Here is a 56,401-nt window from a genome sequence, read left to right on the forward strand (position 1 = left end):
GGCCCGTCCGGTGAGGGTGAGGTTGTGCAGGCGGTCCATGCCGAGATGGCGTGATGGTCGCCGCCGTCGTCCGTGAGTCGGCAGTGAGTCGGCCGTGAGCCTTCTTCATCCTCCCTCTGAAGGGCCATGAACTCCCGGTCGGCTGGGATGGTGGCGTGGCAGAGCCCCCGGTCGTCGGCGGTGTTGGTTCCACTCGACACTGCCGACAACCCGGGCGTCTTCTCGCTGTTCGTCGCGTTCCGTGTCAAGTTGCCGTGTGCAGGGGTTCACGGGAAAATCCTTTGGCTGTCGGTGTGCCCTGCTGGAACGATCCCGGAATGACCGACCACCGTGACGCCGTCCTCCGCCTGTGGGGTCGCCAGCTCTTCGAGCGTCAGGGCGAGCCACTCGCCTGGGCGGAGGCGGTCCTGGAGGCCAGCGGACGCGCGCCGACCGCGGTCACCGCGGCCATGTCCGGCCGACTCGACGCCCTCGCCGATTCCCCGTCGGACCCGGCATGGCTCCTGTTCCGTACGGTCGGCAAGCTGGCCGCGAACCTGCGAGGGGACGGGCTCTACGACGCGGATGCCGGTACCCGAATCGGCCCACTGGCCCTGCGGTTGAGCGAGCTGGAACCACCGCTCGCGGGCCCGCTCGGAGACGCTCTCGGCCCCCCGCCGGACGGGCTGACTTCCCTTGTCACCGTCCACGCGGCCGAGTTGAGCAGGCACCGCTCCATCCGGCTGCGGGCGATCGACGCCCTGCTGGAGTGGGCCGAGCTCAGCCATCCGCAGGCCCGAGCAGCTCTGTCCCGGGTCGTCTCCGACCACCGGACGCAGGATGTCACCGTCTGGACCAAGGCGCTCAACCGGATCGACCTGTTCGGCGACGCGAGCGTCGAACCGGGTCTGCTGCGCGCGCTCGCCGACACCGGGCACCGCGGGGTGCGGTGGTCGGCGCTCGCCTGTGCCGAACTCGGCTTCCGCCGGGCCGTTCCGCTGATCGCCGCACTGCTGGAGCATCCTGATCCGATGGTCCGCGAGGGCGCCTGCCAGGCGCTCGGCGTCTTCGAGGAACCGGCCGCTGTGCCTGCCCTGACAGCCCGGCTGAACGACGAGACCGAGTGGGTCCGCAGCAGTGCCGCCCGGGCACTCGGCCAGATCGGCGGCGACCAGGCACTCGCCGCGCTCTGGCAGGCCATGATGGAACGCCGGAACCCGAAGACCGGCTATCTCTCCTCGGCGATCGCCGCATTCGGCCCGCCGGTGGTGGACGACCTGATCACCCTCACCACCGATCCGGACCCGGACCTCCGGGCACTGGCATGCCGCGCTCTCGGCTCCACCGCCGACGACCGTGCCCTGCCGGCGCTGGAACGCCTCGCCGCCCACGACCTCGCCAGAACCACCCTCGGCGGCCTCGTGGCAACCGCCGCCAGACAGGGGCTGCGGACCGCGCACCGCATGCGTGCGCGCACCGCATCGAGCTGAGTTCGACCCCCGCGAACGATCATGCCGTGGAAAACGAGTTCTGCCGTCTGATCGGCGGGCCTACGCTTCCGTCATCGACGACACCGCGCAGCCGACGTAACGGGGTCTGATGTGAGCGTGAGCAACGGCAACGGGCCCGCATCGCTGGGGCAGCTGCCCGGCTACGTCCTCCGGCCGTATCACGGCCACGACGACGACGGCGCCATGGCCGCCGTGCGGCTCGGCTGTGCAGAGCGGGACCGGATCGACGCCCGCTCGGTCGTGGAAGGTCTCCCGACGGCAGCCGAGATCGCCGAAGCCTCCGCCAGGCTCGACGACCCATCCGGGTACCAGGCGTTGGTGGAGCACAACGGCGGTGTCGTCGGCTACTCGACGATCAGGCGGTGGCAGGAGCGGGACGGGACGTGGTTGTACCTGCACCGCGGCTATCTGCTGCCCGAGCACCGCGGCCAGGGCATCGGCTCAGCCATGCTGAACTGGGCAGAGGGCCGTATCCGCCGGCTCGTGCGACAGCACGGAACCGCACAGACGGCCGTGCTCGGCGCGAACGCGAGGGCCTCTCAACAGGATGCAACGGCGCTGCTCCTCGATGCGGGATACCGGCGTGTCTTCAGTCTGGTGGAGCTGGAGCTGGCCGATCTCCGGCAGCTTCCCGACACCGAGCCGTTGCCTGCCGGCATCCGAGTCGGAGCCGTCGATCCGAGCAGCTACCGCGCGGCCTGGAGGACCGTCGTCGACTCGTATGCGGAGGCCGCCTTCACCGAGAGGTGGACCTTCGAGAGCTTCCTCGCCACGGCCGACCCGACCTGCTGGCGGGCTGCTTGGGATCGGGAGGACATCGTCGGTGTCGCCCTGTGCTCCATCCGTCGGCAGGACGCCACCGTGGGCGAAGTCGAAGAGTTGAGCGTCCGGAAGGAGTCAAGGCGTCTGGGGCTTGGGCGAGCCCTGCTCCTGGACGGGCTGCGCTGCCTTCGCGAGCACGGTGCCGAGACCGCCCGGCTGTACACCGGCACCGCGAATCCGCACCGGTCCTACGAGCTCTACGAGGACGTGGGGTTCAGGCGCCAGAACGAGTACGTCCGCTACCGCAAGCCGATCTCTGTCTGATCCGGCAAGGGCGGCTCCGCAGCGCGCTCCGAGGTTCAGGGCGGGCGCATGTTCCCTGATGCGGCGCTCGCTGTGCCCCGGAGGCCGCTCGCGGCCTGTCAGACGCACGTTTCCAGCGGGTGAGTCACGCGTGGCCGGGATGTGTGGATTCGACGTGCCTCGCCGAGTTGGACCTCCGTCAGAGACGGCCGGATTTCTCTCGGGGTCTTTGTCACTTCTGTAGCGGTCCTTCTCGCCGCTTCCCGGACCAGGCGCCGCACCCGCGCGCATTCGCACTGGTCGCGACACCCGTACGAGTGACCGTGCGTCAAACGTCGGTTTCATCACGTCAGACAGCAGGATTGTGTTTACCGGCTATCGAGTACACGGGTAAACATCAGCGACGCACCGGGACCAGACGGTGCGTACGACGTCAGAGGGGAGCCCCGATGGGGATCGGAATCCTGTCCGTGGGCGGCTACGTGCCGCCGGTGGTGGTGGACAACCAGCAGATCAGCGAATGGGCCGGAACGGACCCCGAATGGGTCGCCGCCCGCACCGGCATCTCGGAGCGGCACTACGCCCCGGCCGGCATGGCGACCTCGGAGATGGCAGCGGAAGCCGCCGCTCCGTTACTTGAGGACGCATCGCTCCGCACCCGTATCGGCCTGTTGATCACGGCGACCTCCACCCCCGACCAGCCGCAGCCGGCCACGGCCGTCATGGTGCAGCAGCGCCTGGACCTGCCCGTCCTCCCCGCATTCGACGTGAACGCCGTCTGCTCGGGCTTCCTCTACGCCCTGGCGACCGCCCGCGCCATGCTGGCCCAGCAGGACGGCGAGGAGTGCGCCCTGGTGGTGGGCGCCGACAAGTATTCGACGATCATGGACAGGACGGACCGCAAGACCGTCAGCCTCTTCGGCGACGGAGCGGGCGCCGTCGTCCTGGGTCCGGTGCCCGACGGGTTCGGCATCCACGCCGTCGCCCTGCTGGCGGACGGTCAGAGCACCTCCCTGGTACGGGTCGAGGCCGGCGGCACCCGTAAACCGCTGACCGCGCAGCGCGTGGCGGACGGCGAGCACCTGTTCCGGATGGACGGGCGCGCGGTCCGCGACTGGGGCCTGCAGTTCGTCCCCAAGGCCGTGCACGAAGCCCTCGACCACGCGGGGCTGACTGTCGGCGACATCGACCGGGTGGTCTTCCACCAGGGCAACACCCGGCTGGTCGAAGCTCTGGGCCGGGAACTGGGCATACCGCAGGACAAGCTCGCGCTCACCGCTCCCGACTACGGGAACACCGCCGCGGCCTCCATTCCCCTCACGCTCTCGCACGAGCACACGCGCAGGCCGTTCGCCCGGGGCGAGCGGATCCTGCTGGCGTCCGTCGGAGGCGGCATGACCGCCGGCGCCGTCGTCCTCACCTGGTACTGACACCGCCCGCCCCGCCCGGGGCCGAAGGCACCACACCCGCGCCCGACCGGCGCACCTTCCTCCTTCACGTACCGCCACCCCACGTACGGAGAGACCATGCTTCCCACTGTCAGCAAGGCCCACGGCGTCTACCTCTACGACACCGAAGGCACCGCCTATCTGGACGGCTGCTCGGGTGCCATCAACGTCAACCTGGGCCACACCGTTCCCGAGGTCACCGAGCGGATGCACCGGCAGATCGACGAGGTCTGCTTCACCTACCGCACCCAGTTCCGCTCCCCCGCGCTGGAGGAACTGACCGCGCACCTCGCCCGGCTGGCCCCCGGCGACCTCAACCAGGTGCAGTTCTGCAACTCCGGGTCGGAGGGCATCGAGACGGCCCTGCGTCTGGCGACGCTCTACCACGCCACCGCCTACCGGCCCTTCCAGTGCGTGGTGCTGACCGAGGAGCCGAGCTACCACGGCATGACCGCGGGCGCCCTGGCCGCCTCCGGCCACCCCCTGCGGCGTACGAACCTCACCCCGCTGCTGACCAACCAGACGGCGGTCGCCCGGGTGCGCCCCTCGCAGGGCGCGCTGCGCGCGGACGCCCAGGACTGGGAGGAGGCCATCATGGAGATCGGGCCGCACCGGATCGGCGCCGTGGTGATCGAGCCGGTGGGCGGGGCCTCCTCCGGTGCGGTGCCCACCGACCCCCGCACCCTGGTCAGGCTGCGGGAACTCGCCGACGAGCACGGGTTCCTGCTCGTCGCGGACGAGGTCATGACCGGTCTGGGCCGCACCGGGCGCTGGTTCGGCTGCGACCACGCGGGCATCGTCCCGGACGTCATGGTGCTGGGGAAGGGCCTGTCGGCGGGGTTCGTGCCGGTGGCCGCCGTGCTGGTGTCCGATCGGATCGCCGCCGCCTTCGACGCGCCGCTGGGCAGCGTCCTGTTCGGGCACACCATGGCCGGAGCGCCGCTGGCGGCCGCGACGTCCGCCGCCGTACTGGAGTACCTGGAACGCGAGGACGTTCCCGCGAGGGCCGCCCGCACCGGTGCCCGGCTCCAGGAGCGGCTGGCGGAGCTGACCGGTCGCCACCGTCTGCTCACCGATGTGCGCGGCGCAGGCCTGCAGCTGGCCCTGGGCGTGCAGTCCGACCCCGACCGCTTCCCCGGCACGTCGCTCGACCTGGTGGAGAGCGCCCGTGCGGAGGGCCTGCTGCTCTACCCGGCCGGGGTCACCCCCGTCACCGAGTCGGTCATGGTCGCCCCGCCTCTGACCATCGGCGACGGCGAAGTGGACGATCTGCTGGCCCGGTTGGAGCGGGCCGTGGAGCGCACCGAACTGGCGCCGCCGGGTGCCAGGACGCCGCAGCTCGCTGCGCTGTCCCACTGAAGTCTCCCCTTCACCCCTCATCTGTTCGAGCTGTTCGACCGGAAGGACCCCACACGTGATCACGCACTTCTCCGACCCCGCGCTGCGCACCCGCTTTCACGATCTCGCGGCCACCACGGTCGCCAAGCGCGCCGACGACTGCACGACCGAGCACCGTCTCGACCTGGACTCCTGGCAGGAACTCAGTGCGGCCGGCATATGGAAGCTGCCGGTGGCCGAGGAGCTCGGCGGCACGGGCGGCACCTGGTGGGACTTCGCTGCGGCCTTCGAGGGCGTCGCCGCGGGCGGCCGGGACCTCGGCTTCTGCCTCTCGATGGTCGCCCAGGCCGGCCTCATCCGGTCCATCTCCACGTACGGCACGCCCGACCAGCAGCAGTACTGGATTCCGCGCCTGCTCGGCGGCGAGGTCGGGGCCACCGCGCTGACCGAGACCACGGGCGGCTCCGACGTCACCCGCATCAAGTCCGCCGCGACCTCCGCCCCCGACGGCACCTACCGGCTCACCGGTCACAAGGACCACATCACCAACGGTCCGGCGGCCGACCTCGCCCTGATCCTCGGCCGGGTTCCCGAGGCGGGCAAGCGGGACATCACCCTGTTCCTGGTGGACCTGCACGCACAGGGGGTCACCCGCGGGGCCCCCGAGGACATGATGGGCAACCGCACCAGCCCCACCGGCCCCATCGCCCTGGACGACGTCCGGGTGGAGAGCCGCAACATCCTCGGGGAGATCGGCGGCGGCGTCGACCTCATCTACGACACCATCGCCCTGGACCGGCTGCTGTACGGCATCCTCGCGGCGTCCTACCTCGATCCGATGCTCGACGAGATCCTCGCCTACACCCAGCAGCGGCACGCCTTCCGCGTCCCCATCGGCGAGCACCAGTACGTCCAGGGGCGCGTCACCGACGCCAAGTTCGCCCTGGAGTCCACCCGTTGGGTTTCCTACGGGGCTCTCGACGCTCTCCTCCAGCAGCGCCCGGAAGCCTCGTTGATGTGCTCGGTCGCCAAGTACCACGCCGGCGAGACCCTCAAGCTCGGCACCGAGACCGCCCTGCGGGTCTACGGCCACCTCGGCTACATGGAGGGCCCGCACACCAAGGCGCTCAAGGACGCCCTGGGCGCCGTGATCGCCGGCGGCACCGCGGAGATGCAGCGCAAGAACGTCTTCAACCAGATGCGCTCCCTCCAGCACGCCGCGTGAACCCGCGTCCTCGTACCCCACAGCACGTACCGCCGACACCGACCGTTCCAGGAGGAGACCCGACATGACCGCCCCGACCACCGGGACCGATCTCAGCGCGCTGATCGGCACCACGGCCACCGTCACCCACACCGTCACCGCTGCGGAGGCCGCCAGCAACTGGGGCAACGGCCTCGACGTCCTGGCCACCCCCGTCCTGCTCTGGCTGGGCGAGATCACGGCCATGAAGGTGCTGGAGGACCACCTCCCCGAGGGATCCATGACGCTCGGCCTGACTCACGACTCCGCCCACCTGGCACCCACCCCCGTGGGGGAGACCGTCACCCTGACGGCGACCCTCGCCGCGGTCGAGGGCTCCAAGCTCCGGTTCGACGTCGAAGGGCGCGACGGCCAGGCCGTCGTCCTGCGCGGCACGCACGGCCGGGCCGTGGTGGACCGGGCCCGTTTCACCGCCAGGCTCGCCGCCCGGCCCACGAGCTGACCCACCGCGCGCAAGGAGAACCCCCATGCCCCGTCTGATCATCGGCAACGTGACCTCCGAGTACATGTTCGGCTGCGCCCTGGAGAGCTTCGGCGCCAAGGGAGCGGCCAAGCAGCACGCCATCTCGACCAGGACGGCCTGGCTGCTGCGCGACGGTGACGCGCTGCTCACCCACCGCCCGCTGACCGAGGAGTTCCGCGACTACCTGGCCGCCACCCTGGGCCTGGACCTGTCCACCGTCACCTTCCTGAGCGCGGGGGCCGGAGCAGGCGCGGGTTCGGAAACGGGCGCGGATGCGGAGGAGGTCGCCTTCCTCGACCATGACACCCTGCTCTCGCCCGGACTCCTGGGCAGGCTGCGCGAGCTCACCGGTCCCGACTGGCAGCTGCTCCCCTATCTGTACGACCGGACCATCGCCGAACTGGCCCGCCGGCTGGAGCTGTCCCCCGACGCGCATCCGGCCTTCTTCGACCAGGGCGGCGCGGACGTGTTCAACAGCAAGTCGTTCTTCCGCATCTGGGCGGAGGGGATCGGCGTCCCCGTCGCTCCGGGGCGCGTGTGCCGCAGCCGGGCGGCGACGGCACGTGCGGTGCTGGACCTGCTGCCCCACACCGGTGCCGTCATCGTCAAGGAGGACTTCAGCGCCAGCGGGTACGGCAACGTCCTGTTCACCCACGACCCGGACATCCCGGCCCTCGGAGCCTCGACCACCCATCGGGTGACCTCGGCCTCGACCGTGGAGGACGTCGAGCGTCTGCTCGCCGGCACCTTCCCCGCCGTCGCCGCCACCCGCGACTTCCCGGCGGGACTGCGCCCCAGCGAGACGGTGGTGGAGACCTACTTCCCGCACAGCCGCACGCTGTACAGCGAAGTCGACGTACCGGCGCCGCCCGCGGCGCCCACCGTGCTCAACCACGGGGACATGCGCATGGAACCGGTGTGGAACGGCTTCGCCATTCCACCGCTCGACCTGCCCGCCCCCGCCGAGAGCACCATGCTCCACTGGTCGCGGGAGATGGCCCGCTATCTGCAGACCACCGGCTACCGCGGCTACGTCAACTGCGACTCGATCCTCACCGCCGACGGCCGGCTGCTGTTCAACGAGGTCAACGCACGGGTCGGCGGCTGCACCCACGTCGACGCCGCAGCCCGGCACCTGCTGGGGGACGGCTACATGGCCCACCACACCGTGCTCACCCGCAACGACCTCCCGTGCACCGACTTCGGCAAGCTCGCCTGGGCGATAGGGCAGGATCCGCAGCTCTCCCCCGGCGGCGGATCCACCGGTGCCCTGCTGCTGGTCGACGACGCGCCGTGGACCGGAACCGTGCAGTACCTGGTGCACGGCGACACCCCGGCCGCCGCGGCCCGTACGGAGGAACGTCTGCGCAGTCTGGCCGAGAACCTCTGACGCCGGGCACCGGGGGCGGGGCACGTCTGACGCCGGTACCGGGGGCGGGGCACGCTCGACGGTGCCCCGCCCCCGGTACCGGCCCCCGCTCACGAGGTCTGCGGCTGCCCGGCCCTGCGGCCGCGCATCCGCCGCACCTTGGCGATGCTGCCGCAGGCCCGGCCCGTCTCGCCGGCGGTCATGCTGCACCAGGTACGGGAGTTGTTGCGCGACTGGTCGAAGAAGACCCAGCGGCAGTCGGGGCACATCCGCAACCGTCGCCAGCGGCCCTGGGCCACGACCCGTACGGCCAGCCGCAGCAGTCCCTCCACACAGCCCGACCGGCCGCGGAAGACGAGAGAGCCGTCCGCGGCGAGCCCCACCGCCTGGGGACGGTCCGTCAGCCACACGTCCAGCCGCGCGCAGGAGCGGTCGGCGACATCAGCCCGCAGGTCGTCCCGCAGCCGCAGGAACTCCGTCCGCTCGCCCGCCCCGGGCACGGCCACCGAAGGAAAGGAAGCGACCCATCCCCGCGCATCACGCATGAGCTGCGGCAGCGTCTCCGTCGGCTGCCTCGTGTCGTTCGGAATGAGCCAGCTGTTCAGGAGGATCCGTAGCTCCTCACTCTCCGGGCTTACCGCAGTCACTGCCATACCACCAGCGTAGACCCGGCCAAACGAAGACCACATACATATGTTCCCGCAATGACTGGGCTGGTACTTCATGACCACCACCGAACCCGCACCCACCTACCGCGCCGTCCTCGCCGGCCCCGGCAACCGCATCTGGTACACCGCCGCGGCCCTCGTCCGGGCGCCCGTCGTCATGGCCCCGCTGGCCCTAGTCCTGCTCGGGCACGCCACCAGTTCCTTCGCCGCCGGCGGTCTCCTCGCCGCGGCCCACGCTCTGGGGGAGGCTGCGGGCGCGCCGCTGATGGGGCGCCGTTTCGACACCCGGCCGTTCGTCGGGCAGTTGCGTCTGGCCCTGCTGCTGGAGGCCGCTGCGTTCGCCGCCCTGGCCGCACTGGCGTCGAGCGCGCCGATCCCCGTGCTCGCCGTCCTGGCCGCGCTGGCGGGGGCGGCCGCCGCCGGGGCTCCGGGCGGCCTGCGCGCCCAGCTCGCGGCGACCGCCGAACCGCACCTGCGGCGCACCGCGCTCAGTCTGGAGAGCTCTTTGAACCAGAGCGTGTGGGCGTTCGGACCGCCTCTGGTGTCCCTGCTGTACGTCCAGGTGTCCGCGGTGGGTGCCGTCGTCGTGCTCGCCGTGCTCTCCGGTCTCCCGGCCTTGTTCGCCTCCCGCATCCCGCACCGCTCGCTCCCGCAGCCCAGCCCCGACGACGCTCCCACGGAGAGTGCGGTGGAGGTCCTCCGTCTGATGTGGCCCACCGCCGTGCTGTCCGCCGGGATCATGTTCCTCGTCGGCACCGTGGACGTCGTCCTGCCCGCACGGCTGACCGACATCGGCTCCTCGGAAGCCCTGGCCGGACCGGTGCTGACCGCCTTCGCCGTCGCGAGCGTACTGTCCGGTCTCGTGTACGGCGGCCGCCGCTGGCCCGGCAGCGCGCAGACACAGTCCCTGGTGCTCCTCCTGACGATGGCCGCGGTCCTCACGCTGCCCGCGTGGACCCGTACCCCGTGGAGCTATGCGGCGGCCTTCGCCGTGGCCGGTCTGCTCTACAGCCCCCTGCTGATCATCCGTAACCTCACGCTGCAGGAGCAGCTGCCGGAACGGGTCTGGGCCACGGGCTTCTCCCTGCTGTACGCGGCGGCCGGGGCCGGCTACGGCGTGGCCAGTCTGCTGTCGGCGGCCGCGCTGAAGTTCACCGACTCCGGCGTCGCCATCGTGCTGTGCACGACGCTCACGGCGGCCCTGGGCGTCACCTCGCTCCTGGCCGAGAAGCACCGCCGCGCCCGGGTGTGACTCCTCCCTCGCGGATACGGCACGCGGTCCCGCCCGGTCGGACGGGACCGCAGCCACGGCCCGGCGGGCCGCAGAACCCACCCCCAGCGCGGCAGGCTGTCGCAAGGCCCCCGGCAGAGGCGTCGCGGGCGGGGACTGCGGGATCCGTCATCTCCGCAGCGGACGTGACAGGTACCGGCTCAGGAGTCGGCTTTGCGCAGCACCATCTCGGACACTGCCCAAGCGATGCCCATCATGACGAGCAGTGTCACGCCGCCGGCGACCATGCCGGCGACCATCAGGTAGACGGACAGCGCGACCGTCGCTACGACCAGCACACGCACGATGTTCACGAGCTTCCTGACGCGCGCCTTGCGCTGCAAGGAGATGTTCACCTGCTCCAATTTCCACACCTCGTTCTCTCGACGCTGCCGGTGGCTCCGGGGGTCAGGGTCGCTGACCCCCGGAGGGCGGCGCTGGTTTACTGGAAGGGCATTTGAGCGATCTGACTCGCGCTCCAGGAGATCGCGTAGCAGCCCGCGGTGGCCCCGATGGATGCCCCGAGCGTCGGCGCAGCCGTCGCGGCTACTGCCGCACCGCACAGAGTTCCCGCTACAGCGCCTGCAGCGAAGCCTGCGACATCGCCCCACAGTGCGCTGGTGTCGCCTTCCGCGAGGTGAGTGCCGGCCTGTACGAGATCGCCGATCGGCCCGAGGGCGTCCCACGCCGCCAGCCCTGTGGGGTCGATCCGGTTGACGGGGTCGCCTTCGGCGTAGAGGTAGGGGTTGGCCTCCTGTCCGGAGGGGTCGGGCTGGGTGAAGCGGCCGAGGTGGGGGTCGTAGTAGCGGGCGCCCATCTTGTACAGGCCGGTGGGGTCGAGGTAGGCGCCGGCGTAGCGGTAGGGCTGGGTGAACGATTCGACGGGGTTGCTGTGGGCGGTGCCGTAGGGGGTGTAGGCGTAGGTGTGGGTGCGCTTGCCGGCCTCGTCGACCAGGCCCAGGACGTTGCCGGTGGCATCGGTGAGGTAGTAGGAGGACTTGCCGCCGTTGCGCACGGAGTTGAGTGTGCCCGCGGGTTCGCGGATGAATCCGGTGTCGGCTCCGGCGGTGGTGGTGCCGGTCAGGCCGAGCGCGGTGTGGTGGAAGGCCGTGCCGGCGAGGTTGGTGCGTTCGGTGTTGTCGGTGCCCGCGTGGGTCAGGGCCCGGGCGGTGCCGGCGGTGCTGATGGACTTCAGCTGGCTGTGGTCGGTCCAGGTCTCGCTGGTGCGGGCGGTGCCGCCTGAGGGTGCGGCGGAGGTCTCGTTGCCCACCTTGTCGTAGGACCAGCCCGTGGTCACGCCGTCCTTGGAGGTGAGCTGGGAGGCGTCGTTGTAGCCGTAGCTCGTGTTGCCGATGGTGCTGCCGGTGAGGAGGTTTCCGGCCTTGTCGTAGGAGTAGCTCCAGGAGACGGGGGTCTCGCCGGTCTTCTGGGCGTCGGCGTTCCTCAGTCGTCCCTGGCTGTCGTAACCGTAGGTGGTGGTGACCTGGGTGGTGTTGTCCTTGCGGGTGCGGATCTTGGTGCCGTCGGTCGTGCCGCCGGTGCCGTACTTGTAGGTGTAGGCGAGGTCGACCAGGGTGGTGGTGCCGGAGACCGTCTTGATCGCGGTGGGACGGTTGGAGGGGTCCAGGGTGATGCTCTGGGTGGTGCCGCCGGGGTAGGTGGTCTTGGTGCGCTTGTCGTTGTTGTTGTACTCGTAGGTGGTCTTCTTGCCCGCCGGGTCCAGCAGTTCGGTCAGGCGGCCGGCCTTGTCCCAGGTGTAGTCGGTCTTGCCGTTCGGGTCGGTGTACCAGTCGACCTCGCCGCCGCCGGGGGTGTAGGCGAGAGTGGTGGTGGAGCCGTCCTGGAGGGTGCGGATCGTCTCGCGGTTCAGCGTGTCGAAGATCCAGCTGGTGGTTCCGGTGCCGTCGGTGCGTGAGGCGATGTTGCCGTCGGCGTCGTAGGTGTAGGTGACGGTGGCGTAGCCGGAGGTGTCCGTCTTGGTGATCCGGTCGCGGAGGTCGTAGGTGTAGAGGGTCTTGACGCCGCGGCCGTCGGTGGAGGTGGCGGTGCGGCCCAGGGCGTCGTAGGTGTAGGTGGTGACGCCGAGGGGTGCGGGCGGGGTGACCTTGGTCAGGTTGCCCTTGGTGTCGTAGGCGAAGGAGGTCGTCTTGCCGTTGGCGTCCTTCGCGGTGCAGCGCTGACCCTGGAACCCGCCGCAGGTCGGGGTCGCGGGGTTGTAGGTGTAGGAGCGCTGCCCGCCCTCGGTGCCGCTGGTGGTCACCGACAGCGTGTTGCCCGCCGTGTCGTAGGCGTAGGTGTCCTTGCGCCCGTCGGCGTCGCTCATGCTGGTCGGCAGGTCGGTGCCGGCGACCGTCTGGTACTGGGCGGACGCGTTCGCGCCGGTGGGCAGCGTGGCGGAGGTCGGGTTGTTGCGCGCGTCCCAGCCGTAGGTCGTGACGTTGCCCCCCGTCCCGCCGGTGCCGGTGCCCATCGCGTCGGTCGCCGTCTGCGTCAGGCGGTTCTGGTAGGTGGTGGAGCGGTTGTGGCCCAGCGGGTCGGTGACCTTGGTGATCTCACCGTCCGCGTTGTGGGTGTGGACGGTGGTGTCACCGTCCGGGTCCACCGCGGTCGTGGTGCCTGCCTGCCAGGGGTACGCGGTGTTGTACGAGTACGTCCAGGTCGGGCCGCCGCCGCTGGTGGTCGACCGCTGCATGGAGACGACGCGGTTCTGCGCGTCGTAGTGGAACAGGGTCTCGTTGCCCCGGGGAGTGGTGATCTTCGCGACCCGGTTCGAGGAGTCGTAGGTGTACAGGGTGGACTTGCCGTCGGCGTCGGTGGACTTGACCAGGTTTCCGCCGCCCTCGCCGGCTGCGTCCGGTGCGGACAGCTCGTAGGAGACGGTACGGCCGGCGTTGTCGGCGGCCTGCCAGTGTGTCCCGTCCTGCTTGACGAGGTCGACCCAGCGGCCCGAACGCGCCTCGGTGAGCTTGAAGCCGGTGTTCTCGGCGTTCTGCTCGTGCCGGGTGACGGTGATCGTCCCGTTGTTCCTGTCGGTGACCTTCGTCAGGTCGCCGTCGGAGGAGTAGGTGTCCTTCGAACCCGACTTGCGGTCCGTCAGCGTGTACGTGCCGTCCGCGTTCTTCTTCAGGTCCTTGCTGTACCCGGGCGGCGTGGCGAGCGTGCCGTCGGCGTTCTTGGTGAAGCGCGCCGTGGCACCGGTTGCGTCGTAGTGGACCACCTCGTCGGTGAACATCGGGTCCAGGCGCCGTTCGTAGCCCTGCCACCAGTTCTCCACCTGCCCGTACGGGCCGGTGAAGGAGTTGTAGGTCCGGGTCAGCTGCAGCTTCTGGCCGACTCCGGCGATGTCGAGGTCGGTCGCGGCCAGCATCAGGTTGCCGTTGGACAGGTTCACCCGTGCCACCAGGGCGTCGGTCAGGCGGGTGTCGGAGTAGCGGTGCCAGGGCACCTCACCCTGGCCCTCGGGCACGAACGTCAGCACCCCCAGCTCCGAGCGCGCCGACTTCTGCGGCCCGCCGCCGTCACGGCGCTGCTTCTGGGCCGCGCGCCAGGCGGCCTCCTCCGGCGACGGAGCGGCCGACGGCTCACTGGGCACCGGTGCGTTGGTACCCACCGGCACCTCCGGCACGACGGGTTCGCCACCGTCCCGGCCCCAGGCGGACGAGGCAGGCGCCCCCTCCTGCCCGGCGGCGACCGCGGTCGCGGCCGGGAGCGAGGACAGGGCCAGAGCGCCGGTAGTGATCACGGCCAGCGTGGCCAGCCGAGCGGTCTTCTTGCGGGCACGCCACGAAGGCGTGCCCGAGACACGCGAGTTCACAAGGATCCCCCCACAGGATGCGCGCACCGGTGACCCCACTGGCCACCGAGCGCACACAAACTGTCACGCCAGGGCCATGGATCCGCCGCCCTGCCCGCGATCTTCCTTCGCACACGGCCAGGAACCAGACCCTCCGCATGACGTTCGTTCGCACCGTTTAGGGGTCGATTCCGGATTTGATCGACGACTGAAAGCAGCGAAAGTCATGAACCGGGCATTCGCCACGACCGAAAGTGCAGGGTGGCCGCCACCACTGTCCGTCGCTATCCGGTCAGCGTCACATCGCCATTCCAGCCACCCGTCACCCATGACCCGACCGCTCCTCGACAGGTGACCGACACAGAGGAGCGCGCTGCCGCCAGGCCGAGTTGACGGCGAAGGTGGCTCGTCCGCCGGCGACACCACAGGCGCTCACGGCGGCAGCGGACACCGTCTTCGACGCCGTCTACAAGAACGGGGACGCCCGGATCTCCCACCGCGAGCAAGAACAGCCCCGTGTTGATCGGGCAACCGCCCGGGCAGCGCCTGCGTCCCCACGACGCTCGCGGCCTGGCGTCAGTCAGATCGGCGGGCGTTCCGCAGACACCCGAAGGCCTTCACCGCCGCACAGGCGACGAGGACGTTGAGGGCGGCACCGCCGACGAGGTAGAGCATCGATCCGTACGGGCTGACGGTCTCAGCACCGCCACTGCCGCCCGCGAGAGCACCAAGAGGCAGGAGAAGAAAGGCGGTGACGAGGAGGGAGCCCGGAAAGGACAGGAAGAACAGGACAGCCTGGGTCTGGTCGCTGTGGGCTCCGGCCATCCCGCGGACCGCGGACACCGCCGCGATGAACCCGACGTAGAGGTAGGCGAGCACAGTCGCCTTCCGGCCGGCACGGACGGTGCGCCGAGCACTCATGACAGATCGCCACCATTCCTCGAAGAGCAGGGAGAGGGGTCCGACACACGCCATCCGCACGCTCACCACGACACGGAGCACGGTGAGCCCGACCACCTCAGGAACAGATTATTGAACATGTTCAATGGCAATGCCAGAGGGAAGGATCATGCCTGCTCTCGCCAGTGCGAGACGGCGAGGGCGGTGTTGGGGCTGCAACGTGAGGGGCGCCGTACGCGCTCGCCGGATAGTGGTCCGGCCGGCCGTCGAGGCATCCCACCTGAGCATTCCGCCCGACAGTCGACAGTTTTACTTGTCACGCACGATCGCGACAGGTAATCTTGTCGCATGGACGATGTGATCCCGACCCCTGACAGGAACGACGAGAACTTCTGGACCGCCGCGATGACTCTGGTAGAGCCCGCCTGGTCCGAGCCCACCGAGGGCGACTCGTTCGCCATGGACGACAAGGTGCTGGAGGCGGTCCGGGCACTGGCAGAGGGGATCTCGACCCGCGCTCTCGCCTATCGCGCCGCCGGCAAGCCCTTCGACACCGCGCTCACGGCCGCCCCCGATGTGCAGCTGGCCATGCTGAGGTCGCTGTACGAAGCCAAACTGTCCGTTGACCGACTGGCCGAGAGCGCAGCCACCGTCGCCGGCCGCAGCGGAGCCAACTACGCGCAGCTGGGCGCGGCCTGGGGCGGCATCAAGCGCCAGTCGGCCCGCCTCAAGTGGCCGCACGCAGTGGCCAAGAAGGCTGCCGGCGAGTCCGTCCCGCTGAGGTACGCGGGCGGCATCGCCGTCATCCACCACGACCCGGATGCCGACGCCTGGTGGTTCACCGCCACCGCCGCGGACCAGCAGGAGAAGGAGTCCGAGGCGGTCCACGCCTCCTCCGCCGAGGCCATCGCCGGGGCGACCGAGTTCCTCCTGTCGCACGCCGATCCCGCCCGCCGGACACAGGACTGAGCTGTCACAGCTGCCCGAGGCGCGGGAACCGGCCGGCCGTTCCGTGCCCGCCTCGTTCCGGTGAGCACGGGGCGGGGTGGTCAGAGTCATGCCGGGCGGGGACGGCTGTGGCGCGCATCGACATGCGCCGGCCTCCGGACTCCGGCACCGGGAATTGCTGCAGGCAGTCGCCGCGCACGATATGTCGACCGGCACCGCCCTGACCCTCCAACCCCGGCCCGGATGAGGCGAAGTCGCACTTCTCGCCGCACCGATGCCCCCAGGCCGGACCCTTCTCGGGTCCGGGTCATGGAACACGCGAGGTCCCCGGGGGTCGTTGTGTGACTCTACGAGTGCGGGCCGCGCAACATGGTGATCTTGTGGGTTGGCCCGCAGGTCTGCTCGTGATGATCTTGGCGTCGACATTGTCATGACCTCATCAGGAGGATCGTTGCGACGCCAACGCTTAACGACGACACTACGCTGCCTCGCAGCCGGTGCCGTCCTTGCCGTTCTCGCAGGCGGTACGACCGCCACGGCCGCGCCTCAGGTGGCCACCGAGGTTCCGGCGCCCCCGCAGGTACATGGGCCAGAGAAGACGCAGAAGGGGGCGCGGGCGGCTCTGGCCGGGTCGCGGCCGAAGTCGGGTACCGCGCCGTCGGCCGGTCCGCAGTTCAAGAAGGTCGGATCCGCGTGGCGGGTCATCGCGCCGGAGGTCGTCCTCCAGAACACGGTGACCGACGCGGACGGGGACAAGTCGACGCTGACGTTCGAGGTGTGGACGGCGAAGGCGGACGGCACTCCAGACAAGAAGGTCAAGCTCACCGACGCCAACCCCTACGGCGTGCTCGTCTCGCCGTACACGGCCTCGGGTGCGACGGCGAAGATGCAGGTCGACTACGGCGTCCTCAAGCCTCGTACCGACTACCTGTTCCACACCAACGCCTTCGACGGGTCGTTGTACGAGACGACCTGGTCGCCGTGGGCGAAGTTCCGCATCGAGCCGTACGTCATGTTCCCCTCGGGGATGACGGACGCGCCGATCGACTCGACCGAGCAGCAGACGATCGAGTTCACGCGGACCGATCCGGACGGTTCGGCCACCCCCGCCGCGTCGCCGGCCGCGAAGTCCGCTTCCCCGTCGGCGCCGGCTTCCGCGGAGGAGGAGCCGAAGCGGTCCGACTTCGACAAGGAGGACTGCTCGCAGGTCGACGGCTCCGGGAGGACGGTGTGCTTCACCCTGTCCAAGGCGGATGCCCCGAAGGACCCGAAGGCGCCGGCGCCGGGGAAGTCGAGGAAGACGGCCGTCGACCTCGACGGTGACGACGGCGCCCGGATGTCGAAGAAGGCGGCGAAGGGGGCGGCCGGTGCCGCAGCCGCCGCGGGGACGCCGGGCGGCAACGAGGCGGTGGACCTGGTCAAGTGGTGCACCGATGCGCCCGAGGGCAAGGACTACATGAACCGCACCGAGGCCTGCCTGAAGACCTTGGGTGAGGGCGAGCTGTGGTTCTTCGACGCCGACCCGAAGAAGCCCGCGATCGGCAGGGGCAACTTCCTGTTCGAACAGCGGATCAAGACCTACCGCAACAAGAGCGAGTCGCAGAGCGACTTCGCCGAGTTCGACCAGCAGCTCGTCATCATCCCCACGTTCATCGACCAGGCCCTCGAAGGGGTCACGATGACGTGGGACGTGGACTCCTCCTGCTCGGCGTGTGACGTGGCGCCGGTGCAGTGGACCGACGACGGCGCCAACCCCATAACCGAGGCGAACTGGGACTACGACGCGGCCCAGGACTACCGGGGTGCGTGGGGCACCGTGGTGACGCGCTGGCTGGGTACGGGCAAGGAGACCATCGACCTGGAGTGGAAGATCACCGCGACCGTCGACGCGTCCGACTCGGTCGATGCCACCGCGGACTTCGGGTCCTCCGGGATTCCGGCGGTACAGGAGCTGGCGCCGCGCTGCGACGACATCTCGCGTGGTTCGGTGACCCCTGGCTGTGTGCTGCCGTACTTCAAGCCGACGTTCACCGTCGACACGAACTCCTACCCGTCGGCCGGCGGCTACTACTGGCTGATGCAGGAGATGATGCCGGACCATGCCGGTTCGGTGAAGTGGGACAGCCTCGTGCACTACCTCGGCACGGACACGAAGGTGAAGAACGCGTCCGGGCAGCCGTGGTCGACGACCGACTCGCGCAAGGTGGTGTGCCCGACGTCGTGGACGAAGCACGCGGCCGATCCGGTGATCCCGGCGACCGACTGCGACGAGTACGCCCCGGCCTCCACACACGAGTCCGGCGGTTTCCCCGGCGGCGTCAACAAGGTGACCGACGGCGACCAGTGCGCGCAGCTGTACACGGACTGGTCGTTCAACGGGGTCGGTGACGGCTCGACGTCGTTCGGTCTGTTCGCGGACATCCGCAACGCGACGAAGGGGCCGCAGGGCACCGAGCGGTGCGGGCGGGCTGCGATCAACGCCTCGGAGAACCAGGGGGCGTTCCACAAGCTTCAGCCGCAGCTGTGGCGTCTGACCGACGGGGACGGGTTCTTCATCGACACCCCCGGGTTCAACCACTGTACGGGCGTGGCCACGACGTGCCAGTGGAAGCAGAAGTAGGGTTCTCGTAGCGCTCGCTTCTCTGTGTCGAGGGCCCGGACAGGTCTCCTCCTGTCCGGGCCTTCGGCGTGTGCGGGGTGTGGTCGGGTGCTCAGGGGCTGCCCCAGATGAGGGCGCCGGCCTCGACGCGGGGCTGTGCGCCGGGGTGGAGGGTGGGACGGCTCAGGCGATCGGCGGTCTCTTCGAGGAGCACGGTGAGGGTGCGGGCCTGGGCGGTGCGGACGGCGGTCCTGTCCCAGGAGCCGATCTCGCCGGTTTCGGTGTCGAGGTAGAGGCCGTAGCTGGTGTCGGTGGCCGTCCACGAGGCGAACGGCACCCAGGAGGGCTTCCACAAGGGAGCTTCGCCGGTGTGTTCGGCCTGCCAGGCCATCTGCCGGTGGTAGACCTCGCGCACCGACTCCAGGGGCATGAGGGCCCATCCGTGTTCGGGGAGGAAGCCGGTGCCGGGTTCGTCGCGCTGTCCGGCGCACTGGGACCACAGGGCGTCGAGGTCGGCGGGGATGTGCACGCCGAGGTCGGCCTTCAGGGCGTGGAGGTCGGTGCCGGTGGCCGGTGGGAGGAGGGAGTGGTGGGTGGCGGGGGCGTTGTGGGTGAGCCAGGAGGTGATGCGCGTGAAGGCGTCGCGGACTTCGCGGGCGGCCGGCTCGCCGGTGCGGGGGTCGGCGAGGTGGACCGGCACCGGGGCGGGGCGGGGGGCGTGCTGGGGGGCGTGGGCTTCGAGGCCGCGGATCTCGACGTGGTCGAGGCCCGTGAGGGGTGGGCCGTAGGCATAGCTGATGGTGAGTTCGGGGCAGTCGTCGAATGCTTCGTGGTCGATGACGGCCTGGTAGAGGCCGAGGCGGCCGTGGCGGGTGCCGAGGCGGGGGTTCTCGGCGAGTTGGAGGGCCAGGGTCTTCAGGGCGTAGGCGGCGCCGGCGGAGATGGCGGTGGCTTCGTCGCGGAGGGTTTCGGGGATGTGGACGGTGACGGTCACGGGGGTCCCTTTCCTGGCGGGCGGTTACCGGGCAAGGATGCCAGGGGGCGGGGATGCCAGGGGGCGAGGGTGACAGGGCGCAGTAGCAGGAACGGCAGACCAGGACCCATCAGAGCCTCACGGAGGGCTACTTGCTCCCTGGGTGTCCGAGCTGGGACCAGAGGGCCCTGCCGTTGCCGGCGGCCTGATCCGACGCCCCTGCCTGAGTGCTCGCCACTTGAGCAGATGTGGTGCACGCGTACCGGGTCGACCGACGGCGGCCGTGGTTCACGTCTCAGTCAGCTGCCGGGAACAGCGGTGGCGTGGAGAGCCCCTCCGTCGTGTGTCACGATCTCCCCCGACATGTGGGGGTGTTGCTGAATGGCGCAGGACATCGCGCTGCGGCCGGTCGTGGATCCGGCCCTTGAGAAGACGGAGCGCGCGCTGCTGGAGAAGTCCGCCGACGGGCTCTTCCCGGCCACGCGGCCGCTGCCCGAGGAGCCGGGACTGGGCGGCCGTACGAGGTCGGACATCTGGACGGCCTTGGGGGCATCCGCGGTGTGCGCGCTCCTGCCGGTGACGATCCTGTGGGCGCTGATCGGCGTGTGGCCCGGCCTGGCCGTCGGGCTCGCGGCGCAGGCGGGGCTGATCTGGGTCGGGGTCCGGTTCGGGTTCGAGGCCTTCGTCCTGGCCGTCGTGGGCGTGCACCTGCTGTCCTGGCTGCTGATCGTCGTCCTCGGCTGCGGGACCGACGAGCGGCAGCGGGTGGCCCGGCTGCGCCACGGACGCTACTACCTGGCCGAGGACTTCGGCGACGACTCCCTGCGCGAGCTGCTGGGCCACTCGCCGCTGCGCCGTATGGAGCGCGCCCAGGCCGCCGTGACGGCGGTACTCCAGTCGCAGGTCGACCGGGACGGGCTGCTGGACGACATCGCCAACGACGTGACGCTGCCGGCCCAGCAGTACGAGATCGCCCAGCGCCTGGCCGAGCTGACCCGGCTGGCGCAGCGGGTGCGCACCGCTGCCGGGGACGCCACCGGCTCGCGCGTGGAGGAGGTGCTGCGGACGCAGCGGCAGGCGCTGCGGCTGTCGTCGAGTGCGCTGGAGGAGCGGGTCGAGGCGCTGGAGCTGTACGCCGAGAACACCCGTGCCGCGGATGCGGCGTACCGCGAGTGGGAGGCCGTACGAGAGTTGGAGCAACTCGGTGAGGACATGCACGAGCTGGTGGTGAACACGGTGCGGGACGAGCTGGCCGTCGCCGAGATCGAGGGGCTCGTCGACCGGTCGCGGTTCCAGGACCTGCACCGGATGCTGGACGAGGCGCGGGAGGCGGGGCTGCTGGCCACGCGGTTCGCCGACGGGCCGGCCGACCGCCGGTCCGGCGGCAGTGGCCGGGCGTGAGGGGGAGGACGACATGACGCAGACATCCCAGCCGAGACGCGCGTTCCACTCCGGCCGCGGCCGGAAGACCTTCGACCGGATCCCGGGCGGGTTCTACCTGGTCGGCGCCCTGGTGATCCTCTTCGAGGTGGTCACGCTGGGCGCGGTGGGCCTGGCCCTGGCCGTCGGCGACCCGAGCGACGACGGGGCATCCCCCGACAAGGAACCACAGCGGGTCCAGGTCACCTACATCGCGACGGGCGACCACCCCTCGGTGAACCTCATCGTCGGGGAGGCGAACGGCAACCACCAGACCCACGGGCTCGTCGTCCTGCCGTACCGCAAGACCGTCGAGCTGGCCGCGGGCGCCGACTTCTATCTGGACGTTCAAAGCCGCGAGTACCAGGAAGGGGGCACTCTCACGTGCACCGTGCTGGTCGGCGGCAAGGTGGTCCAGCAGGCGCACAGCACACCCGACTCCTCGTCCGCCACCTGCGCGGGCAGCACCGCGGACGCCCCGCGGCGGGGCATCGCCGTGCCCGCTCTCACCCCCGGGGCCTCCCCGCTGCCCGAGGAGCGGCGGCTCACCGGGACCGTCAAGGTGCCGGACTACCCGGGCAAGGGCTCGCCGGTCATCGGCACCGTCACCGACTCCTCCCTGGAGTACGCGGAGCTGGGCGGCACGTGGGACCGGAGCCAGACGCTGGATCCGGTATTCGACGGCTTCACCCGCAAGCAGGAGGGGCGCCAGCGCGCACTCGTAAAGTCCACGCAGGTCGACGAGGACATCATGGCCGCGGCCGGCGGCACCGGGGAGCTGCGTGGCGTGGCGGGCGCGGTGATGGACGAGCGGCGGCGCTACGAGTACCCCCGTGACCAGGCGATCCTGGTCGACGTCGCCTCGCAGCCGCTGAAGGTCGACGGACACGACGCCTGGCTGCTGGTGAGTGAGATCCACTTCCACAAGCGCGGGGTGCCGTCCACGAGGGACCTGAACGCGGTCCTCGTGGTCGACACCGGGCGGGTCCGCCCCTCGGTGCTGTGGGTCGTACTGCCGGAGACGAACAAGAAGCTGTGGCCGGACCTCAACACTCTGGTCGCTTCCGTCCGGGTCCGCTGACCTGGGACGGTGCGGGACGGGCCCGGACGCGCGCGGCGTCCCGGGCCCGTCCCGGAGAGTCCGCCGCCGGCCGGGCACGGCATCGAGTCGGCGGCGGCCAGGTCGACGAGCGTGCCCGGCGCACGGGTGGCGCGCTCGCCCCCGTCACCAGGCGGAGCCGTCCGTCACCACCGTCCGGCCCGGCTAGACCGAAGACCGCGGCCCGCCGCCGACGCCGGCAGCGGGCCGCAGGACGCTCACCGGAACGCGGTGGCGTTCTGCTCCGCCCACTGGGCGAACGTGCGCGCCGGCCGTCCGGTGACCTTCTCGACCACGCCGTTCGGGGTGTTGTACGCGACCGGCGGTTCGGCGAACACCTCCAGCTGGAAGTCGATCATGTCCTCCGGCACGCCCTGTGCCCGCATCGCCTCGCGCGCCTGGTGCGGGGTCAGCTCCACGAACTCCACCTCACGGCCGACCGCCGAGCCCAGCACGGCGATCTTCTCCCGCAGCGAGATGCGCTCCGGGCCGGTGAGGAGGTACTCCTCCCCCGCGTGCCCGTCCTCCAGCAGCGCCGTTGCCGCCACCGCGCCGATGTCCCCTTCGTGCACCATCGCGGTACGCGAGTCCCCATACGGTCGCTCGACCCGTCCCGCGCGCACCTCGTCCGCCCACTCCAGGGCGTTGGCCATGATCTCGGTCGGCGCCACCGTGGTCCACGCGAGACCCGACGCCCGCACGGCCGGCTCCAGAGTCGACTCCGACCAGCCGGCCAGCATGGTCACCCGGCGCACCCCAGCGGCCTCGATCATCGCCACCAGCTCGCCGCCGTTCTCCAGCGGGGCGTAGCCGTCGCCGCCGAAGTTGATCAGGTGGACGGCGGCCACACCGTCCAATGCCGGCGCCAGCGACGCCGCGTCGGTCAGATCGCCGCCGACGACCTCGACCCCCCGGCCGAACGCGGCCTCCCCGGGCCGCCGGGTCAGCGCCCGCACCGGCGCCCCGGCCTCCCGCAGCGCTGCCACGACCTGCCGCCCGACCGTGCCGGTCGCGCCCGCCACCAGAAACGTCATGCCGACTCCTTGAGTCTCTCGCCACCGGCCTCTCCGGCCACTCCCCCACCATGACCTTCGATGCGGACAGGTAGGGTCCGCAATCGCTCCCGTCGATCAGCTTCCGCCGGCCCGTGCGGCCGTCCTCACTCCGCGTGCGGGGTGCGGGCCTGTCCGGCGGATCATTGCCTGCGGCACATCTGAGTGCCGTAGACCTGCTTGCGGCCTCATTGACCAGCGTGCGGTCGTGCAGAAGGGCCAGCTCGCGTGGGCTGGCCGACCCGGCGGGTCGACTGCCGTACCAGTAGTTGGTAGTTGTCGATCCTCGGATCGGCCCAGTTGTCAGTGGCCCGGGATACGATCACAGCCTTGATGGGCCGGACGGAGATCCTGAGGGACTCGCGGCAATGGGGGGTGGGTCGCACAGGCCCCGGCATCGAGCTCGGGACTGGATCTATCTTGCCGTAACCCCACCCCCCACCATCAGGTCGTCATCGGGGAGGACACCCAGCTGACGCGACCAGCCGGCGTCGGAAGTCAGCTGCTCAGGTCGAGCATGCCCCACGCGGTGCACGGCTCGGCCTGGACGTAGATCCTGCTTCCTCTGGCGACGACCCGTCGGCGGCCCGGGGCAGTGCCGTCAGGGAGGGTGAGTTCGGCGACGTCCGTCGGCTCCACCGATGATTCGGTGAGCTTGCCGTGAGCCAGTCGATCCGTCTCCTCGCCGTAGCCGCCGTAGAAGACCACCCGATCTCCGTCGACAAGCAGGTGCTCGACGGAATCTCCGACGGTCGGCCTCAGCGGGCGTTCCGGCGTGCACAGTCCGCCCAGATCACGTCAGCCGGTCGTCCCGCCCCTCGCTGCGTCCGACCGTTCGTCAGGTCAGGTGGTGGCCGTAGGAGGCGGCCAGGCCTTCCAGTTCGGGGTCTCCGAACTGTGCGCGCAGTTCAGCGAATGCCTCGACCTTGTTCTGGCCGAAGCGTCTCACGTACGTCGCGTAGGTGTCCGGGGAGACGAACTTCGGCGGTGTGGTCTTGCTGTGGAACTTGTCGGCGTACATCACCAGTCGCTCCTCCGGTGTGACTGCGATGTAGTCGGCCGGCGGCAGAGGGAGGCCTTGAGTGAGTACGTCTTCCTTGCTCAGCCCGACCCCGGTGTGACACGAACAGAAGCGGCACAGCTCCTCCGGCAGGCCCTCGGATTCCAGGATTTCATGTCCCAGCAGTCCATGGCGTACGTAGTTCCGAACGTCGATTCGCCCCTCGGAGCCGTACAGGCGGTACACCCCGATGTCGTGCAGCAGGCAGCCCGCTCGTACCAGATCAGGGTCGACGCCCCAGTCCGAGACGGAGATGAACTGCTCGGCCACCTTCCAGACGATCTCGCAATGCGTGAAGACAAGTTCGAATGCTTCGGCGTGGGGCGAGTGCTTCAGGTGCATCGCGCGGATTTCGTCGAAGGATGGAATGTCCATCCCCGCAAGATAGCCACAGCCGCTCGGTGTGCTGGGTGCTCAACCGCGTGAACGGCGGTCCCGCGGCGCCGAGTCGCGAGGAGACCGTCACACAACTGACCCACCTGGCCGATCCCGACGACTGTCCGGTCCTGGTGCAGTACGTGGGCAGTGCCGGCAGCGCCTGCACCGCCCCGGCCCCGGCCCCGGCCCCGGCCCCGGCCCCGGCCCCGGCCCCGGCCCCGGCGGGAGCATGGGACGACCACGCCGGGGCAGGATGTCGCCATGAAGATACTGATAGTTCTCGTCGTGATCGGTCTGGTGGCAGCTTGGTACGTGCAGTCACGCAGACGGCGATAGCCATCCGGTGACAGCCTCTTGTGCGGCCCAGCCGAGAGGCCGTCGGATCGGGCTCCTGACCTCGTGTCCCCGACCGGTCAGGAGCGGGCTCAGTGGCCCGACCCGTAGTACCCGCCGAGCTGGTCGCGGTAGGCGGGGTCGCCCAAATGCTTTTCCTTGTCGAACTCCGGGGCGTTCTTGATCTGCTCCTTCGTGAGCGAGACCAGGATCCGGCGTTCCTCGTTGTCGATGGCCGTCACGGTACCGGCAGGCAGCAGCACTTCCTTGCCGAAGATCCATACACCGGTGTCGACGACGATGTACTGGTCGGCGACCACGTCCGAATGCTTGTCGACCTTGCCGATCTGTCCGTCGGTGGCCTCGACCTTGTACCCCGTGAGGTCACTGTCCGGGCCGTGCCCGGCTGTCGGAACGTAGCTCCACATGTCGTTGTTCATGCAGGACTCCCCTCATCGCTGTCTGTCGCGTGGAATGTCGTGGTCTTGCTTGAGCAGCGAATGCCCGCCGAGCACTCATCCATGCCACGGTGGCCGGCGGCGGATGCGGTGACGCGGGGCATGCGTTGGTCGTCGGCGAGCGCCTCGGGGCTCGCGGGGGGGGCGTCCATGCCCGTGAGCGGGACTCCCCGTCCGATCCGATGCGGGGCACCGCGCGATGTTGCTGCCGTCGGTGCGGAGAGGGACGATCGACAATGACGTCTCGGTGCGGTCTGGAGGGATGCACGGTGAGCGAGCTCCGCATCATCCCGGTCGGTGGAGGCACGTCCTTCCCCGGTCCCACGGGCACTCCCATGACGGTGAAGCTCGGTGCCGACGTCACCCACGGCGCCTACTCGCTCATCGAGTACACCCACGCACCGCACGCTCCCGGTCCTCCCCCGCACGTCCACCACGAGCACGAGGAGGCGTTTCACGTCACCTCCGGGCGACTCACCCTGGACGTCGACGAGGACACGTTCCACCTGAGCGCGGGCGAGTTCATGGTGGTCCCCCGCGGGTCCGTTCACCGTCCGTACAACACCTGCGACGAACCGGTGACGTTCTTCTTCATCGCCTCCCCGGCCATGGACGGCTTCTTCGCGGAGATGGCGGAGCTGAACGACGCCACTCACGGAACACCGACACCGGAGCAGCTGCGGGAGATCGGCGAGCGGTGGGACAGCGAGTTCACCAGCCTCCCGACGTCGGGACATGTCGACATGATCAACGAGGAGTAGGTGGGCCGGCTCGGCGGTCGAAGTCCCCCGGCCGGCCGGTATGGGCGGAGCGGCTGGGGGCTGCCGGGGCTAAGGGTTGCGTCGGGTGATCGACGTGTTCAGTGCGGTGGCGAACGCGCACCAGAGCGCGTAGGGGACGAGCGCTCGGGCTGCCACCGGGTCGGTGCGGGCGAGGCGACGGATCAGCTCCACGTTGCTCATGTCGAGGAGTACGGTACCGGCCAGGGCCGCCCGCGGGCTGTGGCGGCCGAAGAACAGCCAGGTCCACCCCGCGTTCAGCGCCAGGTTCACGCCGAACCGTGCGGCGATCGCCCGGCCCTGCGCCTTGTCGCCCCCGAGCGCGTGCCCGCAGGCGAAGGCGAGCGAGGCGTACAGCGGCGTCCACACCGCTCCGAACGTCCACGCCGGAGGCTGCCACGGCGGCTTGCGCAGCGCCCGGTACCAGGCACTGTCCGGGTCGACGGACCTCGACCCCGCCGCTGCTGCCGCGGCCACCGCGACAGCGGCTCCGCAGTACCGCGGCCACCGCCGTGCGACCGCCGCGTCCGACCGATGCCCCTCACTGATGAGCCTCATGGAGAAGCTGCTTCCCCCGACGAACCCTGGCAGTCACGTGCGTGGGCCGGGCTGCGGGGGCGGACGTGTACGCGCTTTCTGACGCGCCCGCCCGAGCGCCGGGCGGACGCGGGCGACCCCGTGGCGGTGCCGGGCAGCTCGCCTCCGACAGAGGCGGGCAGGGTCAGGCGGCCTCCTCACCCGGGTGCTCCTCCACGGAGCGGGAGTCGGTGAGGCTCAGGGCGCCGCCGGCGGCGATCAGGCCGACCACGATCGCGAGGAGGGCGTAGGTGATGCGCTCGCCGTGGAAGAAGGAGGCGACGAGGTCGCCGCTCCAGGTGCCGGCGGGGAGCTGCGTGGTGACCAGGACGGCGATGAGGGTGCCGACGACGGCCGTGCCGACGCTGGAGCCGACCTCCTGGGCGGTGTCGTTGAGTGCGGTGCCGAGGGAGGTGCGGTTGGCGGGCATCGCGTCGACGAGGGCGACCGCGCAGATCGTCATGACGGTACGCAGGCCGATGGTCATGAGGACCATGCAGAGGGCGATGACGGCGTAGCCGTGCTCGACGCCCCAGGCGAGGCCGGCGAGCGCCCCGGCGAGGAATCCGGCGCCCACCAGGCAGGCGACGCGGTGGCCGAACCTCCGGGCTAGCCATTCCGACAGCGGGGTGGCCAGGAGCATGGTCGCGATGATCGGCAGGTTGGCGAGGCCGGCGCGCACGGGGCTCCAGCCGTAGGCGTACTGGAAGTGCAGGATCAGGCCGAACATGACGCTGGCCATGGCGATGGACGTGCCGATCTGCGCGAGGGCGGCGCCGCGGACGGTGCCGCGGGACAGGAGGCGCAGATCGAGCATGGGTGCGGCCGTGCGGCGCTCGTGCCGGACGAACCAGACCGCTGCGGCGAGGGCGCCGACGATCGACGCGAGGGTGATCGTGGAGAGCCAGCCGTGCTCCACGCCGCTGGTCAGGGAGTAGCAGGCGAGACCGAGGGCGGCGACGCTGAGCACGGCGCCCGGCATGTCGAGGGAGTCCTTGGTGAGGTCCTGCGACCGGTCGGCCGAGACGCCGAACCGGACACCGGCAGCGGCGATGACCGCGATGGGGGCGTTGACGAGGAGCAGCCACTGCCAGGAGACGTGTGCCAGTACGGTGCCGCCGAGCAGCGGGCCGAGGACGAATCCGGACATGCCGACGATGATCATCACGGTCATGGCGCGCGTGCGGAGCGCACGGTCGTCGAAGAGGCGGAAGACGAGTGAGTTCGTGATCGGTGCCATCGCCGCCGCGGCTATGCCGAGCCCCGCGCGCAAGGCGATGAGGCCTCCCGCGGAGTGGACCAGGAGCACGCCGAGACTGAGTGTCCCGAAGGCCGCGAGCCCGATCAGGAGCACGCGGCGGCGCCCGAACCGGTCCGCGATGGACCCGGCGGTGAGCAGCAGCCCGCCGAAGGTGAGGGAGTAGGCGCCCGTCACCCACTGCAGTGCGGTCGTGCCCGCGCCGAGATCGCGGGCGATGGTGGGGAGCGCGATCGACAACAGCGTGTTGTCGACCATCTCGACGAAGAAGGCCAGGCAGAGCGCGGCCAGAGGGATCCACGCCGCGCGCAGCGACGGGTAGGTGCGGGGTGAGGGGGTGAGCGTGGCGGTGGTCATGGCGCACTCCTTTCGATCGAACGTGGTTCGAGTATCGAACGATGTTCCATGCGGTACGATAGAACAGCGTTCGATCCAATGCAAAAGCCCGGTCCACCAGTGAGAGGTGCACGCCATGGCACGCCAGCAGTCCCGCCCCGGCGGGGGACGCCGACGCGCTTCGCACTCAATGGAATCCGTCCTGGGCGAAGCGGTCGCCCTGCTCGACGAGGCGGGGGCCCCGGCCCTGACCTTCCGCGCCCTGGCCCAGCGCCTGGGAGGAGGGGTCGCCAGCATCTACTGGTACGTCGCGAACAAGGACGAGCTGCTGGACCTCGCCACGGACCACGTCATGGCCGGTGTCCTCGCCGACCTGGAGAAGCTTCCGCCCACCGAGGACGCGATCGACGACCTGCGCGCGATGGCGGTCACCCTCTTCGACGCGGTCGTCCGCCGGCCGTGGCTCGGCGCGTACTTCATGCGCAACACCGACGTGCAGAGCAACTCCCTGCGCATCTACGAGATGCTCGGCCGGCAGACCCTCCGACTGGACCTCACCGCCCGCCAGCGCTTCCACGCCGTCTCGGCGGTCATCGGTGTCGTCGTCGGCTCCGCCGTCGACATGGGCCAGGAGCCACCGCAGGAGATCCTCGACGGCGCGACCGACCGGGACGAGTACCTCGGCCGCTTCGCGCGGACCTGGCGAGAGCTCGCTCCCCAGGACTTCCCCTTCATCCACGACATCGTCGACGAGTTCGACGGCCACGACGACACCGACCAGTTCCGTTCCGCCCTCGACCTCACCCTCACCGGCCTCCGCCACCAGGCCGGCGTCTAGCCGTCGATCTTTCGCGCTCTGCGGCGCGGCCGATGAGTCTGCCCTTCCCGGACGGTCCAAGCTGGTGACAGCCCAGGAAAGGACACCGCCATGTCGGAGCTTCTCGTCGACTTCATCACCTCCCTCGACGGCTACGCGTCGGGAGAGGGATGGCCCGGATTCTGGGGTCTCGAAGGCCCCGAGTACCTCGCATGGCTCGGCACACAGCCGCAGCCCACCTACCTGATGGGAGCGAACACCTATCGCCTGATGTCGGGCTTCGCCGCGGGCGAGGTCCCGCCGGGGCAGGACGAGTTCCGTCCCGAGGAGGAAGCCTCCGTCGACGAGCTCACGCAAGCGACGAAGCTCGTGTTCTCCTCCTCGCTCGAGGAGCCGCTGAACTGGGCGAACGCCACCCTCGTCCGCGACGACGCCGTCGAAGCGGTCCGCGCCATGAAGGCGAGCGGCTCGGGGCTCCTCAGCACGATCGGCAGCCTCAGCCTGTCCCGCTCCCTGCTGCGCGCCGGGCTCGTCGACCGCTTCCGCGTCGTGATGTTCCCGGTGATCACGGGTGCCACCGGCGCGGAACGCATCTACGACGGATATCCCGACGTGGCGCTCGAGATGGTCGAGCACCGCACCTTCGACAACAGCATCCAGCTCGTCGAGTACAAGCCTCGGGTGCTGGACCACCCGCCGCTCGTCGTCCCCGCCTGACGCCCCTCGTCCCCGGCCTCGCCCCCTCCCCCCGGCCGAAACGGCCGCCGCCGGACCCCTCAAGGGACCGCCCCGAGATCACCTCACGCGACCGACAGGTGACCACCTGTCAGTGGCAGTCGCTAGATTGGTCGTTGCGCGGGATGCGGCCCGCGACCAGGGGGAGGGAAAGCTGTGCCGTTAGTGAGCGGATACATCAGGCGGAACGGGACCGTGGTCCGGTCGTACTGGCGAGCGCCGGCCGGCACGAGGAAGCAGACCGCCCTGGCCATCGGGATCGTGGCGGTCGTCGTCCTGTTCGGCGGCTCACCCACGTCGACGGGCAGCGGGCCGGGGACGGAACGGGCGCCGGCGCCCCGGTCGTCGCCGGGAACCACCTATCCGATCAAGTGGCCGGACTCGGGCCGGTCGACGCCCCGTCCGGCGCCGACGGTGTCCTATCCGATCACGTGGCCGGGGACGAAGCAGACTCCTCCTCGGCCGAACCCGAGTGTGTCGTACCCGATCAAGTGGGACCGAAGCGGGGGCGACAGGTGAGCCGTCGCCCTGCGCGGCGCCGCCCGGCGAGGCGACGCTCGCGCAAGAACGCCGGCAGTGAACAGCTCGTTCTCCTGGGCGGTGCCGGCCTTCTCGTGTGGCTGCTGCTGACAGGCCTGATGCGGTTCCTCGCCGCCCATCCGTGGATCCCGGTCACCCTCGCCGTGCTCGCCTGCGGCGCGGTGGCCGTCCGGGTCGTACGGCGGCAGCGGGCTGTCCAGTGGGAACGCGTACGGTCTCAGGGGCTGCGATACGCCCTGACGCATCTGGATTCGCTGCATCATCGACAGTTCGAGCACGCGGTGCGGGATCTGATGTACCGCGACGGATGCACGGATGCCGTGCAGGTCGGCGGCGCCCGGGACAACGGCGCGGACGTGAAGGCGACCGACCCTTACGGGAGACGGTGGGTCATCCAGTGCAAGCACCGGCGGGACGGACTCGCCGGGGCCGCGATCGGGACGCCGGACCTGCACGTCCTCAACGGCACCGGCAGGCCCGTCCACGGAGGCGACGTGATCGTCCTCGTGACGAACGGCCGGTTCACCGGGCCGGCAACCGAGTTCGCCCGCGATCAACGCCTGCACCTCGTCAATCGCACGGTTCTCGCCACCTGGGCCGGCGGTTCCACGCCCCTGTGGGAACTGCTACGGGCCCTGCCTCCCCCGCGACGGCCCACGCCCTTGTCCTGAACACGGCCTGACATCCTGCGCCGGCGCCGCGGTGCGGGGCTCCGGCCCGGCTGCCGGGCCTGCGGGTCGCCGAGGTCGGTTCCCGGGCGGGAACCGCGCCGTACGGTGCGGAAGCGTCGTATCCGCCGGTCGCGCGCGCCGGATCTCATGGGTTCTGCCAGGGGCCCGAGGGTGGTGGGCGCCGGTACGTTCGCCCCGTCTGTGCCACGGAGGGGGTCGGTGTGAGCGGTGTGGTGTTGGTGCTGGTGGCCGCGGTGTTATGGGGCACTGTGGGGCCGGCGCAGGTCTGGGCCGGGAGCGGCGCCCATCCGGTGTCGCTGGGCGCGGCCCGGATGCTGGTCGGTGGGCTGGTGCTGGCGGTGGTGACGGTGCGGCCGGCCGGGCTGCGCACCTTGCTGGTGCGCGGGGTGCGGCGGTGGGTCGTGGTGTGCGTGCTGGTGACCGCCGCGTTCCAGGTGTGCTTTCTGCAGGCGGTCGAGCGTTCGGGGGCGGCGCTGGCGACGGCGTCGGCGTTCGGCGTGGTGCCGGTGGTGACCGGGGTGTGCGGGCTCGCGCTGTCCGGTGAGCGGCTGTCGAGGCGGTGGAGTGCGGGGACCCTGTGCGCGGTCGTGGGGATCGCGTTGCTGCTGTTGCCCAGCGGTGCGGGGCGGGCGGACGTCCTCGGTGTGGTGTTCGGGGTGGTGGCGGGGGCCAGTTTCGGGGTCTACATCGCGGCGACCAAGGAGGTGGGCGCGAGGGGCGGTGATCTGGACACGGCGGCACCGGTGAGTGTGGTGTGCGCCGGACTGGTGGTCTCCCCGTTTCTCCTCGTCTCCTCGGAGGGGCTGTTCACCGCGCGCGGGGCGGCGCTGGTGGGCTGGCTCGCGCTGGGGACGACGGCTCTGGGGTATCTGCTGTTCACCCGGGGGGTCGGGCGGCTCAGCGCCGCCACGGTGGGGACGCTGAGCCTGGCCGAACCGCTGGTCGCCACCGTGCTGGGTGTGCTGCTGCTCGGTGAACGGCCGGGGCCGGTCGCCGTCGTGGGCGGCCTGCTGCTGCTGGGCGGGCTGGTGGCCGTCTCGTTGCCGGGGCGCCGGCCTAAGGCGGTCCGGGAGCCTCGGTCCGAGCCGGTCGGTCGGTGACGGGGCCGGGCCGCTCGACGGACCCGGCGGCTGTCTACCGGTCCTGGTAGCTGCTCATGTTCGCGCGCACGTGGTCGGAGAAGAACCGCGGCCCGATCGCGTCGGCGCGGGCCATCCCCTCCGGGGTGAGCAGCAGGACGGTGCCGGCGGCGCGGACCCAGTTGCGGGTCAGGAGGGTGTCGAGCTGGGTGGTGAAGTCGTCCTCGAAGCGGGTGCCGAAGTGGCGTTCGTAGCGGGTGACGTCGAGTCCGGTCGATTCGAGCAGGTGCTGGAGGACGTACATGCGGCGGCGTTCGTCGTCGTTCATGGCGAAGGCCCACTGGGCGCGGCGGAAGCGTTCGCTCGGGGTCGCGATGTAGTCGTCGATGATGCGGCGCACCTCGGGGACGGCGACGGCGTAGTCGGTGGTGTAGTGGAGGTCCGTGGTGAACGAGCGGGCACCGACGCCGAGGCCGACCATGCCGGCCTGCTGGTTGTACTCGCTGATGCTGGTGTTCTCGTTGTCCTCGACTGCGGCGCTGCCGAGGCGCCTGAAGACCCGCATGGACGTCTGCTCGTATCCGGCGGAGAGAAGGTGGTCGCGGCCGAAGCGGTAGAGCTGCAGTCGCTGGTCGTCCCAGTCGGCGGGGCTGGTGGCGTGGCGGGAGCTGAGGCCGGTCAGCGGGCGGACGTAGAGGGGGTAGAGGTAGATCTCCTCGGGTTCCCAGGCGAGGGCGGCGTCGAGGGAGACCTGGAAGGTGCGTTCGGTCTGGCCGTCGATGCCGTAGATGAGGTCGATGTTCAGGATGGGGAACCGGGCGTCGCGGAGGGCGGCGAGGGCGGACTCGACCTCCTGGCGCTTCTGCGGGCGGACGGCGGCGCGGACTTCGTCCTCGAGGAAGCTCTGTACGCCGATGCTCAGGCGGGTGGCGCCGCGTTCGGCCAGGACCGAGAGCCGGTCGGGGGTGGCCGTGGCGGGCGAGGTCTCGACCGACCAGGACGCCGCCTGCAGGTCGGCACCCATGATGTGCTCGGAGATGTCGCAGAGCCGGGTGAGTTCGTCGGCCGTGAGGTAGGTCGGGGTCCCCCCGCCGAAGGCGGCGAGGGTGAAGCGTAAGGGATGGCCCTGCGCGTCGAGGGCTTCCCTGGTGACGCGGGCCTGGCGCGCGAGGGTGTCCAGGAAGGCGGCGGTGACCTCTTCGGGGGCGCCGGTGCGGGTGAAGAGGTTGCAGAACCCGCATCGCATCTCGCAGAAGGGCACGTGGGCGTAGAGGGAGAGGCTGTCGAGCCGTTCGCCGGACCACAGGTCGCTCAGGAGGGGGCCTTCCTCCAGGAGGCGGTAGGCCTTCTGGTGCGGGTAGGCGTAGACGTACTGCTGGTAGGGGGTCTCCCGCTCGGCGGGGGCCGTTGCGGGAAGGGAGGGGGAAGGAAGCATGATCTTGCTCATGGGCGAGTGTCTCGCTTTCTGAGGGGTCGTCACGGGTGGTGACAGCTCGGCACCTTAGAGCGGTCGGAGAGGCGATATCTGTAGTGCGATCAGCAAAAGATGTGTTTCACGCTCTAGATGTTCGTCTGCACTTTTCGCGAAGAAAGTACTTCGTCCCGATATGCCGCCGCCGGCACGGCCCACGGGCGGTCCGGACCACCCGATACGGCTGACGAGGCGCACGCCCATGGGGTTGTGTGGGGGGCATGAAGCGACTTCTCATCGCTGCGGGAGGCGGCGGCGACGCCATCACGGCAGCCATGGTGCACACCGCGATCCACGGCCGGCACACTCCCGCCCTGGTGCTCACCTACGCGTGGGAACGACTGGTCGTCGATCCCGTGCCCGGGCCGCGCGGCATCGCGGACTTCACGGCGCTCGACCACCCCGCGCCCGGCCTCGCACTCGTCACCCCGCGCACCGCGCCCAGGGCCCCGGCCGGCTCGCTCCTCCCCCGGCTGGCCGGCGGTCTACGGCCCGCACTGGGACTGCTCGACCCGTACGACGGGACGATCGGTCTCACCCGTCAGATCGAGGCGGCGGCCCGCTGGTGCGGCGCCGCCCACGTCGACCTCGTGGACGTGGGCGGCGACATCGTCGCGCGCGGCGACGAACCGACCCTGCGCAGTCCGCTCGGCGACGCGCTGGCCCTGGCCGCCTGCGCGGCGACCGGCCTGTCGACCACCGTGCACGTCGCCGGACCGGGTCTGGACAACGAGGTACCGCGGTCCGTCCTGGCGCCGCGTCTCGGCGCCCCGGCCTTCGCCCTGGCACCCGAGGACACCGACGACGTACTGCCCGTCTTCGACTGGCACCCCTCGGAGGCCGGCGCGATGCTCGTCGCGGCGGCGCGTGGCGTCCGCGGCGTCTGCGGCACCCGCGACGCGCCCGCCCCCGTCGTTCTGGAGGACTCCTCGCACCTCGTGTACCGGCTCGCCTGCGAGGACGCGCTCCGCCTCAGCCCGCTCGCCCGGGCCCTCGCGCTGTGTCCTAGCCTGGACGCCGCCGAGAAGGTCTCGCACGCCGTCTGCGGCTTCTCCGAGATAGCCCGGGAACGTCGGCGCGCCGCCCTCCTCCCCGCCCCCACCGCCCCACGCCCTCCCGGGGAACCCGATGCCGTCCTGGACCGGTACCTCGCCTTCGAACGCGCTCGCCGCGCCGAGGGCCTCGCCTACGTCACGACACGCAGGATCACCGAGGACCTCGGCCTCACCCCGGACGAGGCCGACACGCTGTTCCGCTTCCTGAGCGCGACTTCACCGGCCCGGCGGGTGGCACCGCTGTGGCGGCTGGCACCGAGCTGAGGTGCCGGGGCACGGTGGGAGCTTCCTCCCCGGGGGCTCGGGCAGGTCGAGCCGTAGGGCGTGTGTACGGGAGGGGTCGGCGGCAAGAACGCCGCGGCCGGACGCGCCCCGCGGACGGTCCGCCGATCCGCCTCCGCGGATGCGGTGCGTGCCGTCCGTGGGCGAGGGTAGCCGCCGTGCATGACGGAACTCCTCATCACAGCGTCCCAGTTGGCTCAGGACAACCGCCCCGACGGCCCACCCTGGTTCAAGTGGGCGTTCCTCGCCGTGTGGGCGGCCCTCCTGCCCTGGGTCCTCTACAAGCTCCATCAGAACGGCTACTTCAGAAGACGGCGGTGACGTCGCCCATGCGAGAGCGCGCCGGTGTCGCCTTCGTCCTTCCGTCCGCAGCATGGTCACGCCTGTCGGCAGTCGGCCCTCGCCCGTCGGCCCGGTGCCGGGCTCGACGGAGCGTCCCCCGCGACACCCCGTGGGGCCACGTCAGTGGGCCACGGCGGAGGCGGCCAGGAGCGTCGCGGTGGCGAGGCCGCCCCAGAGGGCGGCCGGGCCGTGGGGTGCGAGGGCGGTGATGGCCGCCGGTGAGACGGCGAGCCCGAAGCCGGTGGAGAGCTGGAAGCGGGCGAGGACCCGTCCGAGCGCGTGCGCCGGGGCGAGAGCGGTGACGAGCGCGGTGGCACTGCCGGCGTAGACGATCTCGCCGAGGGTGCAGACCACGGACACCGCCGCGATCGTCGGGGCGGCCCAGCCGTGTCCCAGGGACACGGCCGCGAGGAACCCCAGGTAGGAGGCGGTCAGCACGACACCGGCGACCGCCAGGACGGACCGGCGGGGGAAGCGGGACAGCAGGACGGTGACGGGAATCTGCAAGGTGACCACCAGCACCGTGTTGCTCACGAAGATGGCCGCGGGCCACATCGGGGAGGCGTCCATCTGTGTCACGAGAACCAGAGGGAGCGCGATCTCCGGGACGTTGAGGCAGAACGCGTAGATCACGTTGGCGGCCAGCAGTGAACGCATCCGGGGCGCAGGCTCGTCAGCCGTGTGCTCGGCTCCGGCCGAGCGCCCGGCGGGTCGGGTCGGGTGGGCGTGCACGTGGACGGACCAGGTCAGGGCGGCCGCGGCGAGGTAGGCGACGGCGGTGACGACGGCGAGAAGCCGCAGCGCGGTGGTGCCACCCGTCAGGCATACGGTGGCGAGGAGGGCGCCCACTCCCAGTCCGGCGTTGCGCAGGGCGCGCCCTCCTGCGAGGGCGGCGTCGCGCTCCCGACCGTGGGCGATGGTCGCGACGAGGGCTGCGTGGGCGGCCGGCCAGGCCTGGTTGCCGATCCCGAGGAAGAGCGCCGCGACGGTGAAGAGCTCCGCGTTGCCCGTCGGAGTGGCCAGCAGGAGCACCACGCCCAGCACCCGGACGAGCATGGACGCCGCGACGGCGGTGCTGCGTGCTCCCCGGTCCAGCCATCTCCCCACCGCGGGCATGCACAGGAGCCCCGCCACGATGCCGACCGTCATCGCGATGCCGGTCGCCGGCGCGGACAGCCCGAGGACCGTCACTCCGTACAGGAGCAGGAACGGCCGCAACAAGCCGGTGCCGAGCGCGTCGACGGCGAGGGCGGCGGCGTAGCGGGGGCCTCCGGACGCGTGCAGGAGGGCGTGGGGTCGGATCCGTGGGGTGGTTGCCATGCGCTCAAGCTGATGCCGGGGCGCCGATGCGGCACGCGGGTTGACGCACATCGTCAACCGGCGGCGTCATAGGCCGCCGGCCGTCGATGATGGGGGGATGACGCTGCGGATCGACATCGCCGGGCTGCCCGCCGGAAGGCTGCGGTTCGCCGCCTCCCCACTGGCCGAGCTGACGGCGATGCTGCACGTCCTGGCCGAACCGGCGCACCACCCGCGGCTGGCCGGGTGGGCCGACGACGTCTGGGCCGCGATGCCGCCCGAGCTGGACCGGCGCCTGCGCGAGGCGCAGTTCCTCTGGCGTTCCTCACGAGCCGACTTCCTCGTGCCCGCCCGTCCCCGAGGCACCTTGACGGAGGAGCTCGACGACCTGGACCGGATCGACGACGAAAGCTACGTCGCCACCGCACTCACCACCACGTGCGGCAACGACCGCATCCACTTCCCCGCACCGTCGCCGTCGCCGCTCGCCGACCGCGCCGCGCGCGAGCACGCCCTGGATCTCGCCCAAGCACGCGGGGCGCTCCAGGAAGCCTTCGCGGCGCGGCTCCTCGCGGATCCGGCCGCCGTGCGGGCGCAGGTGCGCCGCACCCTCGAACAGTGCGCCGAGGCGTTCTTCGACACCGCCTGGACGGCCGTCGCCGTGGAACTCGCCACCGACCTGCGGCTGAAGAACGACCTGCTGAGACGACACGGCATCGAGGCGGCTCTCGGCTCCGTCTCCAGCGCGGTGACCCTGGCACCGGACGGCGACAGCATCGTCGTGGACCAGCTGCAGGACAACACGACCACCGCCCACGACCGAGGCGTCACTTTCATCCCCAGCGCCTACGGCCGGCCCCATCTGGTGGTCGTCCACGCACCCGGACGGCAGCCGGTCGTGCAGTACCCCGCGGCCGAATCCGGCCCGTCACACCCCGTGCCGCAGGAGACCGTCGCTCTCCGGCTCGAAGCCCTGGCCCACCCCGTACGCCTGCGGTTGCTCCGGACGCTCGCCCGCGGCCCGCACACCAACGGCGAACTCGCCCACGCCTGGAGGCTCTCTCCCCCGGAGGTCTCCCGCCACCTCGCCGTCCTCCGCCGAGCGGGCCTCCTCACCGCCCGGCGCCACGGTCGCTACGTCCAGTACTCCCTCGACCACACGCACCTCGCGACCCTCGGCACGGACCTCCTCACCGCCCTGCTGCGCTGAGCGGCGGACGGCCGGTCGCCCGTCGCGCCCCGGCCGCCGGGCCGGGGCCAGCTAGCAGGGCCCGTTCTCCCAGTAGTACGCGGCGATCTCCGCGCGGTACTCCGGGTCCGCGTGGTGCTGGTCGGGCAGGTACTGCGGGGCGTCCTCGATCTGTTGCCGGCTCAGGTCGAGCCGGAGCGTGCGTCCGGCCGGGTCGAGGTGCGTCACCGCGCCGGCGGGGATCATGACCTTTCCGAAGATCCATCCGTCGGCCTCCACGACGAGGAACGCCTCGCCGGTGACATCGGAGTACGTGTCGACCTCGCCGACCCGTCCGTCGGCGGCTTCGACCCTCCATCCGGTGAGGTCGAGGTCGCCCAGTTCGCCGCACGAGGGGTCGAAGCCCCACGGGTCGTTCGCCATCGTCGTCGCGCTCCTCGGGTCAGCGGGCCAGGATCTCGTCGAGCAGCGCGTCGAGGTCCATGGACTCCTCGCCTTCCCCGACGACGTCGTACGTCTGGCGCAGGAACCCCTTGAGCGCCCTGGCCTCGGCGAAGAGGACCGCTTGTCCGTCCTCGTTCTCGGCGGGACCGCCCAGTCCGATGCGGAGCTCGTGGCCCCCGGATCCCCGATGGGGACGGAACGTCACATCGCCCTCGCCCACGGGTCGGCGCAGCCCGTCGGCCAGCATCGTCCGGTCGAACTGCCAGGAGGCCAGGACGGCCAGTCCGTCGAGGAAGTCGGCCTGGACGGCGTACGGAAGGTCCGCCGAGTAGGCGAATCGTGCGAAGAGCGGCACCGTGCTCTCGCCGGCATCGAGGCGCACGGCGATCAGGCTGGACACGCAGGACATAGAAGGCCTTTCAAGGTCGGGGGGCGCAGCGCACCGACCGCCTGCCCCCTTCTCCTGCGCTCACTCCTCACTTGTGCACGGAATCTCCGAGTTGTCTGGATTCCGAGTCGTCGGCGCGGCATCGGGGCGGCGACGGTTGGTGTCCGTCAGCCGTTCGCCACCCAGATCGCCGCGTTGAGGGCCGTGGCGAAGCACACCCAGCCCAGGTAGGGCACGAGCAGGAGCGCGGCGGCTCTGGACACGCGGCTGAAGTACGAGATCGTGAGGCTGGTCGCCGCCACCAGGAGGAGGATCTCGATGAGGGCGGCGCCGTACGCGCCCAGCCCGAAGAAGAGCGGGGTCCAGCCGAGGTTGAGGGCCAGTTGCACGACCCACCAGGTGATCGCCGGCTTCCTGCGCGGTGCGGCCTGTCGCCGCCAGACCAGCCATCCGGCTGCACCGATGGTGGCGTAGAGCACGGTCCAGACGGGGCCGAACAGCCACGCGGGAGGCGCCCAGGGCGGCAGGTCCAGTGAGGTGTAGACGGTCGCCGCATCCGCCGAGGCGAGGGCGCCCACCGCGGCGACGGCGTAGACCGCCAGGAGGAAGCCGATCAGGGCGGCCCACGCCCTCCCGCCATGTGCGGTCACTCGGTTGGACACGTCGGACACCAGGGCTCCTTGCAACGATCCCGCCGTTCGGATACCTGAGCTTCTGCCCTCCGGTCCTGCTCGGATGCACCCCTCCCCGGCCGGCCCTTCGCCGACGGAAGCGTGGAGGGGCTCGGCGCCCACGGAGGGCCGCCGCTCCCTCGTCGCCGGTCAGGTCTCCAGGCGGATCGCGAGGTCGAGCAGGTCCGGCAGCCTGAGGACCCGCCCGTCGAACCCCGGCAGGGGGACGTGGAGTGGGGCGGTCCAGCGGGCGGGTACGGCCTCCAGGCCGTAGTGGGCCCCGGCGAGGCCTCCGGTGACCGCGGCCACCGTGTCCGTGTCGCCGCCGAGGTCGATCGCGGCACGTAGCGCGTCCTCGAAGGTCGTCGTGGTGCGCAGGGCCCATACGGCGGAGCCGAGGCACGGCCAGACGGCGCCGTTGAACTCGGTCGCCTGGTCGGGGTGCCACCGGGGGTCGAGGACGGTGCTGTAGCGCCGGCGATGGTCGGGGCGGACGAGGGCCAGGATGTCCGGGAGTGCCGCCAGGGGGTCGGCCCCCTCCATGGTGACGCGGATGAGTTCGTGGTAGACGGCGGTGCCTTCCCAGGCGGCCCGGTCGCCGTGGGTGAGGGCGGCGATGCGCCGGGCCGCGTCCATCGTGGCTGCCGTTCCGGCGCGGGCGAAGTAGACCGCGGAGGTCGTCGCCCGCATCAGAGCGCCGTTTCCCGCGGCACGGTGGTTGGTCTGGAAGTGGAGGGCGGCCGCCAGGTCCCAGGGCATGCCGTTGGTGAGGACGTCTTCCGTCTGCAGACCGATGTCCTTGGGCTCGGACGCCGCCCACCGCTGGAAGCGGGCGAAGACGTCCGGCAGGTCCAGGCCGTCCCGTTCGAGGAGAGACTCCGCGACGAGGACGGCCATCTGGGTGTCGTCCGTCCCCTCCCCCGGGTCCCAGCCGCCGCCCCCGCTCATCTCACCGCCGGCCCCCGGCGCGGGGAACCGCGCCGAGAAGACACCGGGGAGGCCGAACTCGAAAGGCCCGCCCAGCGCGTCACCCACGGCTGAGCCGATGACCGCGCCGCAGGCCCGCTGGATCCGCTGCATGCACGCAGGCTATAGGGGACTTCGGGAGGCGGGAGCAGCGGCGACGGATGCGCCGGCTCGGCTGTGGCGGCTCGGCTGTGACCGGGGCTCGGTCGGAGGCGCACCGGGCCTCCGACAGGTCGGTGGATGTCCCCGAGACGTCGGCGAATCGCCCGCCTTCTCTCGCAGGCTGGTTTGCACGTGCGAGCGGTGTGCCGACACTTCACCCCCTATTCCCCGACTGTCGACGGAGAGCTCCGCCGCGATGACCGCTCTGGCGTCACGGCCTCACGAGAGAGCAAGAGGGGGCACGTACGTCGCGATCAGCTTCTGGCGCCACAAGGCCTGCAGCGTGATGATGTCGTCGACTCACACCAGGCGCGCGGCCGATGGAGCGAGGAGCCGCCCGCTCCCACCGAGGACGGGTCCCCTCCCCCGCGTCGGCACTGCCCTCGCCTCGCATCAGCCGGAGGCGACACCGCGGTCGTTCACGGACGGGAACCCGCCGTGGCGACTCGTACCGGAGGATCCCCCTGCCGCGGTCCAGCCGGCGAGGACCCACTTCCGTTCGCGCCTCGCAGGGTGGCGGACCCGCCCCTATCCGCCGCCTGGGGACTACATCCGGAATCGAAGGCGCATCGCTCCGCACCCCTCAAATCCCTCGGCCGCGCGGCGCGGGGGATGTGTCGTGAGACAACCCCCAGTGGATGAAAAAGCCGGGCAATCACCGCTGTTCACAAGGCTATTGACAGGTGTTCAGGGCACCTGCGAATCTTCCGTCGATCGCGATCAAGATCGTTCTCAAGCCGAAAGGAAAGTGCTGAAATGCAGATCAAGCGGAGCCTGAAGGTCGCCCTCGCGACCGGTGCGCTCGTCATCGCAGGAGCGGCGCCGGCCCTGGCCACCATCACCTACCCGGCCGAGGGCGGCGAGTGGGACCACGGTGCGGGTACCGCGACCGTGTGGTCGGACTACTACCACCCGTCCGTCTGCCACGGCTCCACGTCCGTCGGCAAGTACATCGACAGCGACGAGGCTTCGGCCGACTCGTGGAGCATCACGAGCGCCACCGTCGCCCTCTCGGGCAACAAGGCGTACTACAACACCCGTTGCTGAGCGGAGGCCGGGCGTGAGAGCCCAGCCCCCGCTGCGGTGAGGACAGCGTTTCGCCCGCGGTAGTGACCTCGTCCGTCCCCGCGGGCGGACCGCCCCTCCCCCATTCTGCCCCCGAAGCTCCGCCCTCCCCCCCCACTGGGTCCGCCATGTTGCACCGAAGCATCACGTTCGTCCACGCCGCCGTGCTGGCGTTCGCCGCCGTCCTCTCCTTCCTGTTCCTCCGCGACTCCGACGGGCGCTGGGCCCTCGGGCACTCCGCCGTCGTCTGGGTGACGGACAGCACCGGGGCCACCAGCGGCACCCGGATCACCGCCGTCATGGGCGAGTTCGCCGCCTCCCACGAGGTCTCGGTCGCCCGAGAGGTGCCCGACCTCAAGGAGCCCTACAGCCGACGGCACCTCTACTTCGCCTCCGGGGGACCACGCTCCGCATGGGTGCGCGACGGCTACCCCGCCTTCGACCGCGACTACCGCACCGACGTCCATCCCGTCGCCGAGCTGGGCAACCGGGACCCCCGCGGCTACTACTACGTCTTCGGCTCCGAGCAGGCCGCCGACGACCTGGCCCGGACCTTCGCCGGACTCGGCCTGGAAGCAGGGGTCTACCAGCCCTTCGCCCTCGACCAGCTCACCCCCGTCTACTCCGGGAGCGCGCTGCTCCGCTCCCTGTGGGTCGTCCTCCTCGTCGTCGTGACCACGACCGGCGCCGGCGTCATGCTCAGCGCCAAGGGCTACGGCGTCCAACGGCTCCAGGGCCGCTCCTTCGCACAGATGCTGCGCTGGGACCTGCGCCGCCTCGCTCCCTTCTGGGGCCTGTCCCTGGTCACGGTGGCCGCCCTCGCACTGGTCCTGCTGGGCCTCTACAACGGCCTCGCCTGGTTCGGCACCTTCGCCCTCCTGTCCCTCGGCTTCGCCGTGGCCCTCGGGCTCGTCTCCCTCGCCGTCCACGCGATCACGCTGCGCCTGCTCCTCAGGACGACGCTGCTGCGCGCGCTGAAGGGGGAGCTGCCGGCCCGTGCCGCCACGACCAGCACCTACCTCGTCCGGATCCCTGCCCTGCTGCTCGCGGTCGGCATCTGCGGCGACGTCGTCCTCGCGGGCCAGAACATCGAGGTCCGGCAGACGAGCATCGAGGCCTACCAGGAGGCCGGGGACACCACGGCGCTCGCTCTCAACGGCAGCGTGGCGAGCGAGGGCGGCCTCAAGGCCCTCACCGAGCAGGTGGGCGGCTGGCTGCGGACAGCGGACGCGGCGGGCCAGGTCATCGTCGCGGGTCACCGCAACTTCCGGAACTCCGGCGACCGCGGTGCGCTTCCCGAGCGCGATCTCCTGATCGTCAACGAGTCCTACCTCGCCGCCCAGGACGTCCTCGACGCGGCCGGTCACCGCCTGCCCCCGACCACCGCCGACCCCGCGCGCGTCCGGCTGCTCGTCCCCACCGGCCTGGAGCGCTACACGACCCGCCTGCTCGGCAAGGTCCCGGAACTGCTGAACCCGAGCAGCCCGGGGAGCGTCCCGCCCCGGAACGTGACGGCAGTCGCCGTTCGGGACGGGCAGCGCCTGTTCACCTACAACCCGCGCGGACGGCTCCAGAGCAAGACCAATCCCGGGGCCGACGAGTCCTTCGTCACCGACCCCGTCCTCGTCGTGTTCCCCGACGGATCCCCCTACCTGAGCGACCGCGGCTACATGTCCTACGCCTCCCAGCAGAGCCTCGTCTTCAAGGAGCCCGCCGATGTCACGGAAGGCATCGCCGACAACCGGCTGGAGACGTACGTCACCGGCATGAGTCCGGTCGGCCAGAACGCGGCCATGATGCTCCGCGACCTCGTCGCAGACTTCCGGCTCCAGCTCTTCAACCTCGCCCTGGCGGTCTCCGTCCTCCTCATCACGGGTGTCGGCGCCTGCATCGTCCACGCCCGGAGGAACGCGCAGGCGATCTTCGCCCGGCACATCAGCGGCTGGCGGTTCGCCGCCGTGCACCGCCCCCTGCTCCTGGTCGAGGGCACCCTGGCCGTCCTGCTCACCGCCTGGGTCCCCGTGCAGGTGTGGTGGCGCAACAGGACAGCGGCGGAGGTCGCCGCCCGGGGCGAAGCGCCGCTCGCCCCTCCCGTCAGGCTCACCGGTCTCGACCTCACGGCGAACGGCCTGCTCGTCGCCGCCGAAGTCGCCGCGGTCCTCCTGGCACTGGTCGTCTTCCACCGCAGGATCATCAAGGAAGGGGCCACCGAATCGTGACCCGCCCCCACCGCTCCACCGGAGAGACCTCGTGATCGAGATTCAGAACCTGACGAAAGCCTACGGATCGCGCACCCTCTGGTCCGGACTCGACTTCACCGTGCAGCCGGGACGGCTGCTGGCCCTGGTCGGCGCCAGCGGCTCCGGCAAGTCCACGCTGCTCAACTGCCTCGGACTGCTCGACGCCCCCAGCTCGGGCGCGATCCGCCACGAGGGCCGCGACGTCACGAAGTTCAGCCCGCGCGCCGCCCGGCTCTACCGCCGCGACGTCCTCGGCTACCTCTTCCAGAACTACGCGCTGATCGAGAACGCCACCGTCGCCGCCAACCTCGACATCGCCATCGCACCGCGCCGCAGGAGTGCCGGCGGCCCGACGATCGCCGAGGCCCTTGCGCGCGTGGGACTCGCCGGCCGCGAGAAGGACCGGGTTCACCGGCTCAGCGGCGGCGAGCAGCAACGGGTCGCGCTGGCACGGCTCATCGTCAAGCAGCCCTCCCTCGTCCTGGCCGATGAACCCACCGGCGCACTCGACGAGGACAACACAGCGCTCGTCGTCGACATCCTGCGCGCGATGAGCGACGAAGGCTGCGCGGTCGTCATCGCCACCCATGACAGCTCGGTCCGCGACCGATGCGACACCGTCCTGACCGTGGGCGCCGACACGCGCCCCGTACCCGTCACAGAAAGGCAGCACGCATGAAGATCCGCCTCACCTGGGCCGTTCCGCTCGGTCTCCTCCTGGCCGCCACCGTCGCGGTCCTCGCCGTGTACGGCACCCACGCCTTCACCATCGCGGGGCGGATCGTCGCCACGATCTTCTGAAGGCCCCTGGTCGACGATGACGTGGCGCGGCCGCGTGGCGGGGGGACGCGCGCCCGGCGTGTCGGCCGACACGCAGGAGGCGGGTGCGGGGGCCGTGCCGCCGACACGCAGGAGGCGGGTGCGGGGGCCGTGCCGCCGACACGCAGGAGGCGGGTGCCGGGGCCGTGCCCCCGCACCCGCCTCCTGCACCGCGGTCCTACCGGAAGAACGCCAGGTAGTAGTCGACGAACTTCATCTTGTGCTGTCCGGCCGCGTCGTCGTTCTGGCCGGGCACGAACTCGGGGGCGTTCTTCACCTGTTCCCTGGTGCAGCTCAGGTAGACGGTCTCCGTCGCGAGGTCGACCGCGGTGACCACACCGCCCGGGATGACGACCTGGCGGCCGATGATCCACGGGCCGGTGTCCACGACCAGGTGGCTGCTGCCGACCTCCGCCGAGTGTCTGTCGACCTTGCCGATGCCGCCGTCGGAGCACTCGACCTTGAATCCCGTCACATCCACCTCTGTCGCGTGGGTCGCGGTCTCCGCATAGGTCCAGACGTCACGAGTCATGTCCTCTTCCTTCCTCCGGTGCGGCCGATGGCCGTCGTGTTCTCTGCTGCTACGTGTGCTCGCGAAACGCCGGTTCACACGGCCCGGATCAGTCGATCTTCGTCGGCTTCGCGCCGTCCTGGAGCTGGTGGGTGGTCACGCGACCGTGCGACGGCTGCACATCGCTCCGGCTCCCGACGGGGGCGGCTCCGATGGACCCCGTCAGCGTCACGCCGAGGGCTGCCAGGGCCGCGCTCTTGGCGAGCAGTCGCCCGGGGCGGTGCGGCGTCCCGGTCTTCGGCTCCGTCCTCGTGAGCGTGAAGAGCGAGCGGCGGGCCCGGGACGGGGCCGCGGGGCCGGTCGGTGCCGTCACGGGCTGCGCGGCGTGGCGGGGGTCGCGTGCGTCGGTCGTCGGCAGCGCCGCCAGAGTCTTCTGACAGGTACGGGCGTCGGGTCGGTGGGCGGCCTCGTGCGCCGTCATGGCCTTCAGGAGTTCGCCGAGGTCCGGGGGGAGTCCGTCGGGCAGCACCGGCGGGCGGTGCAGCCGTGCGAGGGCCGCCTCCAGGGGCTGGCCGTCGTACTCCCGTTCGCCCTTGAGCGCCTCCAGGAGCACGAGTCCGAGGCTGTAGACGTCGGCCCGCGGTCCCGTGGTCCAGCCGAGTGCCTGTTCCGGAGCCATGTAGCACGCCGTCCCCATGAGGATGTCCTCGCCGTCGGCGGCCGGGGCGGCCGCGCCGCTCTCGGTGCCGTCGGGCGTGGTCGCGGGGTCGTCGGTGGTGAAGCGGCGGGAGATGCCGAAGTCCGTCAGGCGCGGGGCGTCGGTGGGGTCCAGGAGGATGTTCGACGGCTTGACGTCGCGGTGGACTATCCCCTTTCCGTGCACGTGGGCGAGCGCGGAGGACAGCGCGACCCCCATGCGGCAGGTCTCGGACACCGTGAGCGCGGAGCGGGCGAGGCGCCGGCGCAGGGTCGTCCCCCGGACGAGCTCCATCACCAGGAAGGGACGGCCCTCGTCGCGGCCGGAGTCGAAGAGGGTCACCAGACCGGGATGCTGCAGCTGCGCGAGGAGACGTCCCTCGCCGTCGCAGTGCTCCTCCGTCCGGGTGTCGCCGCAGCGGAAGACCTTCACGGCGACGGGCCTGCGCAGCCGGAGGTCCACGGCCTCGTACACGTCGGCCACGCCCCCTCTTCCCAGCAGGCCGTCGAGCCGGTACCGGCCGGCGACCGCGTGAGCCGTCAGCCGGGAGTCGGTTTGCACGCGCCACGGACGGACCTGCATCTCGCTGCTCCCTGTGTTCCGTTCCCGTCGTCTGCCTCTGCCGTCCGCCTCGTCGTCGGCGAGCGGTGTTCCGCCCTTCGCTCCCCGCCCGGTGCGGGCCTGACGGCCCGGAGCGGTGGTCGCCTCCGTACGTAGCTGCCGATTCGGCCGCCGCGTGCGGGGCTTGGGGTACGGGTGCCCCGGATGTCCCGGGGCATCCCTGCGACGTTCGAGCATGCGGACGACGCCACCGGCCGGCCGTGTTCGGGCCGGGAGATCGGCTTCCGGATGCTCCCGACGGCTGCGGCGCGGGATCCGTGCCCCGCCGCAGGTGGTGCGCGGTGCCGGAGGGGTCGGGGAGCGGGCGCCGCTGCGCCCGTCCGTGCCTCCGCGCGCCCCTCCGTGAGGGATGGTCGTGGCCGGATCTCGCCTCCACGATGAAACGCGTCCCGTCCGCGACGGACGGGACGGGGCACATCCGGCGGCGCGCGGGGGGCAGGGCCGTCCGCGCGTCATCACTTCGGCGACCCGTACGGGGGATCCATGGGCAGACGCTGGTTGATCACGGGGTGTTCTTCGGGCCTCGGCATGGCATTGGCCGCCGCGGCGGCACGGGCGGGGCACCAACTCGTAGTCACCGCCCGCAAGACGGCTGACCTGGAGGACCTCAGGTCCGCCTGGCCGGGCCGGATCGTCCCGGTGCCGCTGGAGCTGCGGGACGCCGCTTCCTGCGAGGAGGCCGTCCGGACGGCCGTCGACCGTCTCGGGGGCATCGACGTCCTCGTCAACAACGCCGGCGCCGGACTGTTCGGCGCGGTCGAGGAGGTCTCCGACGCCGAGCTCCGGGACCAGCTGGAGATCCTGGTCGTCGGGCCCTGGAGACTCGCGCGGCTCGCCCTGCCCCTGATGAGGGCCCAGGGACACGGCCACATCCTGAACGTCTCGTCCATCGTCGGCCGGATGGCCTTCCCCGGCCTCGGCGCCTACGTGGCCGCCAAGCACGCCCTGGAAGGCATGAGCCAGGCCCTCGCGGTGGAGGCGGCCCCGCACGGCATCCGCGTCACGGTGATCGAACCCGGCATGTTCGCCACCCGCTACGGCACCGCCATGACGGAGGCCGCGCACCGGGTCCCCGCCTACGACGTGACCAACCGCGAGATGCTCGAAGGCGCGCGCGGACTCGCCGACAGCCCCGAGACCGGGCGTCCCGACGACTACGCCGCGCGGGTCCTGTCCCTCGTCCACGCCGAGGGGCCCACGCCGCTGCGCATTCCGGTCGGCGCCGACGCGTACGGCTATCTGGACGTCGCGGAGCAGGCCGCCCGCGAGGAGTACGCCGCGGCGCGGGCGCTCGTCGACGGGCCACCGCCGACGGTCTGACGGGCCGTCGCCCGTCGTCCGACGGGGTCACCGCCACCGGCCCGACGGGCCTTCGGCTGTCGTCCGACAACCCGTCCCACCGTTCCCTCGGTTGCCGGGGGCTCAGGGCGCCCCACCGCCGTCGACCGGCGGTGGGGCGCCCGTCGTGCGGACCGGTGCGTCCTCGGGGCGGTTGTTACCTGTGCGTTCCGCATGGGTGGAAGGTGACAGCGGCGACTGTCGGGGCCCTCGGGGGACGTGACAGCGTCGTGTCCGTCACCGACCGAGGGAGTGCGCAGTGAACAAGGGGTACGCGGTGTTCTGCGACGCCGACCGTCACTTCTACGACGCGCCGCACCGTCTGGTCTTCGCCGAGGGCGCGGGTGGCTCGCTCTACCGGGCCGCCACCCTTCCCGTACCCGAGGGCTGGACGTCGCACCGTACGGGCGACTGGCTCGCCCTGCGCCCCCTGGACCACACGCTCCCCTCGCAGGGCTGGAAGATCCACGTCTCGGCCCGTCTGGACGATGCGGAGGAGGTCCTCGACACGGTCCGCGCGTACTGTCTGGGACAGGGCGTCGCGTTCAAGTTCGTCCCCGGCCGCTACCTGCTGCACCAGCGCAACGCCAAGTACGCGGACCGCTCGGCGAGCGGCAAGTTCATCACCGTCTACCCGGCCGACGACGAGCAGTGCGGGCGGCTGGCCGCCGATCTGGCGTCGCTGCTGGAGGGGCGGCAGGGGCCGTACATCCTCAGCGATCTGCGGTGGGGTGCGGGGCCCGTGCACCTCCGGTACGGCAGCTTCACCCTCCGGCACTGCTACGACGAGCACGGGGAACTGCGGCCGGCCGTCGAGGACGGGTCCGGCACGCTCGTGCCCGACCGGCGCGATCCCGTCTTCCACGTGCCCGCCTGGGTGACTCCCCCGGCCTTCCTGCGTCCGCACCTGGAGGCCAGGGCCTCGGTGACCGTCCAGGACATGCCGTACGACATCGAGAAGGCCCTGCACTTCTCCAACGGCGGCGGCGTGTACGAGGCCAGGGACCGGCGGTCCGGGCGGCGGGTCGTCCTGAAGGAGGCCCGGCCGTACGCCGGCCTCGCCGCCGACGGTGCGGACGCCGTGACGCGGCTGCACCGCGAACGCGAGGCGCTGGAAAGGCTCTCGGGGCTGGCCTGCACACCGGAGGTCCTCGACGCCTTCACGGTGGGCGAGCACCACTTCCTGGCCCTGGAGTTCGTGGAGGGCAAGCCGCTCAACACCTTCTTCGCGCGGCGGCATCCGCTGATGGAGGCCGATCCGCCGGAGGAGCGGCTCGCCTCGTACACGGAGTGGGCCCTGCGGATCCACGGGCTCGTCGAGCGGGCCGTGGCCGCGGTGCACGAGCGCGGGATCGTCTTCAACGACCTGCACCTGTTCAACATCATGGTGTCCGAGGACGAGTCCTCGGTGACCCTGCTGGACTTCGAGGCGGCCCGGCCCGCCGCGGAGGGCGGCCGGCAGACCGTCGCCAACCCGGCGTTCGTGGCGCCCGCCGACCGACGCGGCCTCGATGTGGACCGGTACGCCCTCGCGTGCCTCCGGATCGCGCTGTTCATCCCGCTCACGAGTCTGCTCGCGGTGGACCGGGGCAAGGCCGCGCACCTGGCGGAGACCGCCGCGGCGCGGTTCCCGCTGCCTCCCGGCTTCCTGGACGAGGCGGTCCGGGAGATCACACGCGACCCGGCCGACGGGAACGCGCGGCCGCCCGTACGTCCGCCGGACCGCTCCCGGTTCCTGCCCGCGGAGCCGGGCGACTGGCCGAACAGCCGTGACTCGATGGTGGCCGCGATCCTGGCGTCGGCGACACCCGAGAGGGAGGATCGTTTCTTCCCAGGGGACATCGCCCAGTTCGCGACGGCCGGCGGGGGCATGAACGTCGGACACGGCACCGCCGGGGTCCTCCACGCCCTGCACGAGAGCGGCGCCCCCCGATGTCCGGAGGCCGAGGACCGGCTCCTGCGGCACGCCAAGCAGCCCGACTCCGGCACACCGCTCGGCTTCTACGACGGGCTGGCCGGCGTCGCGTGGACCCTCGAACGGCTCGGGCACACGGCGGCCGCCCTCGAACTCGCCTCGCTCGTCGCCGAGCAGGGCCACGAGGGTCTCGCCCCCGACCTGTACGCGGGGACGGCCGGTGTCGGCCTCGCGCTGGACGCCATGGCCACCGCCACCGGCGAGAGCGGCTTCCACACGGCGGCCCTGCGCTGCGCCGAGCTGTCCGCCCGCCCGCACCGGACACCCGCCCGACCGGCGGGGATGGCAGGCACCGCGCGTACGGGTCTGCTGCACGGCTCCGCCGGACGGGCCCTCCTGTTCGTGCGCCTCTACGAGCGCACCCGGGACACCGCCCTCCTCGACCTCGCCGCCGAGGCGCTCCACGACGACCTGAGCCGCTGCGTCCGCGGCGCCTCCGGGACCCTGCAGGTCGACGAGGGCTGGCGCACGATGCCGTACCTCGGCGCCGGCAGCGTGGGAATCGGCATGGTCATCGACGACTACCTGATCCACCGGCACGACGACGCCCTCGACCGGGCGCGCCGCGAGATCGTGCGGGCGGCGCAGGCCACCTTCTACGCCCAGCCCGGTCTCTTCCGCGGCGTCGCCGGAATGGTGCTCCACCTCGCCCGTACGAACGTGGGCGGGCCCGGCACGACCCCGGAGGACGTACGCCGCCAGGTCGGCTGCCTGAGCTGGCACGCCATGGCGTACCGGGGCCGGCTCGCCTTCCCCGGCGAGCAGATGATGCGTCTCTCCATGGACCTCTCCACCGGTACGGCGGGAGTCCTGCTCGCCCTCTCCTCGGCACTGGGCGACCGCCCGGCCCAGCTGCCGTTCCTTCCGCCGCTGCCGCGGCCCCACGAACCGGCCCCGTGACGGGGTCGCCCCGCACCACCCGTCCCCTACGAAAGGAAACGATCATGAACCTCTTCGACCTTCAGTCGCTGGAGACCCCCAAGGACGAGGCCATCGGCGACGTCGAGACCGGCAGCCGCGCCAGCCTCCTCCTCTGCGGTGACAGCAGCCTCAGCGTGACGACCTGTAACTGACCCGATCCGGCTTCCCGCACGGCGCGCCCTCCGCGCCGGTGAGGAGCCACGGAGCCCCGGGAGCGCTGCTCCCGGGGCTCCGGCCGTCGGGCCCCGACACCGGCGGCCCGGCGGGAACACCGCTGCCGGAGGGGAAGAGAGGAGGCCGGATGTCCTCGCCCACCGGTTCCGACCGGCTGCTCCGCGGCGCCGTGCGGCACACGACGGGCATCACCGCGGCACTGCTGCTCTGCTCGGTCGCCGGAGCGGCCTGCTCGCTCGCGGTCCCCGCGGTCGCCGGCAGGACCCTGGACCTGCTGCTCCGCGACCGGCCCGGGGCCGGGACGTGGCTGCTGTGGGCCGGCGTACTGCTCGCGGCCGAAGTGCTCCTGGAGACCGGCTCCGTCCTGCTGACACAGCTCACCAACGCCCGCGCCACCGCCTGGATACGGCTCCGCGCCCTGGACGGCCTCCTCGGCGCCGCGCCCCACCGGGCGGCACCCCATTCGGGCGGCGACGTCGCCGCCCGGCTGTGCGTCAACGCCACCGACGGCGGCACGGCCCCGGCCGCACTCGCGACCGCGGTGTCGTCCGTGCTCGTGCCCCTCGGCGCACTCGTCGCCCTGGCCCTCATCCACCCCTGGGCCGCCGCGGTCTTCCTCGCCGGTCTCCCCCTCCTCCTGCTGCTGCTCCGCGCGTTCGCCCTCCAGTCCTCCGACTCGGTCGGCCACTACCAGCGGGCCCAGGGCGCCGTCGCCGCCCGACTGGCCGAAGCGCTGGGCGGCGCCCGTACCATCGCCGCCGCCGACACGACACGGCACGAGGAGGAGCGCGTCCTCGCCCCGCTGACGGAGATGACACGGCACGGCACCCGCATGTGGCTCGTCCACGGCCGCGCCGTGGCTCGCAGCGGCGTCCTCCTGCCCCTGCTCACCACGGCCGTCGTCGCGGTCGCGGGCATCGCGCTCGCCGCCGGCCAGGTCAGCGTCGGCGGGCTGCTCGCCGCCTCCCGGTACGCGGCGCTCGCCGCCGGGGTCGGTGGCATCGCGGCACCGCTCGGCACCCTGGTCCGAGCGCGCGGCGCGGGGCGCCGCACCGCCGAACTCGCCGATCTGCGGCCGATGTCGCACGGCTCCGCGGCCCTGCCGCCCGACGGTCCCGGAGATCTGGTGCTGTGCGGCGTGGGGGTGACGCGCGGCGGCGTCCCGCTGCTCACCGACGTGACGCTCACGATCGAGGGCGGGGCGACGGTCGCCGTCGTGGGCGGCTCGGGGGCGGGCAAGTCGACCCTGGCCGCCGTCGCGGGCCGGCTGACCGACCCCGACAGCGGGAGTGTCCGTCTGGACGGCGTCGAACTGGCCGCACTGTCCCGGGCTGAGCTGCGCGGGGCGATCTCGTACGCGTTCGCGCGGCCCGTCTTCGACGGCGGGGCCACACCGACGATCCGCGCCTCGCTCTCCGCCGGGGTGGGGCCCTCCCGGAGCCCGGCCACGCCGACGAGCGTCCGGGAGGCCGCGACGGCCGCCTGTGCCGACGCCTTCGTCCGACATCTGCCGCTCGGCTACGACACCCCGGTGGACGACGCCCCCCTCTCCGGGGGCGAGGCCCAACGTCTGGGCCTGGCACGGGCGTTCATCGGTGGCGGCCGGCTGATGATCCTCGACGACGCGACGTCGAGCCTGGACACGGCCACCGAACGCCAGGTGGAGACCGCCCTCGCCACGCCGTCGAGGTCGTGCACCAGGCTCATCGTGGCCCACCGGGTGTCCACGGCGGCACGGGCGGACCTGGTCGTCTGGATGGAGGCGGGCCGGGTACGGGGATCCGGACCGCACAGCCTGCTCTGGCAGGAACCGGAGTACCGCGCGGTGTTCGCCGCGGAGGCCCGGCCTGCGGACCCCTCGAGCGGGACCGCCGAGCATGACACCCCGCGCGGTGCCACCCCGCCCCATGCTCCCCCGGAAAGCGGCGGCTCCGGTGCGCTGGAGACGTCATCGGCCGTCCGGGGACGGAGGGCGGACGGATGACGCCCGCGCCGAGCACCGACCCGGCGCAGGGACCGCGGGGCGCGGCCGCCACCGCCACCGCCACCGCCACCGCCACCGCCACCGAGGCTGACTCCGCCCGACGCGTCACGGCCTGGCTCGGCCCCCTCCTCATGCGCCGCAAGGGCGTCCTGGCGAAACTGGCCGCCTGGTCGGCTGCCGAGTCCGCGCAGACGTTCCTCAGCGGCTACTGCGTGGCCCGCTCCCTCGACGACGGATTCCTGAGGGGAACGCCCTCGACCGGTCTGCTCTGGCTGGCGGGGGCCGCCGTGGCCATCCTGCTCGGCGCTCCCGTCGTCCGGGGCGTCTTCGCCCAGCTCCCCCACCTCACGGAACCGCTGCGGGACCAGCTCGTACGAGGGTCGGTGGTACGCGCGCTGCGCACCGCCACGAGCACGGTCGGCGGCTCTGGGGACCCCGCCGCGGTGTCCCGGCTGACGAGTCAGACCGAGATAGCCCGGGACAGCTTCGCCGGACTCGTGCTCGCCGCCCGCTCCTTCGTCTTCGTCGCCGCGGGGGCCCTCGCCGGCCTGCTGTCGCTGGCCCCGCAGTTCCTGCTCGTCGTGCTTCCGCCCCTGGTCCTGGGCCTCGCCCTGTTCGCCGCCTCCCTGCGGCCCATGGCGCGGGCCCAGCACCGGTACCTCGACGCGGACGAGGCAGTCGGCCGGCGCGCCGAGATCACGCGCACCGCACTGCGGGACGTCGTGGCCTGCGGTGCCCAGGCGGCGACCGCCGCGCAGAACCGCCGTGCCGTCGACGAGGCGGCCGCGGCCCAGCGCGCCCTGGCCCGCTGGGCGTCCGTCCGCACCTTCTCGGTGGCGACGGCCGGGCAGCTGCCGGTCCTCCTGCTGCTCGTCGCGACGCCGTGGCTCCTCCGTCAGGGCGTCACGGCCGGAGCCGTGGTGGGTGCGCTCACCTACGTCCTCCAGGCACTGCTGCCCGCGCTGCACACCCTGATGACCGTCCTGGGCGCGGCGGGGGCACGGCTCTTCGTCGTCCTCGACCGCCTCACCCGGCCGCTGCCCCCGCCCCCTCCCCCGGCCTCCGCCACCGTCCCGTCCGGCCCGCGCCGTGCGGACCGGACGGCCGCGGCGCTGGAGCTGCGCCACGTGCGCGCCGCGTACGGCCCCGGTGCACACCCGGTGCTGGACGCACTGGAACTGACCGTCGGTCACGAGGAGCACCTCGCCGTCGTCGGCCCGAGCGGGATCGGCAAGTCGACCCTGCTGCACGTCGCGGCGGGCATGCTCACCCCCGATCGGGGCGACGTCCGGCTCTTCGGGCGTGCCGTCGCCGCGTGCCCGCCGTCGGAACTCGCCTCACTGCGGGCGCTGATCCCCCAGGAGGCGTACGTCTTCACGGGCAGCCTTCGGGAGAACCTGCGGTACCTGCGGCCCGATGCCGACCGGGCCGCCGTCGACCGGACCGTGGAAGCGCTCGGCCTGGCACCGCTCGTCGACCGGGTGGGCGGGCTCGACCGCACGCTGACGCCCGACGCCCTGTCCCTCGGCGAACGCCAGCTGATCGCGCTGGGGCGCGCCCACCTGGCCCCCGCGCCGCTCCTCCTGCTGGACGAGGCGACCTGCCACCTGGACCCGGTAGCGGAGGCCAGGGCCGAGCGGGCCCTCAGGGCGCGGCCGGGGGCTCTGGTCGTGGTCGCCCACCGGTTGTCGTCCGCGCTCCGGGCCGACCGGATCCTCGTTCTCGACGGCACCCGGGCCCGGTACGGAACGCACGACGAGCTGCTCGCGCGTTCCGCCCTCTACCGCGATCTGGTGGGGCACTGGGGCCAGGGTCAGGAGTGAGGGGCCGCGCCCGCGCGGACACCGCGGACTCGCTCAGGTCCAGCCTGCGCCCTGGGCGATCCGGATCGCGTCCACGCGGTTCCGGGCGCCGACCTTCCGGATGACGCTCGCCATGTAGTTGCGGACCGTGCCCTTGGTCAGGAAGAGCGTCGCGGCGATCTCGGCGACCGGCGCTCCGTCTGCGGCCAGCGAGAGGACGCTCAGCTCACGCCGGGTCAGGGGCATCTCCGCGGCCTGGAGGAACCCGAGCGCGAGGGTGTCGTCGATGTACCGCTCTCCCTGGGCCAGACGGTGCACGGCCTCCAGTAATCGGTACTTCGGGGCGTTCTGGTCGACGAAGCCGCTCGCGCCCGCGGCATGGGCCCGCCGCAGCACTCCCGGCCGCTGGCCGGCGACGAGGGCCAACAGGGCGGGTCGGACACCCAGCCCCTCGCCCGAGGGCGGAGCGGCGGCGGTCACGGGCCGCATCCCCGAGGACGGCAGACACGCGGCGTCCGCCACGTACACGTCGGGTTCGGACACCTCCGTCGCCGGCCCGTGCGGCCATCGGGGCAGCGAGGAGACCACCGCGACCCCGCCCGACCTGAGCATCTCGACCAGCGCGGTCCGCAGCAGCTGCGCCTCGTAGACCACCGTCACGCGTATCATTCCCACCCCTTCGGTTCTCCGCCGTGCCAGGAGTGCACGACGCGAGCCATCACCCCCACCCCTCTGCCCTTGCCGCCCCGGGCGGAACACAGCACCGGGTGCACAGGGGGCGCACTCCGGGGCGCCGCGGCCGGATCCGGTGCGTCCCGGCGAAGGCGAAGCAGGCCGACGGCCTGCGCCGCCGGCCGCCCCGGACGGGGAATGTCCGGATCGCACCCGTACGGCGCGCGGGGGCGGGTGTGCGCCCGCGGTCCTGTGGGTGGCCCGTCGGGCTGTTCGACGCGAGGCCCGGCGGCCGCGTGTCCAGCGTCTGTGCGAGCTTGCTCCTCCTGGAGAGCATGGCCGACTGACGGCCTCCCGCGCCGGGCGCAGGTCCGGACGCCCCCGCGCTGTGGTCGGTGGGCGTCCGGGGGCCGGCCACGGCGGGCCGGGGGGGCTAGGCCGGGGGGGCGGCTAGGCGAACGTCGCCCCCCAGGTGGTCGGGCCGACCAGACCGTCCACGGTGAGGCCCTTGCGGGACTGGAAGGTGCGGCAGGCCGCGTCGGAGCCCGGGCCGTACTGGCCGTCCACGGTGAGGGCGAAGCCGTGGGCGGTGTTCATGCGTTGCTGCCAGGTCGCCACGCTCGCGTGCACGGTGGCCGGGGACCGGCGGAAGGTGACCCCGGGGTACGGCAGGGGGCCGCCGCCGGGATCGACCTCGCCGCTGACGACCCGGGCGTACAGGGCGGCCGGGCATTCCGTCGCGTGGTGGTCCCGATGGCCGGTGATGGCCTGGGCGGCTCCGCCGGACGCGCGCAGCCGGTTGATGCCGTACCTGATGGCGTCGATCAGCTGGCTCGTGATGACGTCGTAGGCGCCGTTGGTGCCGCCGGTCAGCGCGCAGACCGCGTACCAGTCGTCGTTGCCCTGCGTCGTGCCCTGGGCCGCCGTGCGCACGTACTCGCCGCGCCCCTGGAAGAGGTAGCCGTGGACGCAGGCGAGGTGGCTGTAGGCGATGTCCGACCAGCCGTTCGCATCCATGTGGTAGTTCTGGATGCCTCGGACCTGGGCGGCGCAGTCGGCGTGGTCGGCCCTGGCCACCTTGACGGCGTCGACGTGGTGGACGACCACGCCGCCC

General features: G+C 71.6%; 50 protein-coding genes and 1 pseudogene (1 of these 51 running past the window's edge). 30 read left to right on the forward strand and 21 right to left on the reverse strand.

The window, feature by feature from the left end; genetic code table 11:
* Window positions 1-317: 317 nt before the first annotated feature.
* The 7 genes from ACF09E_RS12125 to ACF09E_RS12155 all read left to right on the forward strand — a co-directional run bounded on the left by ACF09E_RS12125 (window position 318) and on the right by ACF09E_RS12155 (window position 8,458).
* Complete coding sequence (locus ACF09E_RS12125; RefSeq protein ID WP_392205073.1) at window positions 318-1,469, forward strand: HEAT repeat domain-containing protein; 1,152 nt, start codon at window positions 318-320, stop codon at window positions 1,467-1,469.
* 111 nt (window positions 1,470-1,580) lie between these two features.
* Window positions 1,581-2,576 (forward strand): GNAT family N-acetyltransferase, encoded by a 996-nt coding sequence (locus tag ACF09E_RS12130; protein ID WP_392205074.1) that lies wholly within the window; start codon window positions 1,581-1,583, stop codon window positions 2,574-2,576.
* A gap of 428 nt (window positions 2,577-3,004) precedes the next feature.
* Window positions 3,005-3,985 carry a 3-oxoacyl-ACP synthase III family protein gene (locus tag ACF09E_RS12135; RefSeq protein WP_392205075.1) on the forward strand — a complete coding sequence of 327 codons (981 nt, stop codon included), beginning with the start codon at window positions 3,005-3,007 and terminating at the stop codon, window positions 3,983-3,985.
* 96 nt (window positions 3,986-4,081) lie between these two features.
* Entirely contained in the window at window positions 4,082-5,362 is a 1,281-nt protein-coding gene (locus tag ACF09E_RS12140) for an aminotransferase class III-fold pyridoxal phosphate-dependent enzyme (protein WP_392205076.1), read from the forward strand.
* A 55-nt stretch (window positions 5,363-5,417) separates the two neighbouring features.
* Window positions 5,418-6,566, forward strand: a complete 1,149-nt coding sequence (locus tag ACF09E_RS12145) for an acyl-CoA dehydrogenase family protein (protein ID WP_392205077.1) — start codon at window positions 5,418-5,420, stop codon at window positions 6,564-6,566.
* Between the two features lie 64 nt (window positions 6,567-6,630).
* Window positions 6,631-7,047 carry a thioesterase family protein gene (locus ACF09E_RS12150; protein ID WP_392205078.1) on the forward strand — a complete coding sequence of 139 codons (417 nt, stop codon included), beginning with the start codon at window positions 6,631-6,633 and terminating at the stop codon, window positions 7,045-7,047.
* Between the two features lie 25 nt (window positions 7,048-7,072).
* Window positions 7,073-8,458, forward strand: coding sequence for a hypothetical protein (locus ACF09E_RS12155; RefSeq protein WP_392205079.1), 1,386 nt, complete (start codon window positions 7,073-7,075; stop codon window positions 8,456-8,458).
* Between the two features lie 89 nt (window positions 8,459-8,547).
* Here the strand turns inward: ACF09E_RS12155 and ACF09E_RS12160 are convergent, their stop codons facing one another.
* Window positions 8,548-8,943: a CGNR zinc finger domain-containing protein gene (locus tag ACF09E_RS12160; RefSeq protein ID WP_392205080.1), complete on the reverse strand. Its 396-nt coding sequence runs from the start codon at window positions 8,941-8,943 to the stop codon at window positions 8,548-8,550.
* A 217-nt stretch (window positions 8,944-9,160) separates the two neighbouring features.
* On the opposite strand from ACF09E_RS12160, the gene ACF09E_RS12165 reads away from it, so the two are divergent.
* Entirely contained in the window at window positions 9,161-10,357 is a 1,197-nt protein-coding gene (locus ACF09E_RS12165) for an MFS transporter (protein WP_392205081.1), read from the forward strand.
* Window positions 10,358-10,536: 179 nt separating this feature from the next.
* Here ACF09E_RS12165 and ACF09E_RS12170 read toward each other — a convergent pair whose 3' ends face one another.
* The 3 genes from ACF09E_RS12170 to ACF09E_RS12180 form a co-directional block, all read right to left on the reverse strand.
* Complete coding sequence (locus tag ACF09E_RS12170; protein ID WP_392205082.1) at window positions 10,537-10,749, reverse strand: hypothetical protein; 213 nt, start codon at window positions 10,747-10,749, stop codon at window positions 10,537-10,539.
* A 68-nt stretch (window positions 10,750-10,817) separates the two neighbouring features.
* The gene (locus ACF09E_RS12175) at window positions 10,818-14,117 is read right to left on the reverse strand and encodes an RHS repeat-associated core domain-containing protein (protein ID WP_392205083.1); all 3,300 of its coding nucleotides are present in this window, start codon (window positions 14,115-14,117) and stop codon (window positions 10,818-10,820) included.
* Between the two features lie 627 nt (window positions 14,118-14,744).
* Complete coding sequence (locus tag ACF09E_RS12180) at window positions 14,745-15,089, reverse strand: hypothetical protein (protein WP_392205084.1); 345 nt, start codon at window positions 15,087-15,089, stop codon at window positions 14,745-14,747.
* A 327-nt stretch (window positions 15,090-15,416) separates the two neighbouring features.
* Between ACF09E_RS12180 and ACF09E_RS12185 the strand changes: the two genes are divergently transcribed.
* Both ACF09E_RS12185 and ACF09E_RS12190 read left to right on the forward strand, forming a co-directional pair.
* On the forward strand, window positions 15,417-16,037 hold the full coding sequence (locus ACF09E_RS12185) for a hypothetical protein (protein WP_392205085.1): 621 nt from the start codon (window positions 15,417-15,419) through the stop codon (window positions 16,035-16,037).
* A gap of 529 nt (window positions 16,038-16,566) precedes the next feature.
* Window positions 16,567-18,636 carry a hypothetical protein gene (locus ACF09E_RS12190; RefSeq protein WP_392205086.1) on the forward strand — a complete coding sequence of 690 codons (2,070 nt, stop codon included), beginning with the start codon at window positions 16,567-16,569 and terminating at the stop codon, window positions 18,634-18,636.
* 91 nt (window positions 18,637-18,727) lie between these two features.
* Here the strand turns inward: ACF09E_RS12190 and ACF09E_RS12195 are convergent, their stop codons facing one another.
* A complete protein-coding gene (locus ACF09E_RS12195; RefSeq protein ID WP_392205087.1) occupies window positions 18,728-19,609 on the reverse strand; it encodes an SMI1/KNR4 family protein in 882 nt (293 codons plus the stop codon).
* A 360-nt stretch (window positions 19,610-19,969) separates the two neighbouring features.
* On the opposite strand from ACF09E_RS12195, the gene ACF09E_RS12200 reads away from it, so the two are divergent.
* Together ACF09E_RS12200 and ACF09E_RS12205 are read left to right on the forward strand one after the other, a co-directional pair.
* Entirely contained in the window at window positions 19,970-20,989 is a 1,020-nt protein-coding gene (locus ACF09E_RS12200; RefSeq protein ID WP_392205088.1) for a hypothetical protein, read from the forward strand.
* Window positions 20,990-21,002: 13 nt separating this feature from the next.
* Window positions 21,003-22,088: a hypothetical protein gene (locus ACF09E_RS12205; protein ID WP_392205089.1), complete on the forward strand. Its 1,086-nt coding sequence runs from the start codon at window positions 21,003-21,005 to the stop codon at window positions 22,086-22,088.
* A gap of 236 nt (window positions 22,089-22,324) precedes the next feature.
* Here ACF09E_RS12205 and ACF09E_RS12210 read toward each other — a convergent pair whose 3' ends face one another.
* From ACF09E_RS12210 to ACF09E_RS12220, 3 genes are all read right to left on the reverse strand, one after another.
* The gene (locus tag ACF09E_RS12210; RefSeq protein ID WP_392205090.1) at window positions 22,325-23,140 is read right to left on the reverse strand and encodes an NmrA family NAD(P)-binding protein; all 816 of its coding nucleotides are present in this window, start codon (window positions 23,138-23,140) and stop codon (window positions 22,325-22,327) included.
* Window positions 23,141-23,656: 516 nt separating this feature from the next.
* Window positions 23,657-23,866 (reverse strand): hypothetical protein, encoded by a 210-nt coding sequence (locus tag ACF09E_RS12215; RefSeq protein ID WP_392205091.1) that lies wholly within the window; start codon window positions 23,864-23,866, stop codon window positions 23,657-23,659.
* Between the two features lie 130 nt (window positions 23,867-23,996).
* Entirely contained in the window at window positions 23,997-24,593 is a 597-nt protein-coding gene (locus ACF09E_RS12220) for an HDIG domain-containing metalloprotein (RefSeq protein ID WP_392205092.1), read from the reverse strand.
* Between the two features lie 32 nt (window positions 24,594-24,625).
* On the opposite strand from ACF09E_RS12220, the pseudogene ACF09E_RS12225 reads away from it, so the two are divergent.
* A pseudogene (locus ACF09E_RS12225) lies at window positions 24,626-24,706 on the forward strand (MarR family transcriptional regulator); the annotation flags it as partial.
* Window positions 24,707-25,021: 315 nt separating this feature from the next.
* Here the strand turns inward: ACF09E_RS12225 and ACF09E_RS12230 are convergent.
* A complete protein-coding gene (locus ACF09E_RS12230; RefSeq protein ID WP_392205093.1) occupies window positions 25,022-25,369 on the reverse strand; it encodes a PRC-barrel domain-containing protein in 348 nt (115 codons plus the stop codon).
* Window positions 25,370-25,656: 287 nt separating this feature from the next.
* Here ACF09E_RS12230 and ACF09E_RS12235 point away from each other — a divergent pair, with 287 nt between their 5' ends.
* Window positions 25,657-26,148 (forward strand): cupin domain-containing protein, encoded by a 492-nt coding sequence (locus ACF09E_RS12235; protein WP_392205094.1) that lies wholly within the window; start codon window positions 25,657-25,659, stop codon window positions 26,146-26,148.
* Between the two features lie 69 nt (window positions 26,149-26,217).
* Here the strand turns inward: ACF09E_RS12235 and ACF09E_RS12240 are convergent, their stop codons facing one another.
* Window positions 26,218-26,643 carry a TspO/MBR family protein gene (locus ACF09E_RS12240; protein ID WP_392205095.1) on the reverse strand — a complete coding sequence of 142 codons (426 nt, stop codon included), beginning with the start codon at window positions 26,641-26,643 and terminating at the stop codon, window positions 26,218-26,220.
* 244 nt (window positions 26,644-26,887) lie between these two features.
* Complete coding sequence (locus ACF09E_RS12245; RefSeq protein WP_392205096.1) at window positions 26,888-28,357, reverse strand: MFS transporter; 1,470 nt, start codon at window positions 28,355-28,357, stop codon at window positions 26,888-26,890.
* A gap of 169 nt (window positions 28,358-28,526) precedes the next feature.
* Between ACF09E_RS12245 and ACF09E_RS12250 the strand changes: the two genes are divergently transcribed.
* The 4 genes from ACF09E_RS12250 (at window position 28,527) to ACF09E_RS12265 (ending at window position 32,220) form a co-directional block, all read left to right on the forward strand.
* Window positions 28,527-29,174 carry a TetR/AcrR family transcriptional regulator gene (locus tag ACF09E_RS12250; RefSeq protein WP_392205639.1) on the forward strand — a complete coding sequence of 216 codons (648 nt, stop codon included), beginning with the start codon at window positions 28,527-28,529 and terminating at the stop codon, window positions 29,172-29,174.
* Between the two features lie 90 nt (window positions 29,175-29,264).
* The gene (locus tag ACF09E_RS12255; RefSeq protein ID WP_392205097.1) at window positions 29,265-29,870 is read left to right on the forward strand and encodes a dihydrofolate reductase family protein; all 606 of its coding nucleotides are present in this window, start codon (window positions 29,265-29,267) and stop codon (window positions 29,868-29,870) included.
* 533 nt (window positions 29,871-30,403) lie between these two features.
* Complete coding sequence (locus ACF09E_RS12260) at window positions 30,404-31,099, forward strand: restriction endonuclease (RefSeq protein WP_392205098.1); 696 nt, start codon at window positions 30,404-30,406, stop codon at window positions 31,097-31,099.
* Window positions 31,100-31,320: 221 nt separating this feature from the next.
* Entirely contained in the window at window positions 31,321-32,220 is a 900-nt protein-coding gene (locus ACF09E_RS12265; RefSeq protein WP_392205099.1) for a DMT family transporter, read from the forward strand.
* 34 nt (window positions 32,221-32,254) lie between these two features.
* Here the strand turns inward: ACF09E_RS12265 and ACF09E_RS12270 are convergent, their stop codons facing one another.
* Window positions 32,255-33,646, reverse strand: a complete 1,392-nt coding sequence (locus tag ACF09E_RS12270) for an STM4012 family radical SAM protein (protein WP_392205100.1) — start codon at window positions 33,644-33,646, stop codon at window positions 32,255-32,257.
* A gap of 245 nt (window positions 33,647-33,891) precedes the next feature.
* On the opposite strand from ACF09E_RS12270, the gene ACF09E_RS12275 reads away from it, so the two are divergent.
* Window positions 33,892-34,989, forward strand: a complete 1,098-nt coding sequence (locus ACF09E_RS12275; RefSeq protein WP_392205101.1) for a DUF1152 domain-containing protein — start codon at window positions 33,892-33,894, stop codon at window positions 34,987-34,989.
* Between the two features lie 180 nt (window positions 34,990-35,169).
* Window positions 35,170-35,328, forward strand: coding sequence for a hypothetical protein (locus ACF09E_RS12280; RefSeq protein ID WP_392205102.1), 159 nt, complete (start codon window positions 35,170-35,172; stop codon window positions 35,326-35,328).
* A 141-nt stretch (window positions 35,329-35,469) separates the two neighbouring features.
* On the opposite strand, the gene ACF09E_RS12285 is transcribed toward ACF09E_RS12280, so the two are convergent.
* Entirely contained in the window at window positions 35,470-36,669 is a 1,200-nt protein-coding gene (locus tag ACF09E_RS12285) for an MFS transporter (RefSeq protein WP_392205103.1), read from the reverse strand.
* 97 nt (window positions 36,670-36,766) lie between these two features.
* On the opposite strand from ACF09E_RS12285, the gene ACF09E_RS12290 reads away from it, so the two are divergent.
* Window positions 36,767-37,858 carry a DUF5937 family protein gene (locus tag ACF09E_RS12290; RefSeq protein ID WP_392205104.1) on the forward strand — a complete coding sequence of 364 codons (1,092 nt, stop codon included), beginning with the start codon at window positions 36,767-36,769 and terminating at the stop codon, window positions 37,856-37,858.
* Window positions 37,859-37,909: 51 nt separating this feature from the next.
* Here the strand turns inward: ACF09E_RS12290 and ACF09E_RS12295 are convergent, their stop codons facing one another.
* The 4 genes from ACF09E_RS12295 to ACF09E_RS12310 all read right to left on the reverse strand — a co-directional run bounded on the left by ACF09E_RS12295 (window position 37,910) and on the right by ACF09E_RS12310 (window position 40,420).
* Window positions 37,910-38,260: a PRC-barrel domain containing protein gene (locus tag ACF09E_RS12295; protein WP_392205105.1), complete on the reverse strand. Its 351-nt coding sequence runs from the start codon at window positions 38,258-38,260 to the stop codon at window positions 37,910-37,912.
* A 19-nt stretch (window positions 38,261-38,279) separates the two neighbouring features.
* Window positions 38,280-38,681, reverse strand: coding sequence for an SsgA family sporulation/cell division regulator (locus ACF09E_RS12300; protein ID WP_392205106.1), 402 nt, complete (start codon window positions 38,679-38,681; stop codon window positions 38,280-38,282).
* A 155-nt stretch (window positions 38,682-38,836) separates the two neighbouring features.
* On the reverse strand, window positions 38,837-39,340 hold the full coding sequence (locus ACF09E_RS12305) for a TspO/MBR family protein (protein ID WP_392205107.1): 504 nt from the start codon (window positions 39,338-39,340) through the stop codon (window positions 38,837-38,839).
* A gap of 150 nt (window positions 39,341-39,490) precedes the next feature.
* Window positions 39,491-40,420: an ADP-ribosylglycohydrolase family protein gene (locus ACF09E_RS12310; RefSeq protein WP_392205108.1), complete on the reverse strand. Its 930-nt coding sequence runs from the start codon at window positions 40,418-40,420 to the stop codon at window positions 39,491-39,493.
* An 804-nt stretch (window positions 40,421-41,224) separates the two neighbouring features.
* Between ACF09E_RS12310 and ACF09E_RS12315 the strand changes: the two genes are divergently transcribed.
* The 4 genes from ACF09E_RS12315 to ACF09E_RS12330 all read left to right on the forward strand — a co-directional run bounded on the left by ACF09E_RS12315 (window position 41,225) and on the right by ACF09E_RS12330 (window position 44,574).
* Window positions 41,225-41,515, forward strand: coding sequence for a lactococcin 972 family bacteriocin (locus tag ACF09E_RS12315; RefSeq protein ID WP_392205109.1), 291 nt, complete (start codon window positions 41,225-41,227; stop codon window positions 41,513-41,515).
* A gap of 146 nt (window positions 41,516-41,661) precedes the next feature.
* Complete coding sequence (locus tag ACF09E_RS12320) at window positions 41,662-43,752, forward strand: hypothetical protein (RefSeq protein ID WP_392205110.1); 2,091 nt, start codon at window positions 41,662-41,664, stop codon at window positions 43,750-43,752.
* A 31-nt stretch (window positions 43,753-43,783) separates the two neighbouring features.
* Window positions 43,784-44,452, forward strand: coding sequence for an ATP-binding cassette domain-containing protein (locus ACF09E_RS12325; RefSeq protein WP_392205111.1), 669 nt, complete (start codon window positions 43,784-43,786; stop codon window positions 44,450-44,452).
* Complete coding sequence (locus ACF09E_RS12330) at window positions 44,449-44,574, forward strand: hypothetical protein (protein WP_392205112.1); 126 nt, start codon at window positions 44,449-44,451, stop codon at window positions 44,572-44,574. The genes ACF09E_RS12325 and ACF09E_RS12330 overlap by 4 nt, the downstream gene beginning before the upstream one ends.
* 196 nt (window positions 44,575-44,770) lie before the next feature.
* Here the strand turns inward: ACF09E_RS12330 and ACF09E_RS12335 are convergent, their stop codons facing one another.
* A complete protein-coding gene (locus tag ACF09E_RS12335; RefSeq protein WP_392205113.1) occupies window positions 44,771-45,124 on the reverse strand; it encodes a PRC-barrel domain containing protein in 354 nt (117 codons plus the stop codon).
* 88 nt (window positions 45,125-45,212) lie between these two features.
* Window positions 45,213-46,382 (reverse strand): protein kinase, encoded by a 1,170-nt coding sequence (locus tag ACF09E_RS12340; protein WP_392205114.1) that lies wholly within the window; start codon window positions 46,380-46,382, stop codon window positions 45,213-45,215.
* Between the two features lie 522 nt (window positions 46,383-46,904).
* Between ACF09E_RS12340 and ACF09E_RS12345 the strand changes: the two genes are divergently transcribed.
* From ACF09E_RS12345 to ACF09E_RS12365, 5 genes are all read left to right on the forward strand, one after another.
* Window positions 46,905-47,741, forward strand: a complete 837-nt coding sequence (locus tag ACF09E_RS12345; protein WP_392205115.1) for an SDR family oxidoreductase — start codon at window positions 46,905-46,907, stop codon at window positions 47,739-47,741.
* Window positions 47,742-48,018: 277 nt separating this feature from the next.
* Window positions 48,019-50,634: a class III lanthionine synthetase LanKC gene (gene lanKC, locus ACF09E_RS12350; RefSeq protein ID WP_392205116.1), complete on the forward strand. Its 2,616-nt coding sequence runs from the start codon at window positions 48,019-48,021 to the stop codon at window positions 50,632-50,634.
* A 44-nt stretch (window positions 50,635-50,678) separates the two neighbouring features.
* On the forward strand, window positions 50,679-50,807 hold the full coding sequence (locus ACF09E_RS12355; RefSeq protein WP_015037662.1) for a SapB/AmfS family lanthipeptide: 129 nt from the start codon (window positions 50,679-50,681) through the stop codon (window positions 50,805-50,807).
* Between the two features lie 149 nt (window positions 50,808-50,956).
* Window positions 50,957-52,813, forward strand: a complete 1,857-nt coding sequence (locus ACF09E_RS12360; RefSeq protein ID WP_392205117.1) for an ABC transporter ATP-binding protein — start codon at window positions 50,957-50,959, stop codon at window positions 52,811-52,813.
* On the forward strand, window positions 52,810-54,636 hold the full coding sequence (locus ACF09E_RS12365; RefSeq protein ID WP_392205118.1) for an ATP-binding cassette domain-containing protein: 1,827 nt from the start codon (window positions 52,810-52,812) through the stop codon (window positions 54,634-54,636). The genes ACF09E_RS12360 and ACF09E_RS12365 overlap by 4 nt, the downstream gene beginning before the upstream one ends.
* Before the next feature lie 33 nt (window positions 54,637-54,669).
* Here the strand turns inward: ACF09E_RS12365 and ACF09E_RS12370 are convergent, their stop codons facing one another.
* Both ACF09E_RS12370 and ACF09E_RS12375 read right to left on the reverse strand, forming a co-directional pair.
* Entirely contained in the window at window positions 54,670-55,284 is a 615-nt protein-coding gene (locus ACF09E_RS12370; RefSeq protein WP_392205119.1) for a LuxR C-terminal-related transcriptional regulator, read from the reverse strand.
* Between the two features lie 453 nt (window positions 55,285-55,737).
* Window positions 55,738-56,401, reverse strand: the 3' portion of a protein-coding gene (locus ACF09E_RS12375) for an N-acetylmuramoyl-L-alanine amidase (RefSeq protein ID WP_392205120.1). Its footprint extends 77 nt past the window's final position; only the last 664 of its 741 coding nucleotides appear in the window; its start codon lies beyond the right edge, outside the window — the gene reads right to left on this strand; it ends in the stop codon at window positions 55,738-55,740.

Source organism: Streptomyces sp. NPDC014891, from assembly GCF_043081085.1.
GTDB lineage: Bacteria > Actinomycetota > Actinomycetes > Streptomycetales > Streptomycetaceae > Streptomyces.

What these genes read in the sequence shown, in the direction of transcription:
- ACF09E_RS12250 (WP_392205639.1), top strand. Translation starts at nt 28,527, where the DNA reads ATGGAATCCGTCCTGGGCGAAGCGGTCGCCCTGCTCGACGAGGCGGGG.
- ACF09E_RS12185 (WP_392205085.1), top strand. Translation starts at nt 15,417, where the DNA reads ATGGACGATGTGATCCCGACCCCTGACAGGAACGACGAGAACTTCTGG.
- ACF09E_RS12270 (WP_392205100.1), bottom strand. Translation starts at nt 33,646, where the DNA reads ATGAGCAAGATCATGCTTCCTTCCCCCTCCCTTCCCGCAACGGCCCCC.
- ACF09E_RS12245 (WP_392205096.1), bottom strand. Translation starts at nt 28,357, where the DNA reads ATGACCACCGCCACGCTCACCCCCTCACCCCGCACCTACCCGTCGCTG.
- ACF09E_RS12295 (WP_392205105.1), bottom strand. Translation starts at nt 38,260, where the DNA reads ATGGCGAACGACCCGTGGGGCTTCGACCCCTCGTGCGGCGAACTGGGC.
- ACF09E_RS12365 (WP_392205118.1), top strand. Translation starts at nt 52,810, where the DNA reads ATGACGCCCGCGCCGAGCACCGACCCGGCGCAGGGACCGCGGGGCGCG.
- ACF09E_RS12315 (WP_392205109.1), top strand. Translation starts at nt 41,225, where the DNA reads ATGCAGATCAAGCGGAGCCTGAAGGTCGCCCTCGCGACCGGTGCGCTC.
- ACF09E_RS12140 (WP_392205076.1), top strand. Translation starts at nt 4,082, where the DNA reads ATGCTTCCCACTGTCAGCAAGGCCCACGGCGTCTACCTCTACGACACC.
- ACF09E_RS12335 (WP_392205113.1), bottom strand. Translation starts at nt 45,124, where the DNA reads ATGACTCGTGACGTCTGGACCTATGCGGAGACCGCGACCCACGCGACA.
- ACF09E_RS12285 (WP_392205103.1), bottom strand. Translation starts at nt 36,669, where the DNA reads ATGGCAACCACCCCACGGATCCGACCCCACGCCCTCCTGCACGCGTCC.
- ACF09E_RS12255 (WP_392205097.1), top strand. Translation starts at nt 29,265, where the DNA reads ATGTCGGAGCTTCTCGTCGACTTCATCACCTCCCTCGACGGCTACGCG.
- ACF09E_RS12275 (WP_392205101.1), top strand. Translation starts at nt 33,892, where the DNA reads ATGAAGCGACTTCTCATCGCTGCGGGAGGCGGCGGCGACGCCATCACG.
- ACF09E_RS12125 (WP_392205073.1), top strand. Translation starts at nt 318, where the DNA reads ATGACCGACCACCGTGACGCCGTCCTCCGCCTGTGGGGTCGCCAGCTC.
- ACF09E_RS12280 (WP_392205102.1), top strand. Translation starts at nt 35,170, where the DNA reads ATGACGGAACTCCTCATCACAGCGTCCCAGTTGGCTCAGGACAACCGC.
- ACF09E_RS12220 (WP_392205092.1), bottom strand. Translation starts at nt 24,593, where the DNA reads ATGGACATTCCATCCTTCGACGAAATCCGCGCGATGCACCTGAAGCAC.
- ACF09E_RS12200 (WP_392205088.1), top strand. Translation starts at nt 19,970, where the DNA reads ATGGCGCAGGACATCGCGCTGCGGCCGGTCGTGGATCCGGCCCTTGAG.
- ACF09E_RS12210 (WP_392205090.1), bottom strand. Translation starts at nt 23,140, where the DNA reads ATGACGTTTCTGGTGGCGGGCGCGACCGGCACGGTCGGGCGGCAGGTC.
- ACF09E_RS12370 (WP_392205119.1), bottom strand. Translation starts at nt 55,284, where the DNA reads ATGATACGCGTGACGGTGGTCTACGAGGCGCAGCTGCTGCGGACCGCG.
- ACF09E_RS12155 (WP_392205079.1), top strand. Translation starts at nt 7,073, where the DNA reads ATGCCCCGTCTGATCATCGGCAACGTGACCTCCGAGTACATGTTCGGC.
- ACF09E_RS12205 (WP_392205089.1), top strand. Translation starts at nt 21,003, where the DNA reads ATGACGCAGACATCCCAGCCGAGACGCGCGTTCCACTCCGGCCGCGGC.
- ACF09E_RS12230 (WP_392205093.1), bottom strand. Translation starts at nt 25,369, where the DNA reads ATGAACAACGACATGTGGAGCTACGTTCCGACAGCCGGGCACGGCCCG.
- ACF09E_RS12310 (WP_392205108.1), bottom strand. Translation starts at nt 40,420, where the DNA reads ATGCAGCGGATCCAGCGGGCCTGCGGCGCGGTCATCGGCTCAGCCGTG.
- ACF09E_RS12290 (WP_392205104.1), top strand. Translation starts at nt 36,767, where the DNA reads ATGACGCTGCGGATCGACATCGCCGGGCTGCCCGCCGGAAGGCTGCGG.
- ACF09E_RS12355 (WP_015037662.1), top strand. Translation starts at nt 50,679, where the DNA reads ATGAACCTCTTCGACCTTCAGTCGCTGGAGACCCCCAAGGACGAGGCC.
- ACF09E_RS12150 (WP_392205078.1), top strand. Translation starts at nt 6,631, where the DNA reads ATGACCGCCCCGACCACCGGGACCGATCTCAGCGCGCTGATCGGCACC.
- ACF09E_RS12135 (WP_392205075.1), top strand. Translation starts at nt 3,005, where the DNA reads ATGGGGATCGGAATCCTGTCCGTGGGCGGCTACGTGCCGCCGGTGGTG.
- ACF09E_RS12180 (WP_392205084.1), bottom strand. Translation starts at nt 15,089, where the DNA reads ATGAGTGCTCGGCGCACCGTCCGTGCCGGCCGGAAGGCGACTGTGCTC.
- ACF09E_RS12340 (WP_392205114.1), bottom strand. Translation starts at nt 46,382, where the DNA reads ATGCAGGTCCGTCCGTGGCGCGTGCAAACCGACTCCCGGCTGACGGCT.
- ACF09E_RS12320 (WP_392205110.1), top strand. Translation starts at nt 41,662, where the DNA reads ATGTTGCACCGAAGCATCACGTTCGTCCACGCCGCCGTGCTGGCGTTC.
- ACF09E_RS12360 (WP_392205117.1), top strand. Translation starts at nt 50,957, where the DNA reads ATGTCCTCGCCCACCGGTTCCGACCGGCTGCTCCGCGGCGCCGTGCGG.
- ACF09E_RS12330 (WP_392205112.1), top strand. Translation starts at nt 44,449, where the DNA reads ATGAAGATCCGCCTCACCTGGGCCGTTCCGCTCGGTCTCCTCCTGGCC.
- ACF09E_RS12165 (WP_392205081.1), top strand. Translation starts at nt 9,161, where the DNA reads ATGACCACCACCGAACCCGCACCCACCTACCGCGCCGTCCTCGCCGGC.
- ACF09E_RS12345 (WP_392205115.1), top strand. Translation starts at nt 46,905, where the DNA reads ATGGGCAGACGCTGGTTGATCACGGGGTGTTCTTCGGGCCTCGGCATG.